This window comes from Pseudomonas sp. JS3066 (assembly GCF_036328175.1).
Taxonomy (GTDB): domain Bacteria; phylum Pseudomonadota; class Gammaproteobacteria; order Pseudomonadales; family Pseudomonadaceae; genus Metapseudomonas.
Genome location: NZ_CP143312.1, coordinates 2,728,897 through 2,785,905, shown reverse-complemented (window position 1 = coordinate 2,785,905; position 57,009 = coordinate 2,728,897). Strand labels below are relative to the sequence as shown.

The 57,009-nt window shown below is 63.0% G+C and carries 47 protein-coding genes (2 of these 47 cut by a window edge); 19 read left to right on the top strand and 28 right to left on the bottom strand.

The window, feature by feature from the left end; translation table 11 throughout:
* Positions 1 to 433 carry the 5' portion of an isochorismatase family cysteine hydrolase gene (locus SA496_RS12900; RefSeq protein ID WP_330115530.1) on the bottom strand. 191 nt of this gene lie to the left of the window's left edge, so the window shows 433 of its 624 coding nt (coding positions 1-433); the start codon lies at positions 431 to 433; the stop codon falls past the left edge of the window.
* A gap of 102 nt (positions 434 to 535) precedes the next feature.
* On the opposite strand from SA496_RS12900, the gene SA496_RS12895 reads away from it, so the two are divergent.
* Positions 536 to 1,057, top strand: a complete 522-nt coding sequence (locus tag SA496_RS12895) for a winged helix-turn-helix transcriptional regulator (protein ID WP_153921869.1) — start codon at positions 536 to 538, stop codon at positions 1,055 to 1,057.
* Between the two features lie 3 nt (positions 1,058 to 1,060).
* Here SA496_RS12895 and SA496_RS12890 read toward each other — a convergent pair whose 3' ends face one another.
* Both SA496_RS12890 and SA496_RS12885 read right to left on the bottom strand, forming a co-directional pair.
* Complete coding sequence (locus SA496_RS12890) at positions 1,061 to 2,227, bottom strand: MFS transporter (protein WP_330115529.1); 1,167 nt, start codon at positions 2,225 to 2,227, stop codon at positions 1,061 to 1,063.
* 45 nt (positions 2,228 to 2,272) lie between these two features.
* A complete protein-coding gene (locus SA496_RS12885) occupies positions 2,273 to 2,488 on the bottom strand; it encodes a DUF1127 domain-containing protein (protein WP_120650875.1) in 216 nt (71 codons plus the stop codon).
* Positions 2,489 to 2,624: 136 nt separating this feature from the next.
* Between SA496_RS12885 and SA496_RS12880 the strand changes: the two genes are divergently transcribed.
* On the top strand, positions 2,625 to 4,130 hold the full coding sequence (locus SA496_RS12880) for a winged helix-turn-helix domain-containing tetratricopeptide repeat protein (RefSeq protein ID WP_330115528.1): 1,506 nt from the start codon (positions 2,625 to 2,627) through the stop codon (positions 4,128 to 4,130).
* A 7-nt stretch (positions 4,131 to 4,137) separates the two neighbouring features.
* On the opposite strand, the gene SA496_RS12875 is transcribed toward SA496_RS12880, so the two are convergent.
* From SA496_RS12875 to SA496_RS12865, 3 genes are all read right to left on the bottom strand, one after another.
* Entirely contained in the window at positions 4,138 to 4,881 is a 744-nt protein-coding gene (locus SA496_RS12875; protein ID WP_153921872.1) for a DUF3726 domain-containing protein, read from the bottom strand.
* Complete coding sequence (locus SA496_RS12870) at positions 4,875 to 6,581, bottom strand: hypothetical protein (RefSeq protein WP_330115640.1); 1,707 nt, start codon at positions 6,579 to 6,581, stop codon at positions 4,875 to 4,877. Before SA496_RS12870 ends, SA496_RS12875 begins: the two co-directional genes overlap by 7 nt.
* Positions 6,582 to 6,768: 187 nt before the next feature.
* A complete protein-coding gene (locus SA496_RS12865; RefSeq protein WP_120650879.1) occupies positions 6,769 to 7,674 on the bottom strand; it encodes a LysR family transcriptional regulator in 906 nt (301 codons plus the stop codon).
* Positions 7,675 to 7,767: 93 nt separating this feature from the next.
* On the opposite strand from SA496_RS12865, the gene SA496_RS12860 reads away from it, so the two are divergent.
* The 5 genes from SA496_RS12860 to SA496_RS12840 all read left to right on the top strand — a co-directional run bounded on the left by SA496_RS12860 (position 7,768) and on the right by SA496_RS12840 (position 13,369).
* On the top strand, positions 7,768 to 9,210 hold the full coding sequence (locus SA496_RS12860; RefSeq protein ID WP_120650880.1) for an aldehyde dehydrogenase family protein: 1,443 nt from the start codon (positions 7,768 to 7,770) through the stop codon (positions 9,208 to 9,210).
* Between the two features lie 13 nt (positions 9,211 to 9,223).
* Positions 9,224 to 10,210, top strand: a complete 987-nt coding sequence (locus SA496_RS12855) for a dipeptidase (RefSeq protein ID WP_330115527.1) — start codon at positions 9,224 to 9,226, stop codon at positions 10,208 to 10,210.
* Between the two features lie 280 nt (positions 10,211 to 10,490).
* Complete coding sequence (locus SA496_RS12850) at positions 10,491 to 12,002, top strand: BCCT family transporter (protein ID WP_305955724.1); 1,512 nt, start codon at positions 10,491 to 10,493, stop codon at positions 12,000 to 12,002.
* Positions 12,003 to 12,064: 62 nt separating this feature from the next.
* On the top strand, positions 12,065 to 12,436 hold the full coding sequence (locus SA496_RS12845; protein WP_280359483.1) for a RidA family protein: 372 nt from the start codon (positions 12,065 to 12,067) through the stop codon (positions 12,434 to 12,436).
* A gap of 171 nt (positions 12,437 to 12,607) precedes the next feature.
* Positions 12,608 to 13,369 carry a TerC family protein gene (locus tag SA496_RS12840; RefSeq protein WP_330115526.1) on the top strand — a complete coding sequence of 254 codons (762 nt, stop codon included), beginning with the start codon at positions 12,608 to 12,610 and terminating at the stop codon, positions 13,367 to 13,369.
* A 178-nt stretch (positions 13,370 to 13,547) separates the two neighbouring features.
* Here the strand turns inward: SA496_RS12840 and SA496_RS12835 are convergent, their stop codons facing one another.
* The 3 genes from SA496_RS12835 to SA496_RS12825 form a co-directional block, all read right to left on the bottom strand.
* Positions 13,548 to 13,796: a transmembrane sensor/regulator PpyR gene (locus tag SA496_RS12835; protein ID WP_120650885.1), complete on the bottom strand. Its 249-nt coding sequence runs from the start codon at positions 13,794 to 13,796 to the stop codon at positions 13,548 to 13,550.
* Positions 13,797 to 13,877: 81 nt separating this feature from the next.
* Positions 13,878 to 15,080 carry an NAD(P)/FAD-dependent oxidoreductase gene (locus SA496_RS12830; RefSeq protein WP_330115525.1) on the bottom strand — a complete coding sequence of 401 codons (1,203 nt, stop codon included), beginning with the start codon at positions 15,078 to 15,080 and terminating at the stop codon, positions 13,878 to 13,880.
* Positions 15,081 to 15,322: 242 nt separating this feature from the next.
* Positions 15,323 to 15,715, bottom strand: coding sequence for a response regulator transcription factor (locus SA496_RS12825; protein ID WP_153921886.1), 393 nt, complete (start codon positions 15,713 to 15,715; stop codon positions 15,323 to 15,325).
* 297 nt (positions 15,716 to 16,012) lie between these two features.
* Here SA496_RS12825 and SA496_RS12820 point away from each other — a divergent pair, with 297 nt between their 5' ends.
* Positions 16,013 to 16,942 (top strand): LysR family transcriptional regulator, encoded by a 930-nt coding sequence (locus tag SA496_RS12820; protein ID WP_153921888.1) that lies wholly within the window; start codon positions 16,013 to 16,015, stop codon positions 16,940 to 16,942.
* 30 nt (positions 16,943 to 16,972) lie between these two features.
* Here SA496_RS12820 and SA496_RS12815 read toward each other — a convergent pair whose 3' ends face one another.
* The gene (locus SA496_RS12815) at positions 16,973 to 18,022 is read right to left on the bottom strand and encodes a GlxA family transcriptional regulator (protein ID WP_153921890.1); all 1,050 of its coding nucleotides are present in this window, start codon (positions 18,020 to 18,022) and stop codon (positions 16,973 to 16,975) included.
* 359 nt (positions 18,023 to 18,381) lie between these two features.
* Here SA496_RS12815 and SA496_RS12810 point away from each other — a divergent pair, with 359 nt between their 5' ends.
* Together SA496_RS12810 and SA496_RS12805 are read left to right on the top strand one after the other, a co-directional pair.
* Complete coding sequence (locus tag SA496_RS12810; protein ID WP_153921893.1) at positions 18,382 to 19,056, top strand: response regulator transcription factor; 675 nt, start codon at positions 18,382 to 18,384, stop codon at positions 19,054 to 19,056.
* 134 nt (positions 19,057 to 19,190) lie between these two features.
* On the top strand, positions 19,191 to 24,692 hold the full coding sequence (locus tag SA496_RS12805) for a trifunctional serine/threonine-protein kinase/ATP-binding protein/sensor histidine kinase (protein WP_330115639.1): 5,502 nt from the start codon (positions 19,191 to 19,193) through the stop codon (positions 24,690 to 24,692).
* A 77-nt stretch (positions 24,693 to 24,769) separates the two neighbouring features.
* Here the strand turns inward: SA496_RS12805 and ahr are convergent, their stop codons facing one another.
* The 4 genes from ahr to SA496_RS12785 all read right to left on the bottom strand — a co-directional run bounded on the left by ahr (position 24,770) and on the right by SA496_RS12785 (position 29,427).
* Positions 24,770 to 25,801 carry an NADPH-dependent aldehyde reductase Ahr gene (gene ahr, locus SA496_RS12800; RefSeq protein WP_153921899.1) on the bottom strand — a complete coding sequence of 344 codons (1,032 nt, stop codon included), beginning with the start codon at positions 25,799 to 25,801 and terminating at the stop codon, positions 24,770 to 24,772.
* A gap of 86 nt (positions 25,802 to 25,887) precedes the next feature.
* Positions 25,888 to 27,477 (bottom strand): MFS transporter, encoded by a 1,590-nt coding sequence (locus SA496_RS12795; RefSeq protein WP_330115524.1) that lies wholly within the window; start codon positions 27,475 to 27,477, stop codon positions 25,888 to 25,890.
* Positions 27,474 to 28,571: an HlyD family secretion protein gene (locus SA496_RS12790; RefSeq protein ID WP_330115523.1), complete on the bottom strand. Its 1,098-nt coding sequence runs from the start codon at positions 28,569 to 28,571 to the stop codon at positions 27,474 to 27,476. Before SA496_RS12790 ends, SA496_RS12795 begins: the two co-directional genes overlap by 4 nt.
* A gap of 94 nt (positions 28,572 to 28,665) precedes the next feature.
* Entirely contained in the window at positions 28,666 to 29,427 is a 762-nt protein-coding gene (locus SA496_RS12785) for an SDR family oxidoreductase (RefSeq protein ID WP_330115522.1), read from the bottom strand.
* Between the two features lie 240 nt (positions 29,428 to 29,667).
* On the opposite strand from SA496_RS12785, the gene SA496_RS12780 reads away from it, so the two are divergent.
* The 3 genes from SA496_RS12780 (at position 29,668) to SA496_RS12770 (ending at position 33,887) form a co-directional block, all read left to right on the top strand.
* Positions 29,668 to 31,266 carry a winged helix-turn-helix domain-containing protein gene (locus tag SA496_RS12780; RefSeq protein ID WP_330115521.1) on the top strand — a complete coding sequence of 533 codons (1,599 nt, stop codon included), beginning with the start codon at positions 29,668 to 29,670 and terminating at the stop codon, positions 31,264 to 31,266.
* A gap of 596 nt (positions 31,267 to 31,862) precedes the next feature.
* On the top strand, positions 31,863 to 33,296 hold the full coding sequence (locus tag SA496_RS12775) for a catalase (protein ID WP_153921914.1): 1,434 nt from the start codon (positions 31,863 to 31,865) through the stop codon (positions 33,294 to 33,296).
* 60 nt (positions 33,297 to 33,356) lie between these two features.
* A complete protein-coding gene (locus tag SA496_RS12770; protein ID WP_153921916.1) occupies positions 33,357 to 33,887 on the top strand; it encodes a hypothetical protein in 531 nt (176 codons plus the stop codon).
* A 146-nt stretch (positions 33,888 to 34,033) separates the two neighbouring features.
* Here the strand turns inward: SA496_RS12770 and SA496_RS12765 are convergent, their stop codons facing one another.
* The 6 genes from SA496_RS12765 to SA496_RS12740 form a co-directional block, all read right to left on the bottom strand.
* Complete coding sequence (locus SA496_RS12765) at positions 34,034 to 34,414, bottom strand: RidA family protein (RefSeq protein ID WP_120650886.1); 381 nt, start codon at positions 34,412 to 34,414, stop codon at positions 34,034 to 34,036.
* A gap of 134 nt (positions 34,415 to 34,548) precedes the next feature.
* Positions 34,549 to 35,838, bottom strand: a complete 1,290-nt coding sequence (locus SA496_RS12760) for an FAD-dependent oxidoreductase (protein WP_330115520.1) — start codon at positions 35,836 to 35,838, stop codon at positions 34,549 to 34,551.
* Positions 35,839 to 35,842: 4 nt separating this feature from the next.
* Positions 35,843 to 37,420, bottom strand: coding sequence for an aldehyde dehydrogenase (NADP(+)) (locus SA496_RS12755; RefSeq protein ID WP_330115519.1), 1,578 nt, complete (start codon positions 37,418 to 37,420; stop codon positions 35,843 to 35,845).
* Between the two features lie 76 nt (positions 37,421 to 37,496).
* Positions 37,497 to 38,444 (bottom strand): dihydrodipicolinate synthase family protein, encoded by a 948-nt coding sequence (locus SA496_RS12750; protein ID WP_120650889.1) that lies wholly within the window; start codon positions 38,442 to 38,444, stop codon positions 37,497 to 37,499.
* A 74-nt stretch (positions 38,445 to 38,518) separates the two neighbouring features.
* The gene (locus SA496_RS12745; protein WP_330115518.1) at positions 38,519 to 39,445 is read right to left on the bottom strand and encodes a 4-hydroxyproline epimerase; all 927 of its coding nucleotides are present in this window, start codon (positions 39,443 to 39,445) and stop codon (positions 38,519 to 38,521) included.
* 33 nt (positions 39,446 to 39,478) lie between these two features.
* Positions 39,479 to 41,107, bottom strand: a complete 1,629-nt coding sequence (locus SA496_RS12740) for an APC family permease (protein WP_120650891.1) — start codon at positions 41,105 to 41,107, stop codon at positions 39,479 to 39,481.
* A 311-nt stretch (positions 41,108 to 41,418) separates the two neighbouring features.
* Between SA496_RS12740 and SA496_RS12735 the strand changes: the two genes are divergently transcribed.
* Positions 41,419 to 42,198: an AraC family transcriptional regulator gene (locus tag SA496_RS12735; protein ID WP_280359473.1), complete on the top strand. Its 780-nt coding sequence runs from the start codon at positions 41,419 to 41,421 to the stop codon at positions 42,196 to 42,198.
* Positions 42,199 to 42,409: 211 nt separating this feature from the next.
* Positions 42,410 to 42,841 (top strand): glycine zipper domain-containing protein, encoded by a 432-nt coding sequence (locus SA496_RS12730; RefSeq protein ID WP_330115517.1) that lies wholly within the window; start codon positions 42,410 to 42,412, stop codon positions 42,839 to 42,841.
* 109 nt (positions 42,842 to 42,950) lie between these two features.
* Here the strand turns inward: SA496_RS12730 and SA496_RS12725 are convergent, their stop codons facing one another.
* Both SA496_RS12725 and SA496_RS12720 read right to left on the bottom strand, forming a co-directional pair.
* Positions 42,951 to 44,015: an alpha/beta fold hydrolase gene (locus SA496_RS12725; RefSeq protein WP_120650894.1), complete on the bottom strand. Its 1,065-nt coding sequence runs from the start codon at positions 44,013 to 44,015 to the stop codon at positions 42,951 to 42,953.
* A gap of 218 nt (positions 44,016 to 44,233) precedes the next feature.
* The gene (locus tag SA496_RS12720; protein WP_153921933.1) at positions 44,234 to 45,136 is read right to left on the bottom strand and encodes a LysR family transcriptional regulator; all 903 of its coding nucleotides are present in this window, start codon (positions 45,134 to 45,136) and stop codon (positions 44,234 to 44,236) included.
* A gap of 139 nt (positions 45,137 to 45,275) precedes the next feature.
* Between SA496_RS12720 and salA the strand changes: the two genes are divergently transcribed.
* Both salA and SA496_RS12710 read left to right on the top strand, forming a co-directional pair.
* A complete protein-coding gene (gene salA, locus SA496_RS12715) occupies positions 45,276 to 46,565 on the top strand; it encodes a salicylate 1-monooxygenase (RefSeq protein WP_330115516.1) in 1,290 nt (429 codons plus the stop codon).
* 72 nt (positions 46,566 to 46,637) lie between these two features.
* The gene (locus SA496_RS12710) at positions 46,638 to 47,993 is read left to right on the top strand and encodes an MFS transporter (RefSeq protein WP_280359472.1); all 1,356 of its coding nucleotides are present in this window, start codon (positions 46,638 to 46,640) and stop codon (positions 47,991 to 47,993) included.
* 143 nt (positions 47,994 to 48,136) lie between these two features.
* Here SA496_RS12710 and SA496_RS12705 read toward each other — a convergent pair whose 3' ends face one another.
* Positions 48,137 to 49,846: an amidase gene (locus tag SA496_RS12705; protein WP_330115638.1), complete on the bottom strand. Its 1,710-nt coding sequence runs from the start codon at positions 49,844 to 49,846 to the stop codon at positions 48,137 to 48,139.
* 517 nt (positions 49,847 to 50,363) lie between these two features.
* Here SA496_RS12705 and SA496_RS12700 point away from each other — a divergent pair.
* Positions 50,364 to 50,615: a hypothetical protein gene (locus SA496_RS12700; protein WP_153921942.1), complete on the top strand. Its 252-nt coding sequence runs from the start codon at positions 50,364 to 50,366 to the stop codon at positions 50,613 to 50,615.
* A 123-nt stretch (positions 50,616 to 50,738) separates the two neighbouring features.
* On the opposite strand, the gene SA496_RS12695 is transcribed toward SA496_RS12700, so the two are convergent.
* Positions 50,739 to 53,219 (bottom strand): putative bifunctional diguanylate cyclase/phosphodiesterase, encoded by a 2,481-nt coding sequence (locus tag SA496_RS12695; protein WP_120650899.1) that lies wholly within the window; start codon positions 53,217 to 53,219, stop codon positions 50,739 to 50,741.
* 665 nt (positions 53,220 to 53,884) lie between these two features.
* Here SA496_RS12695 and SA496_RS12690 point away from each other — a divergent pair.
* Positions 53,885 to 54,388, top strand: a complete 504-nt coding sequence (locus SA496_RS12690; RefSeq protein ID WP_330115515.1) for a hypothetical protein — start codon at positions 53,885 to 53,887, stop codon at positions 54,386 to 54,388.
* Between the two features lie 199 nt (positions 54,389 to 54,587).
* On the opposite strand, the gene SA496_RS12685 is transcribed toward SA496_RS12690, so the two are convergent.
* From SA496_RS12685 to SA496_RS12670, 4 genes are all read right to left on the bottom strand, one after another.
* Positions 54,588 to 55,214: a helix-turn-helix domain-containing protein gene (locus tag SA496_RS12685; protein WP_120650901.1), complete on the bottom strand. Its 627-nt coding sequence runs from the start codon at positions 55,212 to 55,214 to the stop codon at positions 54,588 to 54,590.
* A 3-nt stretch (positions 55,215 to 55,217) separates the two neighbouring features.
* Positions 55,218 to 55,379, bottom strand: a complete 162-nt coding sequence (locus SA496_RS12680) for a hypothetical protein (RefSeq protein ID WP_162945807.1) — start codon at positions 55,377 to 55,379, stop codon at positions 55,218 to 55,220.
* Positions 55,380 to 55,609: 230 nt separating this feature from the next.
* Positions 55,610 to 56,596, bottom strand: coding sequence for a fimbrial protein (locus SA496_RS12675; RefSeq protein WP_162945808.1), 987 nt, complete (start codon positions 56,594 to 56,596; stop codon positions 55,610 to 55,612).
* 315 nt (positions 56,597 to 56,911) lie between these two features.
* Positions 56,912 to 57,009 carry the 3' portion of a potassium transporter Kup gene (locus SA496_RS12670; protein WP_280359470.1) on the bottom strand. 1,801 nt of this gene lie beyond the right edge of the window, so 98 of the gene's 1,899 nt are visible here — the last part of the coding sequence; its start codon lies off the right edge, out of view; it ends in the stop codon at positions 56,912 to 56,914.

Sequence of the window (57,009 nt, the reverse complement as noted above, 5' to 3'; positions counted from 1 at the left end):
GGCCGACGATGATCACGTGGCTGATGCCGCGCTGCTTGAGGCGGAAGTCCAGGTCGGTGTTGGCGAACCCGCTGGAGCCCCAGTGCTCGGCGATGATGATGTCGCCTTCGCGGGGTGCGAAGTCAGGGTGCCACTCGCCACCCCATTCGCCGCGGGCGAAGTGGTGGCCGTGCATGATCTTGCACTGGGTGGGCGTCGGGTGGTCCCAGCTCTCGTAGTCGCCCGGTTCCCAGCGCCGGTGCGGCACGATGAAGACGGGGATACCGCGCTCGCGAATCGCACGATCAAGCGTACGCAGGTTGTCCAGCAACCCGACTTCCGAGGCGATGGGTTCGATCAGGGGGTAGATGCGCCCGCCTTCAGAGAGAAAGTCGTTGTACGGGTCGACCAGCAGGTAGGCCGTTCTGGCGATGGGGTAGGGGGTGTTCGACATCAGTGAGTCCTCGCGGTTAGGGGATGTCCATTGCTTCCCGAATTGACTTTGTTCGTTGTTACTATGAAAATCATATATACAAAATCAGCCTCGGGAGACGCCATGTCAAGCCCCAAAAAAACTGCTGAGACCCTGTGCCCGGTTTCCCGCGCCGAAGACCTGGTGGGCGACCGTTGGACGGTGTTGGTCCTGCGTGAACTGTTCATGGGAAACCGCCGATTCGACGAAATCCAGGCGCAGACGGGCGGTACGCCACAGATGGTTGCCACGCGCCTGAAACAGATGGAAGCGGATGATCTGGTACTGCGCACGCGCTACAACGAGCGTCCGGTGCGCTACGAGTACCAGCTCACCGCCAAGGGAGAGGCCTTCTATCCGGTGATCCTCGCCCTGCGCGCCTGGGGCGAGCAGTGGTGCAAGGCGCCGGAGGAGGGCATTGCCGTGCACTTCACGCACCGGACCTGCGGGCAGGCCGCCGGACTTGGGCCGTTGTGTGATGGCTGTGGGGAGGTCCTGCGGCGCGAAGACCTGATAGGCGAGCAGAACCCCGTCTATGCCGAGGAGCGCAATGGCCGACGCGAGTCCTTCCGGGCTGCGCGGGGCGCGGCGTCGAAGGACGACTGACGATCAGACCCGCTGCCGCTTCGCCAGAAGGAGCACCGCCAGTACGCCACACAGCAAGCCAAGGGACACTGGCATCCCCGGATGTCCCATCACTTGCATCACCAGTCCGGTAGCGGGCGAACCCAGCATGCCCCCCACACCCCACACCAAGGCGAAGGCCGCGTTACCCGCCATCAGGGTTCGACCGCTGAAGCGCTCGCCGAGCTGGATCAACGACATGGTGTAGATCCCGAACGCGAATCCGCCCCAGACGAACACGAACGGCCAGATGAGCCACGTGTTCAGGGCCCATGGCAGCAGTACGCAACCGATGAGCGAAGCCAGGGCGCAGACCAGCATGGTTCGTTTCGAACCGGCCTTTTCAGCCACGCGGCCGAGCACGACCTGCAGACCGGCATTGCCCGCGATGTAGCAGGTGATGAGCGACGCGATTCGCTCCTCGGAGCTACCGAGCGCGGCGCCGTAGACTGCGAACAGGGAAAGCAGGATCTGCTCGAAGGCGGCCGCAGCGAACACCGCGAACAACAGGAGCGGCGCCAATGCGATGAATCCGCCAACCGATTTTGCCTCGCCTTCTTGGGGCATCTTTGGCAGGCGCGGCACGACCGCCAGCACGATCATCCCGCAGATGAGAAAGGCCGTGATGCCGATCAGGAAGGGCGGCCAACCCTGGGTGCCGACAATCCCAAGGGACAGCGGGCCGAGGGCGAAACCGGCCGAAACGATCGATGAATAAAGACCCAGGATGCGGCCACGGCGGGATGCGGGCGTGATCGCCATCAGCCAGGTTTCGCTGATCACGTAGAGCGGATTGGCGAAGAAACCGAGCAGAAAACGCAGCGGCATCCAGGCCCAGATGTGCTGTGTCCAGGCGATTGCGATCAAGGCGAACGCGGCGAGTATTGAACACAGGATCGCCAGCCGCCCTCCGCCCATGCGCTGTACCAGGGCCGGAATGAAGGGCGAGGACACGATGAAACCCAATGGGGTCATCGCCGCCGACAAGCCGATCAGGACGGGCGCCGTGCCCTGTCGTTCGAGAATGAAGCTGAGCAGCGGATAGGTCAGCCCTTGCGCCATTGCGAACACTGAGACGGTTGCGATGATGCCGGCCAACGCGGCCCATGGAATCCGGCCCTTTGGTGCTGATGCCGCACTTTCAGCCGTCATGCGGACCTCGTAATGGGACGATCCGGTGTCATTGCAGCTTTCACCTCATTCCTGCCAGAAGGGTTTGGCGATTTCTCTCTCGGCCTGACGCCGGGTCAGGCCGATATCCTCGATCAGATGGGGATTGGCCTTCGCCATTCGCTCAAGCTCAAGCCGAAAGCGTTTCCGCTCGCTCCAGGTCGCGATCATGCGGCGAGGGTGCGCCAGGTTGTAGCGCCGGTGCCACACTTCCGCCGGCCACGGGTGGGGAGTATCGTTCATGGCAGCCTCCTTGGGGTGTGAGGACCCGGAGGCCCTCGACCTGTCAGAGGTTGAATTCTGCGAAATGCGCGCAGCAGCGTAATTAAGCTCTTCCTAATAGTTCTCAAATCTTCCAAATGGGGTGCAGGTGCGTCGTATGCAGGGATCGCGCTTTGCATTTGGTCCGTTCGTTCTGGATTCCGCCGCGGGAACGCTTCTGCGGAATGAGGTTCCCGTTGCCATTGGCTACCGCGCGCTGCAACTGCTGGCAGCGCTCGTCGCGCGCCCCGGTGAAATCCTCGGCAAGGCCGAGTTGATGGATGCGGCGTGGCCCGGCGCGGTCGTCGAGGAAGGCAATCTCACCGTCCAGATCGCGCTGCTGCGTAAGTTGCTCGGTCCGGCCGCCGACGGTAGTCAGTGGATCGCCACCGTGCCGCGTGTCGGCTACCGCTTCGTCGGGGCTGTCCAGCAGCTTGGCAGCGCACGAAGACCCTTGCCCCTGCCCGACAAGCCATCGATCGCCGTGCTGCCATTCATCAATCTCAGCAACGATCCCGAGCAGGAAACCTTTGCGGATGGGCTGACCGAGGACCTGATCACTGATCTGTCCAGAAATTCCGGCCTGTTCGTCATCGCGCGCAACTCGGCCTTTGTCTACAAGGGCAAGGCCATGGATGTGCGCGGGATTGCCCAGGACCTTGGCGTGCGCTACCTGCTGGAGGGGAGCGCAAGGCGCGCCGCAGGGCGTGTGCGCATCAATGCACAGCTGGTGGATGCGGCCAATGGCGATCATCTCTGGGCGGAGCGCTTCGACCGCAGCCTGGAAGACATCTTCGCCGTACAGGACGAGGTCACCGGCAAGATCGTGCAAGCATTGCTCGGTCGGCTACGCGAACCCGCTTCGCGCCGGCGGCCGGCGAATATCGAGGCTTATGACCTCTGCGTGCGGGCGCGCAAGCTGATGGATGACTCACCGCAGACGGCGCAGGAAGCGCACCTGATGCTCACGCGCGCCGTCGCACTCGATCCGGGGTATGCCGAGGCCTATCGCTGGCTCGCCATGAACCACTGGATGGGCTGGGTGCATAGCGGCGGACCTACGGAACCAGACCGAGATGCCGCCTTGGAGCTGGCGCGCAAGGCGGTCTCACTCGACCCCGACGATGCCGGTTGTCGCTGGGTCCTGGCCTACCTGCTGGCCTATGGACGCAGCTTCACCGAGGCGGATGCCGAATTCGCCAGGGCGATCGCGCTGGACCCCAACGAGGCCGACACCTGGGCGGCGCTGTCCGATATCGCGGTCCTGGCCGGGCGGATCGAGGAGGGCCTTGAGTACATCCGCAAGGCATTCCGCCTCAACCCCTTCCCGGCGAGCTGGTACTACCTGGCGCTCGGCCAGGCGCAATACGCCGCCGGCGATTACGAAGCCGCCATCGAGACTCTGCGCCGGGATGAGACCTATCGCACCAGCTCACGCCGCTTCCTGGCCGCAAGCCTTGCCCAACTCGGCCGGCTCGACGAGGCGCGCGCGGAGGTCGAGCTGTTCCTCGTCGGCAACCCGCTTTTCACCATTGGCCACTGGGCCTCGAGCGAGCCATTACGTGATGCTGCGACGCTCGAGCATTTCGTTGACGGCTACCGCAAGGCCGGCCTTCCGGAGTGACCGGTCCTCAGCGCCCGCCAGCGCCGCCGCGAGAGCGCTCGGAACTTTCCACCAGCACCGCTTCAGCGAGGCTGTTGAGGCGTTGCCAGAGCGCTGGAGAAATCTCCATGCCGTTTTCCAGGGCCTGTTCGCGGGCGAGGGCGAAGTTATCAGGGCTGACGAACCGCTCGCTCCGTTTGGCCACGACCTCACCGACCGGCTGCGGCTGGGCAGCCGTGCCGAGCATCAGGCTCAGCGATTGCCGTGTCGCCTGAGGTGAGTGTTCCGAAAGCGTGCAAGTCAGGTAGCTAGGGTGAGAGGCGCCAGCTTCGATCCAGGCGAGGTGGCGCTGCACCGGTGAGTGGCCGTTGTCCCAACTGGCCTGGGCCCAGAGGCCCCTTTGGGCGCAATCCGCCAGCAGTTTGAGCACGAACTTACGGTTATGGCAGTTCTGCACCTCAACGCGAAAAGCGGGCTGCTCCACAGCCTGGACGCAGGCCAGTTCCAACAGTGCCGGCAAGCAGTTCAAGGCGCTGCGTCCGTGGCAGTCAGCGTTCAGGCTACCCGGTTCGTCGGTAACGAGTTCGGTCGCGGCGCGATCACGGTCGGCGACCAGTTCCAGTGCTCGCTCCAGTTCACCCAGACCATCCTCGCCGTGCAATTGCAGCCAACCAACCAGGGCGGCCGCGTCTTCATAGTGGCCCGGCGTATAACCCATGCCCTCGAACACCCGCTTGAGCAGGGAAGTCAGTTCATTGGCGGAAATCAGCATGGATGTTTCTCCTGGGTAGGGGCCAGTGGCAGGAACCAGTCATCGTCGAACGGCTGGCCGATGTCTTCCAGCACGGGAGCACCCTGGAACATGGTGTTGCGGACCCACAGGCGCGAACGTGGGTCGAACTTGCTCACTCCGAAGAACGACAGCTTGCAGCGCAGCAGGTGCATGGGCAGGACGTCTCGGTCTAACAGGTTGGCGCGGATTTCGCCGTAGTGGGTGGTGGCCATGCCCTGGATGCGGCGGACGATGCTGCGTTGTTCCGGGTGGCAGAGCAGGAAGCGCGCGACCTTGTGCTGCGGGTATTGCGCGAGGTAATTCGTCAGTTGCCGATGGCATTGCTGGACCAGGTAACCGATACCCAGCGGCATCTGCTTTTCCCGGCCCTCGTCGAGGCTGCAATTGCCCAGGCGCGGTTCCTGCTTTTCCTCGGAGCGGTACCAGAAGGTTTCCTGTGCACCGTCTGCGTCGAAGTCGATGGCCAGGGCCCAGTCGTATTTCGTCTCGATCAGCGCTTGCAACTGCTGTGCGGACATCTCCGGTTGCAACTGGAATTGCTCGGGCAAGGCGAGGCGATCTTCCAGCTCATCCACGAGCTCAGGGTACAGTTCCAGCAAAATGCAGTTGATCAGCTCCTGCCCCTGCAGGCTGGCGTGGCCAAGGGCCCAGTCCTGCAACACTTGCCAGTTCTCCAGCGGATGCGCGCCGAGCCAATCGTGGAGGGCGCGCAGATCCGCCAGTACGCGCTGGTTGTTGCCGGTCTGCCACTCGTCCTCCGTAAAGGTTTCCTCGATATGGCGGATGGCCCGGTCAACCAGTTTCGGGACGCGCGCCAGCTCTGCCGGTGCCGCCGGGCTGGCGAGAATACGGGCCAGCGCCAGTTCGCGCATTTCGATCCAGCGGCTGATCAGTTGCGGGTGGTTGATCAGGTAGGGTGCCATGCCGAGGCCCGTGGAGTTGCCGATGCCGAAGTAGCGCTTGATCGTCGGCTCGAAGGGTACGGCGGTGGTTGGCGAGCGGCGCCGGGCAATGTGCTCGGCCTGTTGCAGGCTGAAGTTGCGCAGCATGAAGCAGGTGAACATCTCGGCTGAAAAAGGACGGGCAAAATCCGGGTGTTTGCGGCGGACCTTCTCCCAATCGGCCATGCCCAGTTTGCCGCTGCCGTAGACGGCGGTTGTGCGATACAGGTAGCCGACCTGGGCAATCCTGGCGATTTCCGGCTGCTCGCCACGGGCCAGGGCATCCACCACGCTGTCGAAGTTGCGCATGCTGCGGTTGGCGCGGGACAGCACCATCACCTTGGCGTCGAGCCGGCCTGCCTCTTGTAGTGGCACGTTCTGGCGCAAGTAGTCGACGTAGGCGTTATCCACGTCGCCCTCGCAGAGGGCCATGGTCAGGTCCCATTCGCTGGCGATGACGCGGTCATTGCGTTTCTCCGGGGCCAGGTACTGCGAGAACAGAACAAAGCTGAACAGGTCGCCGCGGGTGCGGATGCGGTAGATCACCGTGCCGTAGCCGTCGGCATCCAGTTCGAAGCGTTGCGCCTCGATCTGCCAGCGCTCACGCATGATCCGGCGGACCAGGCTGCGCATGAAGCTCAAGCGGCTCTGATGCAGGCTGCCAAGCCGTTCCAGGTCCATGACCAGGCTGGCAGGGCGCATCTGCAGGATCGCGGCTTCGGGCAAGCCCGATTCCATCATTGAAGGGGTGCTCATTCTGGGGCCCTCAACTGGCGTGTCCGCATTCCCGGGCCAGTTGGCAACCGGAAGCGGCTTGTTATTGATCTGCCGTCGATGGTGGGACAGGAGGCTCCCCGGAGCAATTCAGATCGCCCTATCGTCCGATAAGGAATCCTTATTCAAATGGCATGCTCGATCAGCATGGCTATCGCCACTCGTCCGGGTCGAGTTCGTTGTCCCGCAGGATGAATTCGTACAGGGCCTGGGCCGCTACCGGCAACGACCGGTTGGCCAGGCGGACGATTCCGATGTCGCGGGTTACCAGCGGGTCCGCCAGGGGGATGAAGCACAGTTGGCCGGGTTCGGCGGGGAAGGCGAAACGGGGCAGGGTGGTGATGCCCATGCCTGCTTCGATCATGGCCAGCAGGGAGATCATGTTGGAGATGTAGAACTGCGAATCGGCCACCAGCTCCTCGGCGCGGGTTCCGCTGAGCAGGCGCGAGGTGCCGTTGGCGATCAGGCGTTCGCCGCGCAATTGTTGCCAGCCGACCTCTGTTTCGGCAGCCAGCGCATGGTCCTGATGGCAGACCACGCCGATGCTGTCTTCCCAGATGGGGATGAAGCGAATGTCGCTCTCGGTTTCCCAAAGGCTGGAGATGCCGAAGTCCACCTGCTGGTTCTCCACCATGGTCAGGACCGCCTCGGAGTTGTCGTCGAACAGGCTGACATGCAGGTCGGTGGCGTCGCCTATGAAGCGCGCGAGGATGTCCGGCAGAAGTCGACTGGCAATCGACGGTACGGACGCGATGCGCAAGTGGCCGGACTTGTACTGCGCGATCAGGTTCATGTCGCGCACCACGCGGTCGTGGTGTTCGATCAGTTCCTTGGCGTAGGCGAGGAACTGGATGCCAAAGGGCGTCAGCTCCGGCTTTGTGACCCGCGCATTGCGTTTCTCGAACACGGGTTGGCCCAGCTTGCCTTCGAGGTCGCGGATGGACAGCGAAATGGCTGGCTGGGTTCGGTGTGCCCGCTCGGCCGCCGCATGGAACCCCTGGAGCTCGGCAACCCAGACGAAGTGACGCAGTTGCACGATCTTCAGGTCCGGCAGCATGGTAAGTTTTCCTTATCAACCAATATTCACAACTAATTTTAGTTTATCTGAGACGGCACCTACCATGCGCTCAAAGCGAGAACGGAGGTGCACATGTCCAGCAAGATTTTCAGCAACTACATCGGCGGCGTCTGGGTTGAAGGCGGCTCGAGTATTGCGAACCGAAGCCCTGCCAATGTCGAGGACGTCGTGGGTCACTACGCCCAGGCCAATGCCTCGCAGGTGGATCAGGCGATTCGCGCCGCCACCGCCGCTCAGCAGGTCTGGGCACGCAGCGGACTGGAGGAGCGTTACCAGGTGCTCATGGCGATCGGCAACGAGCTGATCGCACGCAAGGCCGAACTCGGCGAACAGCTGTCGAGGGAGGAGGGCAAGACCCTCGCCGAGGGCGTCGGCGAGGTCTATCGCTCCGGGCAGTTCTTCCACTATTACGCCGCCGAGGTATTGCGGCAGCTGGGCGAGACAGCGGATTCCGTTCGTCCCGGCGTAGAGATCGAAGTCCGTCGTGAGCCGGTTGGCGTGGTCGCCATCATCACCCCGTGGAATTTCCCGATGGCCACGGCCGCCTGGAAGATCGCCCCGGCCCTGGCCTTCGGTAACGCAGTAGTGTTCAAACCGGCCAATGCCGTGCCGGCGAGCGCCTGGGCGCTGACCGAAATCATCGCCCGCCAGGCCCTGCCGGCCGGGACCTTCAACCTGGTCATGGGCAGCGGAGCCGAGGTCGGCGAGCGTCTGATCCAGTCCACCGGGATCAATGCCCTGAGTTTCACCGGCTCGGTGGAAACCGGGCGCCGGGTCGCCGCCGCCACAGCCGCCAATTTCGTGCGCTGCCAGCTGGAAATGGGCAGCAAGAACGCCTTGGTAGTGCTCGATGACGCCGACCTGGCGCTGGCCGTGGAGTGCGCGGTGAACGGTGCGTTCTTCGGCACCGGACAGAAGTGCACGGCATCGTCCCGACTCATCGTCACCGAAGGCGTGCACGACCGCTTCGTCGAAGCGCTGATCGAACGCATGGGACAGCTCAAGGTCGGCCATCCGATGCGTGAAGGCGTGCAGATCGGCCCGGTGATCGACGAGCGCCAGCTCGCGCAGAACCTCCGTTACATCGAGGACGCCAAGGCCGAAGGCGCGCGCCTGGTCTGCGGTGGCGAGCGCATTACCGAGGAGCATGAGGGCTACTACCTGCGCCCGGCGCTGTTCGTCGACACCCGAAACGATATGCGCATCAACCGCGATGAGGTCTTCGGCCCCATCGCCTGTGTCATCAAGGCGCGGGATTACGAGGAGGCGCTGGCCATCCTCAACGACACGCGCTTCGGGCTCACGGCCGGGATCATGACCCAGTCGCTCAAGCACGCCAGCGACTTCAAGCGCCGCGCCAACACCGGCTGCGTGATGGTCAACCTGCCCACCGCCGGCACCGACTATCACGTGCCCTTCGGCGGTCGCAAGGATTCCAGCTTCGGCCCCCGCGAGCAGGGGCAGTACGCCCGCGACTTCTACACCGTGGTCAAGACCGTCTACGTGCGTCCCTGAGGGAGAGAGCGCCATGCAAGAGCTTTTGATGATCGACGGCCTGCAGTATTCCAACTGGAGCCCCGAGCTGTTCCGGCAGATGCAGGAGGGCGGGCTGAGTGCCGTCCACGCCACCATCGCCTACCACGAGACCGCCCGTGAAACCCTGTCGCGCATTGGCGAATGGAATCGCCGCTTCGAGGCCTTCCCGGAACTGATCCGTCCGGTGCGGCAGGCTTCGGATATCCGCCTGGCCCACCAGGAAGGACGGGTCGGGATCTTCTTCGGCTTCCAGAATTGCTCGCCCATCGAGGATGACATCGACCTGGTGGAAATCTTCCGCCAGCTCGGCGTCTTCATCATGCAGCTGACCTACAACAACCAGAGCCTGCTGGCCTCGGGATGCTACGAGAGAGAAGACAACGGCATCAGTCGCTTCGGCCGCCAGGTGATCGAGGAAATGAACCGTGTCGGCATGATCATCGACATGTCCCACAGTGCCGAGCGCAGCACCCTGGAGGCCATAGAACTGTCGACGCGGCCGGTGATCATCTCCCATGCCAACCCCACCAGCTTCCATGCAGCCAAGCGCAACAAATCCGACGCGGTGCTGCGCGGAATCGCCGAGTCGGGCGGCCTGCTCGGCTTCAGCACCTATCCCTTCCACCTGCGCGGCGGCTCGGCGTGCCGGCTTGAAGACTTCTGCGACATGGTCGCGCGCACGGCAGACCTGATGGGTGTGGAGCACATCGGCATTGGTACCGACCTCTGCCAGCAGCAGCCGCTGCAGGTGCTGGAGTGGATGCGTAACGGCCGCTGGAGCAAAGCCAAGGACTACGGCGAAGGTTCCGCAGATAACGCCGACTGGCCAGCGCCACTGCAATGGTTCCGCGACAGCCGTGACTTTTCCGTCATCGCCCGCGGGCTGCGCGAGCGCGGCTTCGTCGAGGACGAGGTGCGCAAGATCATGGGCATGAACTGGCTCGACCTGCTGGAGCGCGGTACCGCGCCGCAGCAGTGATTTCCTGACTCCCCCCAACGTGAGGACGCCATGAACAAGAACAAGAAAAGAGCCTCGACCTTCTCCCACCCTGGAGTTGGCCTGCGCCTGACGACACATCACCTTGATCCGTTGCCTCCGGAAGGCAGGAGCGAAACGCGTCCACCGTGCTGACGTTGAGTTCCGCTCCATTCCTGAACCCATGGTCATTCGCTCTGCCGAGTTCGATTCGGTAGAGCCAGCGCAACAACCTGGAGGCATCATGAAATTGTTCCCGACCCAGACCGTAGGCAGCGAACCGATGAAGTGCACGGCACTGCAAGGCGTCGATTTGCCCCTGTTCGTCATCACTGGCGGCTTCCTGCTCGCCTTCCTGATTGCGGCCCTGGTGGATATCGACGCGGTTTCCGCAATGGTCAACACGCTGTTCGCCTGGTCGACGAAAGCCTTCGGGCTCTATTGGCAGGTGCTGATGCTGGCAACGTTCCTGGTCAGCCTGGGCATTGGCTTCAGCAAATGTGGCCGCGTCCGCCTGGGTGGCATCAACCACAAGCCTGAGACCAGTACGTTCAATTGGATCGCCGTGATCATGTGCGCGCTGCTCGCCGGTGGTGGTGCCTTCTGGGCCGCCGCCGAGCCCCTGATGCATTTCGCCAGCCCGCCGCCCCTGTTCGCTGGCGTTCAGCCGAACACTGAGCAGGCGGCCCATGTGGCCCTGGCGCAGTCGTTCGTGCACTGGGGGTTCCTGGCCTGGGCTGTGCTCGGCAGCCTGCTGGCGATCGTCCTGATGCACCTGCACTACGACAAGGGCCTGCCGCTGGCGCCCCGTACGCTGCTGTACCCGTTGCTGGGTGAGCGTGCGCTTAAAGGACCGATCGGCAATCTGGCCGACGCCACCTCGATCATCGCGGTGGTTGCCGGCACCATCGGCCCGATCGGTTTCCTCGGCCTGCAGATCAGCAACGCGCTGAATGCTGTGTGGGGTCTGCCGAATGACCTGCTGACCCAGTCCATCACCATCATCCTGGTGACGGTCATGTACACCACGTCCTGCCTGGTGGGGCTAAATGGCATCCGCATGGTCAGCGAAATCAACGTCTGGCTGATGATCGGCCTGGCTTTGTTCATGATCGTGGCGGGGCCGACCCTGTTCATCCTGTCCGGTTTCCCGGTGGCTTTCGGCCTGCAACTGGAACACTTCCTGCCGATGACCCTGTACCGTGCCGATCCGAAATGGCTCGACTGGTGGACGGTCTTCTACTGGGGCTGGTTCATCGGTTATGCGCCGATGATGGGGCTGTACGTGGCCAAGATTTCCCGAGGCCGCAGTATCCGCCAGATCATCCTGACCCTTTCGATCATCGCTCCGCTGGTCACCATGTTCTGGTTCACCGTGGTCGGTGGCACCGGTATCGGCCTGGAGTTGCAGACCCCCGGTATCGTCACCAGCCACGGCACCCAGCCGGAGGCCATGCTGCTGGGCGTTACCCAGAGCCTGCCGCTGGCGGGACTGGTCTCGGCGCTGTTCCTGTTCCTCAGCTTCATCTCGGTGGCCACCAACGGCGATGCCATGGCCTACACCGTGGCCATGGCGATGACCGGCAACGATTCGCCGAAGAAGTGGCTGCGTGCCTTCTGGTGCATCGGTATGGGGCTGGCGGCGGTGGTGCTGATCACCATCGGCTCGGGCGGAGTCTCGGCGCTGCAATCCTTCATCGTCATCACCGCTGTTCCCGTCTCCCTGCTGATCCTCCCTGCGCTCTGGAACGCCCCGCAGATCGCCCGTCGACTGGCCCGGGAACAGCAGGTCTAGTCCCTTGGGAGGGCGCGATGCCCGTCGCCCCTCCATTTTTTCTTCCCATGCTGGAGAGCTAAATGAAACAGTCCGTGAGTACCCGTTTGTTCCCGTCCAAGGCCCCACTGGAGTGGGCCGTGATCGGCAACGGGACCTTGTACACGGCGCAGATCCCCATCGATGTCGAAGGGCGCGTGGTGGATGGGGGGATCGAAGCCCAGACACGACAGACCCTGGACAACCTCAAGCACACCCTGGCCTGCGCCGGGCTGGGTCTGGATGCCGTGACCCAGGTGCTGATCTACGTGACCGACCGCAGCTACCTGGCGACCGTGAATGCGGTCTATGCCGAGTATTTCTCTGCTCCCTATCCGAACCGTGCCGCCATGGTGGTGGCCGGGTTGGCCCGTGAGGAAATGCTCGTGGAGCTGGTGGTCTACGCGGTGGCCTGAGCGGCCGCAGTCTCCAGTCCGCTCTGGTGATCCCGGACGACTGGTTTTCCGCTCGCCGATTGTCCCGGCGGCGACTCCAACTACGCTTGAACCTTGTACGTGCGCTTTTCCGTCACAAGCGGACAGGCGCCCGTACCCTTTTCGCCGTATGGCCTGACCTGGGAGCTTGGGATGGAATGGTTGCTCGACCCGGAAATATGGGTGGCCTTCTTCACGTTGACCGCACTGGAAATCGTCCTCGGTATCGACAACATCATCATGATCGCCATCCTCGTGGGTCGAATGCCGCCCCACATGCAGGCGCGCACCCGCTTCTTCGGCCTGGCCCTGGCGATGGTCACGCGCATCCTGTTGCTGCTTTCCATTTCCTGGATCATGCGGCTCACCGCCGACCTGTTCCAGGTGGCCGGGCAGGGGATATCCGGGCGTGATCTGATTCTCTTCTTCGGCGGCCTGTTCCTCCTCTGGAAGAGCAGCTCCGAGATGTACCAGGGCCTGGAGGGCGACGAGGAAGACTTCGACGAACCCAGGAGCCTTGCCGGCGGGCTCATCGGCACCATCATCCAGATCGCCCTGATCGACATCGTCTTCTCGCTGGACTCGGTGATTACCGCTGTCGGCATGGTTTCCAACGTGCCGGTGATGGTTGCTGCCATCGTGGTCGCCGTGTTGGTGATGATGCTCGCTGCCGGAACCATCAGCGCCTTCATCGACAGGCACCCGAGCCTGAAGATGCTGGCGCTCTCGTTCCTGGTGGTGGTCGGCACGGTGCTGATTGCCGAGTCGTTCGATGTTCATGTGCCCAAGGGCTACGTCTACTTCGCCATGGCCTTCTCCCTGGCCGTGGAAGCACTCAACATCCGTGCCCGCACGGCCCGCGGCCGCAAGGCGGCGGAACCGGTGAAGCTGCACAGGGAGATGAAGGGGGAGTGAGTGTTGGCCGTCTTGAGTCGAGTGCGTCTCGTGCACTAGGGGCCTTACGGCTGCCGAGTCCTACTGTGGGGCGTGCAGCGAGGGCAAAGGCAAGTCGCGAATAAAAAAGCCCGCCAAAACAGGTGTTGGCGGGCGAATCAGGCGGGAACTAGAGCCAGCGTCCCCGCCCGGGGAGTATTCAGCTGAGCAACATCCCCGTACTTGCCTTGAGGCGGTATTGCGCCTGCAGGCGCAGTACGTAGCCGAGCTTGATCGAGGTCGGTCCGAGGATGGTCAGCAAGTGCGCCAGTACCAGCCAGCCCATGGACAGGTAGGCGTCGAAGCCATAGGCCAGCAGGGCCCCGATCACCAGCATGGCCATGCCACTGATCAGCAAGTGGCTGGAAAGCTTGTGGACGCGTTGGGGGGATTCGAAAAAGGCGAACATATCCATTGCTCCAGCAGAGGTTGCGGTCTGCTTGGCAGGCGTCCGTGACGGGGTCACGGACGCCTGGTCCATTCAGGGTGCTTAGGCCACCGGAATCATTGGGTCGGCTGCGGCCAGGGCGGTTGCTCGATCAGCTGCCGGGGGATAGATCCAGATGGTGTTGATCTGGGTCTTGAGCTGCTTGGCTTCATCCTTCACCAGCTTCAGCTGACGGTCCCAGCCCTCGGTGAACACCGCTCCCCAGGCACCGAGGTCCAGGCAGGTCACGTACTTGGGCTGGCTGTAGGGAATGGGCTGCACGCCCAGCAAGTCGGCGGCTACGTTGTTACCCGCATGGCGACCCAGGGCGATCGCGTGCTGGCAGGACATGGCGGCGAAGTTGCCGAGGTCGTCGGTAGCCGCATAGGCGACATCGCCGGCGGCGAAGATGTTGTCCTGGCCAGCCACCTTGAGGTTCTGGTCTACATGCAGGCGCCCCAGTCCATCGCGCACGCTGGTCAGTTGCTCGGTCAGCGGGCTGGCACGGAAGCCGACCGTCCAGATCACCGTGTTGCTCTCGATATGGCGACCGTCGGAGAGGGTCACACCATTGGCGTCCACGGCCGCCACGCTGGTACCGGGTACCCACTCGATGCCGAGGTGATCGGATGCTTCGACGATCGACGGGCGGATTCCGTCGCCCAGGGCAGCGCCGATCTGTGGAGCACGGTCGATGACGATCACGCGAATATCCTGGTCTTCGCCGAGCACCTCGCGCAGACGCGCCGGCATCTCGGTGGCAGTTTCGATGCCGGTGAAGCCGCCGCCGGCGACCACCACAGTGTTGCGGGCAAGGCTGTATGGGCGGTCCTTGAGCGACTTCAGGTGGTTCTCCAGACGCGCCGCGGATTCGATCTGGTCGACGTCGAAGGCATGGGCCTCCAGGCCGGGCACCGGCGGGCGGGCGAGTTGGCTGCCGGTCGCGAGTACCAGGCGGTCGTAACTCAGTTCGTGCTGGCGGCCAGATTCGTCGCGGTAACCGACGGTCCTGGCCTGCTCATCGATACGTTCTGCGCTGCCTTTGACGAAACGCACACCAACCGAGTCGAACAGGGCATCCAACGGGGCAAACATGGCATGGACGTTGGGCTCGTAGAAGCGCGGACGGATGCGCAGCTCGGCCTGAGGGGCGAGCAGGGTGATCACCACATCGTTGCGATCATGCTTGTCCAGCAGACGTGCAGCGCTCAATGCGCTCCAAAGTCCACCGAACCCTGCGCCAACAACCAGAATTTGCTGTTTCATGAAGTGCTCCTCGGAAGAAGTGGTCAATAAGATTGATGTTATTTCTTCAATTCCGGCGTGACGATTACAGGTCCATTGATACTGGGTTCCCATATTCGCTGAATCGGATCGTCCGCTGTGGTTACATGCTATCCATGGATATTTTTCAGCGCACTTCTACATAGGGTAAGTAGAGTTATGCGTCAGTCGAATTGATATATACGTAGGTATAATTTGAATTCGCCGCAGTGCTTTCCGGGTTCTCAGGGGTGTTCGCGCAGGGCTGTTTCGATACAGCTGAGCAGTTTGTCGGCTTCGAAGGGCTTGGGGAGGTAGGCGACCAGCCCCGGGGTGTCGGGACTGACGCGGGGGGAGACACCGTGGTAAGCGGTGATGAAGATGGTGGGAATGCGAAAGCCCATGGCGATGAGTCTTTCATGTAATTCGAGCCCACACATTCCCGGCATCTGGATGTCGGAGATCAGGCAGTGGGCTTCAGTCGGGCCGCTGGAGCCCAGGAACTCCAGAGCATCGGCGTAGGTCCTGGCCTGGTAGCCGCTGGACCTCAACAAGCCCTCCAGCGCCGTGCGGATGGATTCGTCATCATCGACAACTGCAATAACGGCCATGTCGCGCACCTGAGTAGCTTGCGTCATTTGGGGTTGCCCGTGACGGCACCCGTCGTTATTGGAAGATACGCTGTCTTATAACGTGGAGAAGTATACCTACGTATAGTCGCCGCCCCTCGAAACCAGAGGGGCCGGGTTCCCTTCTGTTGCATAATACCGAAGTACAAGTGCACACCCCGAAGGGATACTCAACCTGAACTGACGTACAAGTGACCGTTCGCCTGTTTCTCGAATAATCTGACACCCACTTCGCTGATTGCCTCCAGCAACTTTGGAGGTGCATATGAAAGTTGTAAGAGTTCAATCAACCAGGCGGCGAACATCATGAACAGAAATGACCTGCGGCGTGCCGACCTCAACTTGCTGGTTGTATTCGAAACCATGATGCGCGAGCGCAATGTCACTCGGGCCGGGGAGCGTTTGTTTATCGGGCAGACCACTGTCAGCAGCGCGCTGGCTCGCCTGCGCTCGATGTTCAACGACCCCCTGTTCATCCGTACCGGCGGGGTGATGGAGCCGACCGCGCGTGCCGAGGAAATCCATGCTCGGCTGGCGCCGGCCCTCGACGGCATCGCGGTGGCCCTGAGCTGCTCGCAGGAGTTCGACCCACTCACCAGTGATGCGGCCTTCCATGTCGGACTCTCGGACGATGTCGAATATGCGCTGCTTCCGAAGCTGATGAGACGCCTGCGCGACGAAGCGCCAAATATCACCCTGGTGGTGCGCAGGGTGGACCAGTGGCACTTGCCCCACCTGATTACCACGGGCGAGATTTCCGTGGGAATCAGCCTGACGCAGGCATTGCCGGCCAGTTCGCACTGCAAACGCCTGCGGCCGATGCAGCCGGTGTTGCTGCGCGGTGATTCGGCGGCCAGCCGCCTGACACTGGATGAATTCTGTGCGCGGCCCCATGTGGTGGTGTCCTCGATGGGCAAGGTCATCGACGACGTCGATCACGCCCTGAGCCTGGGAGGGCGTCAGCGCAAGGTGGTGCTGGCAGTGCCGCAATTCAGCGCATTGCCCGGACTGCTTGCCGGCAGCGACATGGTCGCCATCGTGCCGGACTACGTTGCCCAGGCCATGGAGCGGCTGCATGGTATGCACGCCGAGTACGCTCCGCTGGACCTGCCGACTCCCGACCTGTCCATGGCCTGGCGCGGCGCTTGCCACGATGACCCGCGCGAGCGCTGGCTGCGCTCGTGCTTCTTCCGTCACTTCGGCCAGGCGCTGGAGCAGACCTCGGTTGCAGCTTGAATGGGGAGGGCGGGGCCTGTGGGATACGGATCAGTTCTCCCGTGTGAAACGGCTGCGGTAATCACGGGGGGAAATGGACAGGTTGCGCTGGAAGGTGCAGCGCATCCGTTCTTCGTCGCCGAATCCGCAGAGTCGGGCGATCTGTTCGATGTTGCGTGGCGTGTTCTCCAGCAAGCGCTTTGCCGCTTCCAGGCGGAACAACTCGATGGCCCTGGACGGGGTCCGGCCGGTCTTGAGCTTGTAGACCCTGGAGAAGTTGCGCTGGCTCATCTGCGCCTGTTGGGCCAGACGCTCCACCGTAAGGTTTTCGTCGCCCAGATTCTCTGCCAGCCACAGGTGCAGGTCGTCGAATGCCGCGCTTTCCTCCGATTGCGACTGCAACAGCGTGCTGTACTGCGCCTGACCGCCCGGACGCTTGAGGTAGACCACCAGTTCCCTGGCCACCTGCATGGCCACTTCGCGACCGCAATCCGCTTCCACCAGGGCGAGTGCCAGGTCAATGCCCGCGCTCACGCCCGCCGACGTCCAAACCGTGCCTTCCTGGATGAAGATCGCATCGGCGTCGACGTCGATGGTCGGAAAACGCGCCTTGAGGGTGTCGCACATGGCCCAGTGCGTGGCGGCACGCCGACCATCGAGCAGACCGGCCTTGGCCAGCAGGAAGGCGCCGCTGCAGACCGCCGCGACGCGCCTGAATCGATGGGTCGTGCCGGCCAGCCAGTCCGCCAGGTCACCGTGACTGTCCAGGGTCTGGCAAATATCCGGGGCACCGGGAACGATGAGGGTGTCGGCAGGTGGTTCGCCCGGACGGTCGAGTCGTGAGGTGTCCACGACCAGGCCCTCGGCGGTTTGTATCAGGCCACCTTCGAGGCTCGCCGTACGCAGCTGGTAGCCGTGCAGCCTGCGTTCGGCCAGTGCCTTGGAGGCAACCCAGAACACGGTCTGGGCGCCAGTCAGGTCGAGCAGCCCCATTTTCTGGAAGGCCACGAATAGCACCTCTCGGGGCTGATCCCATGCTGGCGGATTCGTAGCATGGTGCTTGCCGGGATTTTTTGTCTTTGCCCCTGAAGAACCCACCATTGTCGTGGCCGCTCTTGCTGTATTGGCATGGGGAAATAATGGCTCGGGTCATGGCTTTTCAGGTGATCTGCCAGGGTCGGTCGTCGGAAAGTCAGATGCGCCTTTCTGCTGTCCGGGCCTGGCCGATAACAAGGGTTTTATGTCCTGGCAGGCCGCTGCACGGGCGAGTTAGCCTATTTCTCGTCGAGGGCGAGCTGTTCTCGGCCCCTTACCGCGCGTTATTAGCGCTCCGCTCCAAATCACCCCAAGCAATGTCAGCCCGGCCAGCACCGGGTCGCAGCGTTGCTGCGGGGGGAGTCATGGACTAATTTTTTTTTGACCAGCATGTAGATATGGCCGGTCCTCAGAAAGGAGGCAAGATGAGTTCGTGGTCGCAATCAACTTCGACCCAAAACGCAGGCGACCAGAAAGACCCAGTGGTCTATGTGGTCGATGACGACGAGTCGATGCGACTAGCGGTCGAGGGATTGCTGCGCTCAATCGGTTTGCGCGTAGAGACGTTTGAATCACCCCAGGATTTTCTTGCCTTCCCGAAGAGCAACGCTCCCAGTTGCCTGATCCTGGACGTCAGGCTGCGTGGCGAAAGCGGCCTCGCTTTCCAGGAGCAGGCCGAAAAGAGTGGTCTGCATATGCCGATCGTGTTCATGACCGGTCATGGTGACATCGCCATGACGGTGAAGGCTATGAAAGCCGGGGCAGTCGACTTCCTGGCCAAACCGTTTCGCGACCAGGACATGCTGGACGCAGTCGCCAATGCATTGGCGCTGGACGGCGAGCGTCTGGCAGCCGAGCGTTCCATTGCAGCGCTCCGTGCCGCGTACGACTCGCTTACCGTTCGGGAACGGGAGGTCATGGGGTTCGTCGTGGCCGGTCTGATGAACAAGCAGATCGCCTTCGAACTGAACCTCAGTGAAGTCACCGTGAAAGTCCATCGTGGACAGGTCATGAAGAAGCTGGCGGCGCGCTCCGTAGCGGACCTCGTCAGAAAATCGGAATCATTGGGCATCCAACCGCAGCCACGGAAGTCGTCCTGATGTCGGCACCGTCGGCAGTGCCATTGAGGCCTGTCGATGATCCACCGAGGCGGTAGCGTCCATCGCAATGAGGGGCGGCAGCCTGAGGGCAGGGTGCGGCATACCAGATAAAACTACAGATGGTTCCGAGACCAATGGGTAACAGACTCCAGATTTGCTGGGACGATGGCGAGCGCGTCTTCTGTCGCGGGCCACATCCACGAAACAGCGGCTACGAGGTGCTGGTCGCACGGCCCGCCGCAGAGCAACCGTCGCCAGCCAGCCTTGATCGCCTTGTTCACGAGTTCTCCCTGAAAGAGGAACTCGATGGCACATGGGCGGTTCGCCCGCAGGCCCTGGTGCGCGAGAGTGGCGGGATGCTGCTGGTGCTCGATGATCCGGGCGGCGAACCTCTCGAACGGTTGCTCGGCGCTCCCATGGAGATGGGCGCCTTCCTGGGCTATGCCGTGGGTATTGCCACGGCGCTGGGCAAGCTTCACCAGCGCGGACTCGTCCACAAAGACCTCAAGCCTACGCACATCCTGGTGAACTGCGCCGATGGGCAGACGCGCCTGACCGGGTTCGGACTGGCCTCGCGCTTGCCGCGAGAACGCCAGGCTCCCGAGCCCCCCGAGACCATCGCCGGCACGCTCGCCTACATGGCGCCCGAGCAGACCGGACGGATGAATCGGTCGATCGATTCGCGCAGCGACCTCTATGCGCTTGGCATTACCCTCTACCAGATGCTGACCGGTGCGCTGCCGTTCACAGCCTCCGATGCCATGGAGTGGGTGCACTGCCATATCGCCAGGAAGGCGATCGCACCGAGCGAACGGGTGGTCACGGTCCCCGTGGTTATCTCCCACATCGTCATGAAACTGCTGGCCAAGACAGCCGAGGAGCGCTACCAGACTGCAGCCGGCGTCGAACATGACCTGCGCCGCTGTCTGGAAGCGTGGCAGTCTGAGCAGCGCATCGACGACTTCCCTCTGAACGAGCAGGGCGCCCCCGACCGCTTGTTGATTCCGGAGAAGTTGTATGGGCGGGAGGTCGAGGTAGACACCCTGGTTGCCGCGTTCACTCGCATCGTCAACAGCAGTGCGCCGGAGCTGGTGCTGGTGTCGGGTTACTCCGGTATCGGCAAGTCTTCGGTGGTCAACGAACTGCACAAGGTATTGGTGCCGCCACGGGGGCTCTTCGCCTCCGGCAAGTTCGACCAGTACAAGCGGGATATTCCCTATTCGACCCTGGTACAAGCGTTCCAGAACCTGGTGCGGACACTGCTCGGCAAGAGCGATGCAGAACTGGAGGGCTGGCGGGATGCGATGCTGGAGGCGCTGGAACCCAATGCGCGGCTCATGACCGATCTCATTCCGGAGCTGAAACTCATCATCGGAGAGCAGCCACCGGTTCCGGAGCTGGAGCCGCAGCAAGCGCAACGCCGCTTCCTGCTGGTGTTTCGGCGTTTCATCAGCGTATTTGCGCGACCGGAACATCCGCTCGCACTGTTCCTCGACGATCTTCAGTGGCTCGACGCGGCCACCCTCGATTTGCTGGAAGACCTGCTGACCCATTCGGAACTGCGCCACCTGATGCTGGTAGGCGCCTACCGCGATAACGAAGTGGATGTCACGCATCCGCTGACCGCCAAGCTTCAGGCCATCAGGAATGCAAGCGTCAGGATCGACGAAATCAAGCTGGCGCCGCTCGCCACGGCTCATATCGAGCAACTGATCTCCGAGGCCCTGCATTGCCCGCGAGAACGCATCGAGTCGCTGGCGCGGCTGGTGCAGGACAAAACCGCAGGCAATCCATTTTTCGTGATCCAGTTTCTTCAGGCGCTGGTCGAAGAAGACCTGCTGGCCTTCGACCATGACGCGCGGCATTGGCGCTGGAACCCTGATCGTATCCATGCCAAGGGTTACACCGACAACGTCGTGGACCTCATGGTCGGCAAGCTCGCCCGCCTGCCGTCTGATACCCAGCAGGCGCTGCAGCAGCTGGCCTGCCTTGGCAACGTCGCCCAGATCGACGTCCTCGCCAGCGTTCTGGGCATTTCTCAGCCACAGACTCAAACGGTGCTGTGGGAAGCGATTCGCCAGGAGCTGGTCGAGCGGCTGGAGGGTACTTATGCCTTCGTCCATGACCGGATTCACGAAGCTGCCTACTCGCTGATCCCCAAGGCATCACGCGCCGAAGCCCATCTTCGTATTGGCTGGCTGCTCGCCGCACAAACAGTCCCGGAACGACGGGAGGAGGCCATCTTCGAGATTGCCGGCCAACTCAATCGCGGTGCCGCGCTGCTGAACGACGCAGGTGAGCGTGAGCAACTGGCCGAGTTCAACCTGCTCGCCGGCCAGCGGGCCAAGGCATCGACTGCCTATGCGTCGGCGCTTACCTATCTCACCATCGGTGCGGAACTGCTCGACGAGGAGTGCTGGGAACGCCGCCATGAGCTGATCTTCGCGTTGGAGCTTAACCGGGCCGAATGCGAGTTCCTGACCGGGCAGTTGGCGGCGGCGGACGCCCGCCTGGTGGCCCTGGTGGAACGCGCCGCTTCTACCGTGGAGAAGGCGCTGGTAGCGTGCCTCCAGCTCGATGTTTGCCTGGTCCTCGATCAAAGCGACCGCGCCGTCGCGGTCTGCCTCGCCTATCTCAAACATGTCGGCATCGACTGGTCAGCGCATCCCGACGATGACGAGGTTCACTGCCAATACCAGCAAATCTGGTCACGGCTTGGCGAACGCAGAATCGAGGATCTGATCGATCTGCCAGTGATGGAGGATGCTGCCTCGCTTGGCACCGTCGAGGCGCTGAGCAAGCTGTTCGCGCCGGCCCTGCAGACGGACGCAAACCTGGCATGCCTGACGATCTGCAAGGCGGTAATCATCAGCATGGAGCACGGCAACAGCGATGCGTCGTGCGTGCTCTATGCCAATGTCGGCCGGGTCGCGGGACGGCGCTTCGGGGATTACCAGGCCGGTTTGCGCTTTGGCCAGCTCGGCTGCGATCTCGTCGACCGGCGTGGGCTCAAGCGCTTCGAGGCCAAGACCTTCCTCTGCTTCTCGATATTCGTCATGCGCTGGCTGCGGCCCGTGCGGGAGTGCCGTGCGTTGTTGAGCCGTGCCTTCGTGGCGGCGAACAGGATCGGCGATCTTCCGTATGGTGCCTACGCAGGCAACAGCCAGGTCTCGGACATGCTCTTCGCCGGCGAATCGTTGCCGACGGTGCAGACTGAAGCCGAGCGCGGCCTGGCCTATGCGCAGAAAGTGCGTTTTGGCCTGGTGGTCGACTTCATTGCCACGCAACTTGCCGTGGTGCGCGCCTTACGCGGGTTGACGACGGCATTCGGCTGTTTCGACGACACGAATTTCACCGAGCAACAGACCGAGGAACATCTGTCCGGCAGCCCGGACCTGGCACTCGCCGAGTGCTGGTACTGGACGCGCAAACTGCAGCTTCGCTACCTGGCCGACGACTACGGCGCGGCGATGGAGGCAGCAACGAAGGCGGAGGCATTGCTCTGGACTTCATCTTCGTTCTTCGAGGAGGCCGAGTTTCACTTCTACGCCGCGCTGGTTCGCGCTGCAGCCTGTGATACGGGGCCTGCGGAGGAGCGGGAGACACATCTGGCTGCCATGGCCGTCCATCACCGGCAGTACCAGGTATGGGCGGACAACTGCCGCGAGAACTTTGCCGATCGTACCGCCCTGATAGCTGCCGAACGCGCTCGCGTGGAGGGTCGGGAGCTGGAAGCCGAGCGGCTCTACGAAGAGGCCATCCAGGCGGCACAGGCAAGCGGCTTCGTCCATGTCGAAGCGCTGGCCAATGAACTCGCGTCGCGCTTTTACGCGTCGCGGGGTCTCGGCAAGATTGCCCAGCTGCATATGCGTGATGCGCGTTATGGCTACCTGCGTTGGGGCGCCAGCGGCAAGGTGCGACAGCTGGAGGCGAAGTACTCGTACCTGCGCGTGGAAGAACCTGCGCTCGGCCCAACAACCACGATCGCAACGCCGGTCGACAACCTCGATCTTGCAACCGTACTGAAAGTGTCCCAAGCCGTATCGGGAGAGATTGTTCTGGAAAAGCTAATCGATATGATCATGCGCACGGCCATCGAACAGGCCGGCGCCGAACGTGGCCTGCTGATCCTGTCGGACGGCGGCGTGCACTTGGTTGCGGCAGAAGCGACGACGGTGGGGGAAGCGACACAGTTGCAACTGCGAGATGTGCCGGTGAACGCGACCCTGCTGCCGGAATCAATCCTGCTCAATGCCCTGCGTACCCGGGACAGTGTCGTTCTCGACGATGCCGTGGCCGAGCCTGCTTTCGCCACCGACCCGTACATCCGCGAGCAGCGCCCGCGGTCGATCCTTTGCCTGCCCTTGATGAACCAGGCCAAGATGACTGGCGCCCTATATCTCGAAAACAACCTGACTTCGCGGGTGTTCAGCCCGGCGCGGATAGCCGTCCTGAAGCTGGTGGCCTCCCAGGCGGCGATCTCACTGGAGAATGCCCATTTGTACCGTGATATCGCCGAACGCGAGGCAAAGATCCGTCGTCTAGTCGATTCCAACATCATCGGGCTCATCGTCTGGAATGCAGACGGTGACATCATCGAAGCCAATGATGCATTCCTGCGCATGGTGGGTTACGAGCGGGAAGAACTGGTGTCGGGACGAGTGGGTTGGCGAGAACTGACGAAACCGGATTTGCTCTCGGACAGTGAACTGGCCCTGGCTGAGGCCCTGCGTGCCGGAAGCGTGCAGCCTTTCGAGAAGGAATACATCAGGAAGGATGGCAGCTACGTGCCGGTCATCGTCGGCCTGGCTACTTTCGAAACGGGTCGCAAGGAAGGCGTCGCTTTCGTGCTCGATCAGACCGAGCGCAAGCAGGCCGAGCAGCAGGTCCGCGACAGCGAGCAACGTTATCGCGAGGTGCAGGCGGAGTTGGCACATGCCAACCGCGTCGCGACCATGGGGCAACTGGCCGCTTCGATCGCCCACGAAGTCAACCAGCCGATTGCCGCGACGGTGACCAATGCCCATGCCGCGCAGCGCTGGCTGAACGCCCAGCCGCCCGAGATTGGCGAGGTGGGTCAGGTCCTTGGCCGCATCATCAAGGATGCCAACCGGGCCGCGGAGGTCCTTGGTCGAATCCGCGAACTGATCAGGAAGGCACCGCCGCAGAAGGAAGCCGTGGACATCAATGTGGCGATACGCGAGATGGTGTGCTTCACCCAGGGAGAAACCAGCAAGTGCGGCGCATCGGTGCAGATGCAACTCGCGGAAGGTTTGCCCTTGATCGAAGGTGACCGTGTCGAGTTGCAACAGGTGCTGCTCAACCTGATCGTCAATGCGTTGGAGGCCATGAGCGGCGTCAGCGACGGCGCCCGGCAACTGCACATCAGCAGTGGGATAGACGACGCAGACACTGTGCGGGTGAAAGTGAGCGATTCTGGGCCGGGATTCGCTGATAGCGCCGAGAAAGTCATCGCCCCGTTTTACACCACCAAGGCAACCGGCCTGGGGATGGGGCTGTCGATCTGCCGCTCGATCATCGAGTCCCATGGCGGCCAACTGAGCGTGAGCAGCCGGCAGCCTTGCGGCGCCGTCGTCGAGTTCACCGTGCTCGCCCATCCCGCCGTTTCATCGTGATTGCCACCTACGGGTGACGCAAATCCCGGCCAGGTGCAATCGGGAAACGCGCGCGGCTCGCCGCCGCGCGCCCAACGTCAGCTGGATGCGTCCAGCACCACCCGGTAGCGAGCCTTGCCGCTACGCAGGTGGTCGATGGCGTCGTTGATCCGGCTCATGGGAAAGTGCTCGACCTGCGGCAGGATCTGATGGCGCGCGCAGAACTCCAGCATGGTCGCCATGGTCGCGGGTGAACCCACCGGGGAGGCCGACAGGCTCTTCTGCTGGCGCAGCAGGTTGAATACATGCACGGGAATCGCGCCGGGCACCACGCCGACGAAATTCAGGTGACCCTTGCGGCGCAGAGTGCCGAGCATGGCGGGCCAATCGAGGTCGGCGTTGGCAGTGACCAGGAGGAAGTCCAGGGTATTGGCGATCGCCGCCAGTGCCGCACTGTCGGTAGAGGGCACAACCTTGTGTGCGCCCAGGCGGCGGGCTTCGTCCTGTTTGCTCAAGGACGAGGTGAAGGCCGTGACTTCACAGCCCCAGGCATTGAGGAAACGCAGGGCAAGATGACCGAGCCCACCGATCCCCACGACGCCAACTCGGTCGGTGGGTTTCACATCGAACTCCACCAGCGGGTTGAACACGGTCGATCCTGCGCAGAACAACGGTCCGGCCAGGGCCGGGTCCAGCCCATCCGGCAGCGGGATCGCCCAGGCCCAGTGGGAACGCAGGCGGTCGGCGAAGCCGCCGTTGCTGCCGATGATCGTGGGTTTGATGGCGTTGCACATCTGGTGGGAACCCTCGATGCAGGAACCGCAGTGCATGCAGCTGCCCTTGTACCAGCCGATGCCCACCCGCTGGCCCAGCTTGAGTCCACGGACCTGGCTGCCCATCCGTACGATGCTGCCAACCACCTCGTGGCCGGGGATGAACGGGTAGCGGGTGAGGCCCCATTCGTTGTCGATCATCGATTGATCCGAGTGGCAGACGCCGCAGTACTCGACCGCGACTTCCACCTCTTCGTCCGCCAATGGGCCGGGGATATAGCTATGGCGTTCCAGTGGGGCTCCGGGCGCGACGGCGGCCCAGCCGGTGAATGTCGTGAGTTCCGCTGCATCGCTCATCGGTCAGCTCCTGCTGGAAGGGATCGGGGTGCCTGCGCTTCGCCGCGGCAGGGCCCGGGAAGTGTAGCCCGTCGCTCAGGCTTGTCTCATGCCCCGCCCTGGCGGGCTTTCGCGTATCGCGCGAGTCCGATCTTGATGCCCACCAGCATGGGGGCGGCGACCACGAATAGCAGGGAAACGGCAACGAAGGCCGAGTCGAAGGCAATTACCGTGGACTGACCGGTTACCACCCGTCCCAACAGGTTTATCGCTGCCTGGCTGGCGGACGCTGTGTCCATACCCTTCGCGGCCAGCAGGGTGGTCGTGGTCGTCAGCCGCTCGATGAGGGCGCCACCTCCAGGGGTGACGTGCGAGCCGAGCACCGCAAGATTGGCGGCGACGTTATGCTCGACCAGGGTCTGCAGTGCTGCAACCCCCGCCAGGCCTCCCAACTGACGACCCGTATTGAACAGGCCGATGCCGGCGGCCAGGTTCTGGCTGTTCAGGTTGCTGAAGGCGATCAGCGTGATCGACAGGAACAGGAAGCCAAGGCCAAGACCGCGCAACAGGATGGCGGACATCATGTCGTCGGCGCCGCTTTCGCTGGTGGAGCCGGACAGCATCCACATTGCGATCATGATTATCAGGATCCCAAAAGGCACTGTGGCAAACGGCGCAACGCGACGCACCTGCATGAGAAACGCCGAGATAAGCAGCGCGCCAACAAAGGATACGGCGCTCGGCACAAGGAGCTGGCCGGCATCGGTCGGGGTGAACGCCAGGACCGACAGGGCGAACACGGGTATCAGGAACGCACTGCCGAACAGGGCGGCGCCGGCGACAAAGCTGACGATGAAGGCGAAGAGAAAGTCAGTCGACTTGAACAAGCTGAAATCGAGCAGGCCTTGCCCCTTGGCCAGCACCTGTTGGCCGAGGAAGGCGAGCAGGGCGGCGATGCCAATGACGGTCAGCCACAGGATGCGGGGTTCCTCGAACCAATCCCAGCGGGTGCCCTGGATGAGTACGTAGGTCAGGCAGAACAGGCTGGCGGACATCAGCAAGAAGCCGAGCCAGTCAAACCGGCGCGGTCTGATCCTGACGGGTATCGGATCATCGGCGATCAGCAGCAGGCCGCTGGCCACCAGGGCGAGCGGCACAACGCTGAAGAAGATCCACGTCCAGGACTCGCTGTCTATCAACCACCCTTGCAAGGCCGGGGCGAGCGTTGCGGGTGCGACGACCGCCCCCACGGCGAAAAGGGCTTGAAGGATGGGCTGGTGGGCGCGTGGGTAAGCGAAGAAGACGATCGCCTGGCCAACGACCAGCAAAGAGCCGCCGGCGAAGCCCTGGATCATCCGCAGCGCCATCAGCACATCCAGCCGCGCCGTGATGGCTGCCATGCCGCAGGCCAGGCCCAGGACCAGGGTCAGGGTGATGAACAGGGTACGCGGGTGGAAACGGCTTACGAACCATGAGGCCGTCATGAACCCGATGAGCTTGAGTGCGATGTACCCGACATCCAGCCAGGCGAACTCATCAGGCGTTGCGGAAGTGTCGCCGATGATGTCACTGCGTCCGAGCGCCAGGACGGTGCCGGTTATCGCTTCAGTCAGCGAGGCCAGCACGATGCCGACCATCAGGAGGATTCCGGTCGCGCTCTGGTTGCGGCTCTGCGTGCCAGCGGCGACGGCGTTCATGAGCCACTTCCATGATCAACTTCGACGCGTGCCGACAGGCCCGGAACAATGCGGCCCGGCATGGGATTATTGGAAAAGCGAATCTTCACCGGGACGCGCTGCACGACGCGCACGAAGTTGCCGGTCGCATTGTCGGTGGGGAGCAGGCTGAACGCCGATCCGCTGCCAGGTGCAAAGCTGTCGACCACGCCTTCCAGCGCTTCGTCCGGATAGCCGTCGATGGTGATGCGGACGCTCTGGCCTGCGCGGATATGTTCGAGTTGGGTTTCCTTGAAGTTCGCCACGACCCACACATCATGGACCGGCACGATATCCAGCAGGGCGACGCCCGGTGTGACGAAGCGGCCGATGCGGACCTGGCGGTTACCGACCACGCCATCGACCGGAGCGCGTACCACGGTACTGTCGAGATCGATCTGGGCGAGGTCGCGGGCGGCTTGAGCCTGCGCCACGGCCGCCACGGCGGCTTCGCGCTGGGCGAGCAGGACGGCGATGCGTTGCTGTTGAGCCTCCATGGTTGCCGAAGCGGCTGATACCTTCGCTTCGGTTCCCAGGCGTGCCGCGTCGCTTTCGTCGACCAGGGCCTGGCTGACGGCGTGGCTGCGAATGAGCTTGCGGCTGCGATCATGGGTCTTGGCTGCCAGATTCCACTGTGCCACGGCCGAGCGCCTTTCGGCTTCGGCCTGTCGAATCAACGAGCGCTGCAGCTGGGTTTCCGCATCGACATTGGTCAGCCGAGCCTCGGCTGCCTTGACGTTGGCGACCGCCTGCGCAAGGCGCGCACGGTAGTCCTGATCATCGATCCGGAACAGCACGTCACCCGCCTGGACGCTCTGATTGTCCTCGACCTCGACCGCGGTGACGTAACCGGCAACCTTGGCCGCTAGCGATGTGGCGTCACCGCGGACGTAGGCATTGTCGGTCGTCGTCTCGCCAACGGAAACCGCCATGGTCCATCCGATCGCGGCTGCCACTACCGCGCCGAGGCACAGCAGTACGCCAATCACCTTTCGCTTGCTTCGCCGCGCCGGTACTGCACCGATCTCGGAGCTTGCGCCGGCGGCACTGGCGATCTTGTCCTCGAGCGATTTCATATCTTCATTTCCTGTTGAATATCAATGACGTGCAGCAGCTCCTGGACCGCAGTCGCCTGCTGCCGGGGCTGTCGATTGTTGATGCAGCTGTTGCTCAATTCGCCCCGTGCTCGGCCTGGCTGCCCAGCCAGGTGTCGTAGTGGATCGTGCCAAGGCGCGGGTGCTCGCCGGGAGTCAACGATTGATCGTCGAGGAGGACACCGAAATAGCGCGCATGGACGTCCGGCACGACTTTGCGCGTGTCCTGGGTGATCTGCAGGAAGCGCCGGATCAATTCGTCGAGCGGAATGGCTTCGGGACCGGCGACTTCGACGGTGCCGTTGGCCGGTGCTTCGAAGGTGATTTCCGTCAGCGCCGCCACCACATCGTCCGACGCGATTGGCTGGATCAGAGCTGGCGAGAGGTGAATCTCCTCGCCCTCGGTAGCCGACTGCGCAATCCCGCCGACAAACTCGAAGAACTGCGTCGCGCGCACGATGGTGTAGGGAATGCGGGACGCCTTGATGAGTTCCTCCTGCACGATCTTTGCCCGGAAGTAGCCGCTGTCCTGGAGTCGTTCACTACCTACGACCGAGAGCGCAATGTGATGACGAACTCCGGCGGCGGCTTCGGCAGCCAGCAGGTTGCGGCCGGACTCTTCGAAGAACTCGAGGACGGCTTTGTCGTCCCAGGCGGGCGCGTTGGCGACGTCGACGACAATCTCGGCGCCATCCATCGCCTCTGCCAGGCCTTGGCGGGTAACGGTATTCACGCCCGTGCTCGGGGCTGCGGCGATCACGTAGTGGCCGCGCTCGCGGAGGTTTTTTACCAGTTTGGAACCGATGAGGCCGGTGCCTCCGATGACGACGATCTTCATGGGGTCTCTCCGCTAAGGGGCTGCAACCATCGCAGTCCGTGTAGTGAGAGAGTGCCGCTGTGTGTCAGGGAAGTCCTTGTGGCGGCCTTGAGTTGTCCTTCGGGGAAGCTTGTTTTTTCGTCCAGGGGAACAGTTGTTGCAATGATTTCCGTTGGAGCGGCCGGTGCATCCAGCAAGGCGCCGCCGTGGTATCAATGTCAGCTATTGACCTGCAGTCGCGTTCGCGAGGAGACACCGATCTTGCAATTCATGTTTGGAGACTACGTGCTCGACCAGGGGCGCCGGGAACTGACCTTGCGCGGGCAAGTCGTGGCCGTAGGGCCACAGGTCTTCGACCTATTGCTGCTGCTCGTCAGCAACCGCGACCGCGTTGTCAGCAAGGACAACCTGCTCGAGGCAGTCTGGAACGGCCGAGTTGTCTCGGAGTCGACGATAACCAGCCACATCAATGCCGTTCGCAAGGCCATCGGTGATTCCGGCGAAGAGCAGCACCTGGTGCGGACGGTGGCCCGCAAGGGGTACCGCTTCGTCGGTGACATCAAGGTCGTTGAGGTCGGTGAAACGCAGCTGCCTGCCGGGCCGGGCATTGGCGAAGATGAACCGGTCGAGCGGAAGGCAACGCCTCCCGCCGCGCTCGTCCTGCCAGACAAACCCTCCATTAGCGTCCTGCCCTTCCAGAACCTCAGCGGTGACCCGGACCAGGACTATTTTGCCGACGGTATCGTCGAAGACATCATCGTTGCGCTGTCGCGTATCCGTTGGCTGTTCGTCATCGCGCGCAATTCCAGCTTCACCTACAAGGGGAGGGCGGTGGACCTGAAGGAAGTCGGTCAGGCGCTAGGCGTGCGCTATGTGCTGGAGGGCAGTGTGCGCAAGGCCGGGAACAAGGTGCGCATCACCGGGCAACTCATCGACGCGACCAGCGGGACGCATCTATGGGCGGAGCGTTTCGAAGGGACGCTCGATGACATCTTCGAGTTGCAGGAACGGATTGCGGAAAGCGTGGTAGGCGCCATTGCGCCGCAGCTCGAACTGGCTGAGATCGAGCGTGCCAAACGCAAGCCCACGGAAAGCCTGGACGCTTACGACTATTACCTGCGCGGAACAGCGAAGCTGCACAGCGGCACCCGGGACGCCGCCGAGGAAGCGTTGAACCTTTTCTACAAGGCCATCGAACTTGATCCTGAGTTCGCATCGGCCTATGGCATGGCAGCCTGGTGCTATTTCTGGCGCAAGTTGAATGGCTGGATGATCGATCGGGAAAAGGAAATTGCCGAGGGGGCGCGGCTTGCGCGGCTAGCGATGGAGCTCGGTCGGGACGATGCGGTGGCGCTGACGCGGGGCGGGCATGCGCTTGCTCATCTGGTGGGCGATCTCGATGTTGGCATCGCGCTTGTCGACAGGGCTCAAATGCTCAACTCCAACCTGGCTACCGCCTGGTTCCTTGGCGGGGTCTTGCGTGCGCTGCGCGGTGAAACTGACGCCGCCATCGAACACTTGAACCACGCCGCTCGCCTGAGTCCGCTGGACCCGGAGATGTTCAGGATGCAGGTCGGGATGGCGATCGCGAACTACTTCGCCGGGCGCTTCGATGTTTCGTCGGCCTGGGCGGAGAGGGCGCTGGAAAACCTGCCCAGCCTCCTGCCCGCCGTCGCGCTGGTGGCGGCCAGCAATGCCCTGCTCGGCCGGATGGACAAGGCGCAGCACGCGATGCAGCGCCTGCACGAGCTGAACCCATCCCTGCGCATCAGCAACCTGAAGGACTGGCTGCCGATAAAACGGCCGGAGGATTTCGCGCGGTTCGCGGAAGGATTGCGCCTGGCCGGCTTGCCCGAGTGACCGCAATGCCAGTGCGCGCGGCGCACCCTAGGTCCAACGTCACGGCAGCCTCCGCTGTAGGGCGCTCCATGCGCACCAGGACCGTCGGTTGGCGCCGAGTGCAACGCGGCCCGGCAAGGTGCCGGGAACATGCACCCGACGTTGGGCTTATCAGGCTCAGCATCCACCTACGCGCCGGTTCATAGCCCCAGGCACGGCTTCAGGCGGCACCGGGCAGAGCGGCGTCGCCGGAAAAGTGAACCAAGGTATCGAAGCCCCACGCGAGGGTATGAGATTACCGACTTCAGGTAGAAGTGCCCCGGCATATCCCAAGGCTTATCGTGGCTTGCGCTCGGCGATTCGACCGGGTCGCACGAGGTCATTTCGTTCCAGGCGGTAAAGGCCTCGCAACTGCATAGCCGGCGCCCCGATTCACGAGGCAGGACGGCCGGTCTCACAGCCACCAGGCAAGCGACTCCGCGCGGGTTGATCGATACGCTGCTGTTCGAATGGGCGGGGCCACCTGTACCTCCCGTCTGGTCATGCGAATCAACGGCCGATCAATGCCAACGCGCAAGGTTGTCCTGATGACCAACGCTCACCAGAAGGAAAGGAAGATGAACGAACTCACCACGGCATCCGGTGCTCCCGTCGCCGACAACGACAGCATCCAGACCGCTGGACCTCTTGGGCCGGCACTGCTGCAGGATGTCTGGTTGTTGGAAAAGCTTGCCCATTTCGACCGCGAGGTGATTCCGGAACGACGTATGCACGCCAAGGGCTCCGGCGCCTACGGCACCTTCACCGTTACCCATGACATCACCCGCTATACCAAGGCCAGGCTGTTCAGTACTTCCGGGAAAAGAACCGAGGTCTTCGTGCGCTTTTCCACGGTGGCGGGCGAACGCGGCGCGGCCGACGCCGAGCGTGATATCCGCGGGTTTGCCATAAAGTTCTACACCGAGCAGGGCAACTGGGACCTGGTAGGCAACAACACCCCGGTGTTTTTCATTCGTGATCCGTTGCGCTTTCCCGACCTGAATCATGCCGTGAAGCGTGATCCGCGCACCGGCCTGCGCAGTGCCCAGAACAATTGGGACTTCTGGACGCTGTTACCCGAGGCACTGCACCAGATCACTGTGTTGATGAGCGATCGCGGGATTCCCGCCAGCTACCGGCACATGCATGGCTATGGCAGTCATACCTTCAGCTTCATCAACGCTGCGAACGAGCGTCACTGGGTGAAATTCACCCTGAGGAGCCAACAGGGTATCCGCAACCTCACCGACGAGGAGGCCGCAGCCCGCATCGCCCATGACCGCGAGACTCACCATCGTGACCTCTTCGAGAGCATCGAGCGTGGCGAATACCCGCGCTGGACCCTGTATGTCCAAATCATGAGCGAGCAACAGGCTGCCGCCCACTACCACAATCCGTTCGACCTGACCAAGGTGTGGCCGCACGGCGACTTCCCCCTGCATGAGGTTGGCGTCCTGGAGCTCAACCGTAATCCGGACAACTACTTCGCCGAAGTGGAGCAGGCCGCTTTCAGCCCGGCCAACGTAGTCCCGGGGATCGGCTTCTCACCCGACAAGATGCTTCAGGGGCGACTCTTCTCGTACGGCGACGCCCAGCGCTATCGCCTCGGGGTGAACCATGCCTCGATCCCGGTGAACAGCCCGCGTTGCCCAGTGCACAGCTATCACCGCGACGGCCTGATGCGGGTTGATGGCAACCAGGGTGGTCGGTGCCCCTATTCCCCCAACAGCAGCGCCGAGTGGGTCGACCGCAAGGACTTTGCCGAGCCTCCGCTGGCGCTACAGGGTCCGGCTGACCACTGGCTGCAGCGCCCGGATGAGGACCATTTTTCCCAGGCAGGCGAGCTTTTCCGTCTGATGACCCCGGCGCAACGACAGGGGCTGTTCGACAACACCGCACGTGCCATGAAGGGCGTTTCCAGGGACGTCATCGAGCGTCATATCAGCCACTGCGCCCAAGCCGACCAGGCCTATGGCTCCGGTGTCCAGGCAGCGGTGGAGCGTCTCCACTGAGCAGCGTTCGGCCCCGTCCGTGCGGGGGCGCCGGTCGTCGAGTGCAAAAGGTTGAACGTCATGAACCACGCCAAGGTCTGCTTCTCCAGTCACACCGGCGGACGAGTCGATCGCGCTGCCGCGCCGGCTCTGTGGCTGCCGGCCGCCACTCGGATAGAGCTGGTGGATCTGCTACAGCAACAGTACGTACTCACTGTTGACGTGCACGCCGATCTGCAACAGGCCCAGTGGCTTTTGCGTCGCCTTAGCTTCAGGGCCTTGCGCAGGGTGCTGCGCAGCATGGCGCTGATGGCGGCCAGCCAGCTGGGTCCTCTTGCTCATTCCATCACTGGGCTTGGCGGCTACCTGCCTGGCGCCCACGTGTTCCAACCCCAGCTGATGTTCGACAACAGGGCGCCCCTCTGCTTCTCGGAATGCATTGCACGGGTCCAGCGGGACATCGAAGAACTGGAACGCCTGCCTGAGCGTCTTGGCCGACTGCTGGAAGGGGACTCGATTCGAAGCGAATCGCTCGCCGCCCTCCGGCTGGAGGACACCCGACTGGCCAGCAGGCTGCTGGTGGCCAGGGTGCGTCATGTGCTGGCGCCGTAGGTGTCGCACGTCATGCCGTAGTGCGCCCAATTCAGGCACGTCGTCTCGTTTGGGCGCACCAGGGCCGAAGGTTGGCGCAGCGTGCAACGAGGTCCGACAGGGTGTCGGGATCAAACCGCACGCTCAGCGCCATCCTGCGAAAACGCTCAGCCCTTGGCTGCGATTGCAGTGACTTCCACACGCATGCCTTCCACCGCCAGCGCAGCCACGCCAACGGCGGCGCGAACCGGCCAGGGCTTGGCGAAGAAGCGCTGGTAGACCTCGTTGAAGGCGGGGCGGTCGGCCATATCGGTGAGATAGATGGTCAGGTGCATGACGCGGTCCATGGAGCTGCCGGCGCGCTCCAGCGCGACCTTCAGTGCCTGTAGGGTGCATTCGCTTTGCGCGACGATGTCGCCCAGCTCCAGGCTGCCGTCGGCGCGGGTAGGGATCTGGGTGGACACCAGCAAGCCGCCGAAGCTGGCGACGTCCGAAGAAATGGATTCCGGGTCTGGATCTGGGAGGAAAGTGAGGTCGTGGTTTGCCATGGCAGCTCTGCTCGAGTGGTAGGAAGGCGGCTTGTACATCACCCCCGGTGGCTCGGCCAGCCGGGGCGTCCGCTGGGGCGACGCCGTTTTCGCGGCCAGTTTATAGCGCCATGGGTGGCTCCAGAAGCCGCAAGTCAGAATCGGTCGAGCCGATAGGCTTCCAATGCCGCTAACCCGTGCTGGCCATCGGTTGTTGCCGGCAAGGCCGCCAACTGGGCGATGTGTTCTGCAGTCACCGCAGCCTGGGTCAAGCCGAGATGCTGGTGGCCGAAGGCGAGCAGTACCTTGCCGTCGCACACCCGGTCGATGATCGGCAGGGAGTCCGGCAGGGATGGACGAAAGCCCATCCATGGCGTGGCTGCTTCGACACTCAGGTCACGGCGGAACAGGCCTTTGCTCAGTCGATGCAGCTGCCAGGCGCGCTCCATGTTCGGCGGCTGCTCGAGGCCGGCGAACTCGACGGTACCCGCCAACCTCAAGCCGTCAGCCATTGGCGTCATGATGAACTTGCGCTCCAGCGAGGTGACTGCGAATGGCAAGCGCTCATGCTCATTGGGCAGCATCAGGTGATAGCCGCGTTCGGTATCCAGTGGCACCTTCCTGCCGGTTAGCGCCGCGGTGATCCTGGCCGAGTGGGCGCCGCAGGCGATCAGCACCTGGCGGGCATGCAGGCCGCCGTCATGGGTGGTCAGCACGATGCCGTCCTGGCGCAAATGGCCACCCTGAACGCTTTGCCTGCGGAACTGCACACCCAGGGATTTCGCAGCTGCAACCAGTTCACAGACCACCCGGTAGGGATCGAGGAAATGCCCGGTGCGCGGAAAGAACAGCCCACCCTGAACCCGTTCGCTCAACTGCGGAGCCGCTGCATGGACGACCTCGGCCCGCCAGAAATCGACCGCCACGTCCTGGCCGCGCATCCGTGCCTGCAGGGCTTCGAGCGCCCGGCGCGATTCGGCGCGTTCGAACACCAGCAATGAGCCGTCTTCCTTCAGCAGGCCCGGCCGGTCAATCGTCTTCAGCAGCCGCTGCCAGGCACCGAGGCTGCCTTCGTTGAGCGCGCGTATGCCGGCGACGGTTCGCCGGAACGGCGTTGGGTGCAGGTTCAGCAGTAGCCGCGTGAACCAGGGCAGGGCGCGTGGCATGTATTTCCAGTCCAGGCGCAACGGACCCATGGGATCCATGAGCATGGACGGCAGTCGTTTCAGGATCGACAGGTCCGCAATCGGGAACACCTGTTCGGTGGCCAGGTGCCCGGCATTGCCGAACGAGGCGCCCTGGCCAGGGTCATGCCGGTCGATGACCACTACACGCTTGCCCTGGCGCGCCAGCTGCAGGGCGCAGGCCACGCCGACGATACCGGCGCCGACCACGGCGATGTCCGCGTGAGTCTGTGACGCGTTTGATGGATTGGCGTTGACCATGTTCCTAGGCCTCTCTCTGGCCATCGAGCAGGCGGCGCAGCCGCAAAGGGTTGCTGTGCCGGAGTGCGGACGGCAGCAGGCCGTCGGGGAAGTCCTGGTAGCAGACCGGCCGCAGGAAACGCAGGATTGCGGCGGTGCCGACCGATGTCGTGCGTGCATCCGACGTGGCCGGGAACGGACCGCCGTGGACCATCGCATCGCAGACTTCGACGCCAGTTGGCCAGCCATTGACCAGCAAGCGGCCAGCCTTGCGCTCCAACGTGGGCAGCAATGCCCGGGCTTGCTCCAGATCGGCCTCGTCCAGATGCAGGGTCGCGGTCAACTGGCCTTCCAGGTGTTCGGCAACCTCGCGGACCTGCTCATCGTCGGCACACTGCACGATCAACGACGCAGCGCCAAATACCTCGCCCTGCAGGGCCGAATCGGCAAGGAACGCCTCTGCCCGGGTCACGAACAGGCGAGCCTGGCATTGGTTGGGGCCTTCGCCCGGCAGACCGGTCGCCGCTGTTTGCGCTTGGCTGTGCTCGGCCAGCTTGGCAACGCCGGCGGCGAAGGCCTGGAAGATCCCCGGGGTGAGCATGGTCTGCGTCGGGCTACGCCCGACGTGCTCGCTAGCCGCGACGATGAAGCGATCCAGTGCCGGGCCCTGACGGGCAATCACCAGGCCGGGGTTGGTGCAGAACTGACCTGCGCCCTGGGTCAGTGAGGCGACGAAGCCTTGTGCCAGCGCCTCGCTGCGTGCCTGCAGGGCTGCGGGGAAGAGGAACACCGGATTGATCGAACTCATTTCGGCGTACACCGGGATTGGCTCGGGGCGCGCTTGCGCGGCATTGCACAAGGCGACTCCGCCGCTGCGCGACCCGGTGAAACCTACCGCCTTGATACGCCTGTCGCTGACCAGGGCGATGCCCACTTCGCGACCGGAGCCATACAGCAGCGAAAATACGCCTCGCGGCAGGGCGCATTTTTCCACGGCGCGGGCGACGGCCCGACCTACCAGCTCGCTGGTGCCAGGGTGGGCACTGTGGGCCTTGACCACCACAGGGCAGCCGGCCGCCAACGCCGAAGCGGTGTCGCCACCGGCCACCGAGAAGGCCAGGGGGAAATTGCTGGCGCCGAACACGGCCACCGGGCCGAGCGGCACCTGGCGCTGGCGCAGGTCCGGGCGCGCAATGGGATTGCGCTCCGGCAGAGCCGTATCGATCCGCGCATCGAGCCATCCACCGGCACGCACGGTGCGGGCGAAGAGTCGCAGTTGCTGGCAGGTGCGACCCCGTTCGCCCTGAATGCGCGCGCGCGGCAGGCCGGTCTCGGCCATGGCCCGTTCGACCAGCGCATCGCCAAGGCTTTCGATCTCGTCGGCAATGGATTCGAGGAATTCGGCGCGTGCCGCCAGTGGCGTCTCGCGATAAGTGTCGAAAGCTGCCCAGGCCAGGGCACACGCCTGGTCCACATGCTCGCCTGTGCCGCCCGGATAGGGCGGGTCGAGCGGTATGTCAGTGGCCGGGTCGATAGCCCGGATCGCTTCCCGGCTGCCAGTCACGCTGTGCCGGCCTATGAGCATGTTGCCTGTCAGGGTCATGGTGCTTCCTGGAGAATTGAGTGGGTCCGTCTGCGGAACAGCGATGTTCCGCAGGGGCGCGATTAGCAGCGGGTCGTCAGGCGACATTCTGCTCGGCTGACCAGTTGGCGTACCACTGGCGGAACAGCGCGTACTGGTTCTCGGCATAGCGACGCTGGGCATCGCTGAGCGCATCGCTCTCGTTGAAGTGCAGGGTGTATTCCGTGTCGCCGTTGAGCACCATCAGGTGTTTGTAGTAGAGCACCAGGTCGCAGCCTTCGTCGAAGGAGGAGAGCACCGCCAGCGCGGACTCCAGCTCCCGTGCCAGTCGGCGCGCCCTGGCATCGCCCTTGGCTGCCTGCTTGCTCAGCGCCACCAGGTGCAGCACTTCGCGGGGCAGGGCATTGCCGATACCGGTGATGGCGCCCGTGGCGTTGCAATTGACGAAACCGTGGACCACCTGGGTATCGACACCGACCATGAGGGTGACCTCATCGTCCTTGGAGGTGATGTTCTCGGCCGCGTAGCGCAGGTCGGCGGCGCCACCGAACTCCTTGAAGCCGATCAGGTTCGGGTAGTCGCGGCGCAGTTCGAAGAACAGGTCGGCGCGGGTGGCGAAGCCGTAGTAAGGGCTGTTGTAGATCACCGCCGGCAGGCCCGGAGCCGCCGTGAGGATGGCGGCGAAGTGTGCCTTCTGCGCAGCAGGGGAGGCACCGCGGGAGAGAACGCGAGGGATCACCATCAACCCGTGGGCGCCAACCTTGGCGGCGTGTGCAGCGTGGGAGACCGCCTCGCGGGTGTTGACCGCACCGGTGCCGACGATGGTCGGGATGCCAGCGGCCACCAGGCGCGCCACGCCTTCCTGGCGTTCGGCTTCGGTGAGCAACGGCCAGTCGCCCATGGACCCGCAATACACCACGGCACTCATGCCGATATCGATCAGCTCGCGGCCCTTGGCCACCAGGGCGTCGTAATCCGGCTTGCGTTCGGCGGTGCAGGGGGTCATCAGGGCGGGGATGCAGCCGGTGAAGATGTTGTCGCTCATTGTTTTAACTCCTTGAAGCAGTCATGCAGGTGTTTGGGGGAAGAGAGGGTCGAAGTGGTATCCGTCGCGATGGCTCAGATACCCCATGCGAAGGGGTCCTGTTCATCGATCAGCAGGGTGCTGTCGGCGGTCATGTAGGCGCGGCCGGTTATGAAGGGGCGGATGCGCTCGCCATCCCATTCGTAGCGGCCTTCGAACTGGCTTCCGGTGATGCTCGCCTGAATCCAGGATTGGCCTGCGGCGAGCTTTCCATCGGCCGCCAGGCACGCCAGCTTGGCGCTGGTGCCGGTCCCGCAGGGCGAGCGGTCGTAGGCCTTGCCCGGACACATGACGAAGTTGCGGCTGTCGGCCTCGTCGTCATCGGCGAACAGCTCGACATGGTCGATCAGGGCGCCGTCTGCGCCGTGGATGCACTGGGCCTGCAAGGCCTTGAGCATCGACCAGGTGAACTCGGTCAGGACCTCGACGTTGTCGAGGTGCAAGCTCTGGCCATGTTCTGAAACCAGGAAAAACCAGTTGCCGCCCCAGGCGATGTCGCCGAATACGAGGCCGTGGCCAGGGACCTCGACCGGAACCTGCTGGCGGTAGCGGTAGGCCGGCACGTTGCCGACGGTCACTGCGCCGTCTTCATGCAGGGTGGCGCTGACCTGGCCGACCGGGGTATCGATCTTGTGCACGCCGGGGCCGATCAGCCCCAGGTGGTGCAATGAGGCGACCAGGCCGATGGTGCCGTGGCCGCACATGTTGAGGTAGCCGGCGTTGTTGAAGAAAATCACGCCGCACGTGGCATCCGGGGACACCGGTTCGCAGTACAGCGCACCTACCAGCACGTCGTTTCCGCGTGGTTCCAGCAGGCAGGCGCGGCGCCATTGGTCATGCTGCTGGCGCAGCGCATCACGCTTCTCGGCCATGCTGGTGCCGGTCAGTTCGGGGAACCCCTTCATCACCAGGCGAGTGGGTTCGCCGCCGGTGTGGGAATCGACGATGTGTACGCGTTTCATATTCCTGTCCCTTGAGAAAGCACGGAGGCGACGTCAGGAGGACGCCTGGGGATGAGTGCCGATGGGGTAACGGGCAGAAGTGGCGTCGACGCCTGCTTCGCTTTCATCGTCGCCGGTCAGACGCACCAGATGAGCGGGCAGGCCGGTTACGGCGCCCCAGTAGTAGATGCCCATGGCGCATGCCGCCACGACCAGGGTGTCGAACGGATGGCCGAGCACACCCAGGCCACCGAAACTGCCGAGCCCGGAGAGCACGATGGTGAGGGCGTAGAAGCCGATCAGCCACGCCGATGACCGCACTTGCTGGCGCAGGTCGATGTGTTGGGTCGGCACGAAGCGGCCGCACAGCAGGTACACGACGAACATCAGGATCTGCAGGCCGAGCAGCCAGGACACGGTGCTCCAGCCCGACCAGTAGACGATCAGGGCGGCGATGATGAACGACAGCGGGCCAAGCAGGCTCATGGCCTTGACGCGGAACGGGCGTGGCATGCCGGGTGCATTGTGGCGCAAGGCGGCCACGGTGACCGGTGCGACGGCGTAGCTCAGTACCAGCGCGGCGGAGACCACGTTGATCAGGGCTTCCCAGGACGGGAAAGGCAGGGTCCAGAACACCGACAGGGCGAAGGTCAGCCACAGTGCCGGGCGCGGGATGCCGGACTTCTCGTCGATGCGGGTGAAGACCTTGAAGAAGGTGCCGGTTTGCGCCCAGCCATAGACGACCCGAGGCGTAGCATTCATGTAGATGTTGCCGCAGCCGCTGGGGGAGATCACCGCATCGGCGACCACCAGATAGGCCAGCCAACCCACGCCCAGCGCCAGGGCGATATCACGATAGGGCAGGGCGAGTTCCTTGGAGACGCCGCCCCAACCGTTGACCAGCATTTCGGTGGGCACGCCGCCGAGGAAAGCCACTTGCAGCAACACATAGATGGCGGTGGAGAGCAGCACCGACAGGATCAGCGCAATCGGAATGGTCCGTTGCGGGTTCTTCACTTCGCTGGCCACCGAGATGATCGGCGTGAGCCCGAGGTACGCGAAGATGATGCCGCCAGCGGATACCGCCATCTCGATGCCGGAAAGGCCGAAGGGCGCGAAGCCCTGGGTCTCGAAGTTCTCCGGTTTGAAGAAGCTGAACAGCACGCCGATGACCAGCAGCGGCACGATGAACTTGAACACGCTCACCAGGTTATTGGCCTTGGCGAAGGTCTTCACGCTGCGGTAGTTGAGCATGAAGAAGAGGCAGAGCAGGCCGAACTGCACGAGCCAGCCGATGACCGTGGGATCGCTGGAGCCAGCCTTGGTCAGCTCGGGGAACCAGGCGGCCGCGTATTGGCGAGAGGCGACCACTTCGATCGCCACCAGGCTCGAGAAGGCGATCAGGGTGATGAAGCCCATCAGGTAGCCGAGCAAGGGACCGTGGGAGTACACCGGGTAGCGCACCACGCCGCCGGCACGCGGTAACGCGGCCCCCAGTTCGCAGTAGACGATACCCAGCAACAGCACGGCGAAGCCGCCCAGCAACCAGGAAAAGATGCCTGCAGGACCTGCGATGGATGAAACGTGACTGGCCGCGAACAGCCAGCCCGAGCCGAAGATGGCCCCCAGGCCGATGAAGGTAAGGTCTATCAATGAAAGTTGTTTCTTGAACTTGCCTGACATGGCGTCGCCTTCTTGTGAGTTGTTGGATAGGCAAAGGTGGTGTCACTGGAAGTTGCGATCGGCAGTGCGCCAGGAATGGGTCGTTGGTGACCGTTTCCTGTTGTTTTCTGGCTGCACGCGATGGCCATAGAGTGGACCGGCCGATGCCCCTGCGCTTGATGGTTTTCTTCAGATCGAATGACGAAATCAGCACAATTAAATAATTGCAGTGGCACTCGCAGTGCTGCATCCGAGCCTGCTCGACAGGCTGTGTGCCTTGCGTCAATCTGCCCGCCACGTCCTGGCCGGTCGGCCTTTGAGGGGGAAGAGTCATGACCCAGAACGCGCTTGCGATGCTGTGCCAGGGAGCAGATCAGCAGCGTCCCGAAACCATGGAGCAACTGTTGGCGGGTGTGGCCCTGCTGTTGCCCATGCTGGATGTGATTCCGAATGCCGCGATCTTCATCAAGGATGATCAGGCCCGCTACGTAATGGCCAATCGCACACTGGTGCAGCGGTGCGGCCTGAAGCAGTTGCAACCGCTACTGGGCAAGACCAGCGCCGAGGTTTTTCCCGCGCAGCTGGGGCCCGGTTACACCGAACAGGATCGACGGGTCCTGGAACATGGCCACGTGTTGGAAGACCAGTTGGAACTGCATCTGTACGGGAGCCGCGAACCGGGTTGGTGCCTGACGCACAAACGACCGCTGTACAGCCGCAGTGGTGAAATCATCGGTCTGGTGGGCATCTCGGTGGACCTGCAGTCGGCCAGTGATACGCACCCGGCCTACCAGCGCCTCGCTGCCGTGGACGAATACATCCGCACGCATTTCCATCAACCCATCACCTTGGGCGAGTTGACGCGCATTGCCGGCATTTCCGTGGCTCAGCTGGAGCGCTACTGCAAACGGGTGTTCCACCTGACACCGCGGCAGCTGATCCACAAGGTGCGGCTGGAGCACGCGCATCGGCTATTGCACACCGACCTGCCGATTACCGAGGTTGCCCTGCAATGCGGCTACACCGACCACAGTGCATTCAGCCGGCAGTTCAAGATGCTGACCGGGTTTACCCCGCGACAGTACCGACAGGCGACTGGCATCGAGTGGTGAGGTCGCCGATATCGGTCCTCCCCGATTGTTTGCTCGATACCTGCCCGGACCCCACATGAGTTCGCTGGCTGGCATTGCGGTTTGCTCGATAGGCGGTAGCGCTAGCCGGTAGTCCCTTGACTCAGGTCCATGAACGGCCCGACTTGCGTTGTCTGGTGATCTCGCATCCGCCAGAATCTGCTTTTTCCCGTCCTGTCAGAGGTTCGCAAGCATGCGCAAATCATTATCCGCATTGGCACTCAGCATCCTGGCGTCGCAGTACGTAGTCGCCGGCGAAACCACTAATACAGCAATCGGCGGTGGCGTCGGTGGGGCTTTGGGCGGCGTCGTTGGCCAGGCGGTCGGCGGCAGCACTGGCGCTGCGATTGGAGCCGGCCTGGGCGGTGCGGCGGGCGGCGCGGTGAGCGCGAAAGATGGCAAGAAGACAGAAGCGGCAATTGGCGGTGGCCTTGGCGCGGCTGGCGGCCAGGTGATCGGCAACAGCGTAGGTGGCTCCACCGGTGGTGCAATCGGCGCCGGCCTGGGCGGGGCGGCCGGTAGTGCTATCGGCAACAATCTGGCCGATGACGACGACCACCACGACCACTACGACAACCGCAAGGCCAGCCACAAACATAAACACAAGCACAAACACAACGACTGATCCCCGCTGTCGTTGCACGAAAGCCCGCCTCTCTGGCGGGCTTTCGCGTTTCATTACCCGGATGATTCACCTTCAGCCCTGAGGTGCCTGCAGTCAGGCCAGCCTGGCTTCAGAGCTTGTCAGCATCGATGACAGCCTTGGCGAACGCCTGCGGATCTTCCTGTGGCAGGTTGTGGCCGATGCCGCCGGTGATCAGCCGGTACTCATATTTGCCGGTGAAGCGCTTGGCGTAGTCCTCGGCTTTCGGATGCGGTGCGCCGTTGGCGTCACCTTCGAGCGTAATGGTCGGCACGCTGATGGATGGCGTAGTGGCCAGCTTCTGCTCCAGGGCCTGGTACTGACTCTCGCCCGGCTCCAGGCCCAGGCGCCAGCGATAGTTGTAGATGGTGATGTCGGCGTGGTCAGGGTTGTTGAGAGCGGCTGCGCTGCGATCGAATGTGGCGTCATCGAACGCCCATTTCGGAGAGGCCAGTTGCCAGATCAACTTGGCGAAGTCGTGGGTGTTCTGTTTGTAGCCCTCACGGCCGCGGTCGGTGGCGAAGTAGAACTGGTACCACCACTGCAATTCAGCCTTGGGTGGCAACGGCTTTTTGCCGGCAGCCTGGTTGCCAATCAGATAGCCGCTGACCGACACCAGCGCTTTGACGCGCTCTGGCCAGAGCGCGGAGACGATGCCAGCCGAGCGCGCGCCCCAATCGTAACCGCCGAGTACGGCCTGTTTGATCTTGAGCGCGTCCATGAAATCGATCACGTCACTGGCCAGTGCGGCGGGTTGCCCATTGCGAAGGGTTTTCCCGGAGAGGAAATGTGTGTCGCCGAAGCCTCGTGCGTAGGGCATCAGCACCCGATAGCCCTTGGCGGCCAGCAATGGTGCGACCTCGTCATAGCTGTGGATGTCGTATGGCCAGCCGTGCAGCAGGATGACCACCGCCCCGTCAGCCGGGCCGACTTCGGCATAGGCCACGTTCAGCAGCCCGGCCTTCACATGTTTCAGCGGGCCGAGTGGGGAGGGGGCTACCTGGTGAGTACGCGCCCCGGTCGCGGCGGGCGCCATGCTGGCGGTGGTTTGCGCGTGGGCTGCGCCGAGTTGCAAGAGCGCCAAAGCGAGGATCGAGGCGCTGACGAGGTGACGGCGATTCTTGTCGGACGCGTTGTTCCGCTGTGCCATCGACATGGTGATGTCTCCGTTGCTGGCGATTGGTTGAGGGCCGGGTAGTCCCCTTCGGGCCACGCAAACAGTTGAATGCCACGGCGTATCTGGCCTGTGTCGAATCTACGGCCGGACTGGTAGGCGTGTATCCCGACCTCCTTCAGAGACACTTTGATACACGGCAACTCGACAGGACGACGCCCGGCCTGCCGCGCAATGGCTGCATCTGGCCGGCATCTTCTTCAATCCGCGAACAGCTCGAACATCAGTTGCCTGATCCAGCGATTCGCGGGGTCACGGTGGTACTTCGCGTGCCAGAACAGGTTGATGTCGATCTCTGGCAACTCGACCGGGTGGGGCAGGGCGACCAGGCCGAAAGGTTCGACGCAGGAGTCGGCAAAGCGCTCAGGCACGGTGGCGAGCAGGTCGGTGCGCTGGAGGATATGACCGACGGCGACGAAGTGCGGCACTTCCAGGCGTATATCCCGCTCTATGCCCAGGCGCGCCATGTGGGCGTCCACCTCACCGTGACCGGTGGTGGCGGCGATCACCCGTACATGACCGTAGCGACTGAACCGCTCCAGGGTCAGCGGTTCGCGGGTGGCCGGGTGGTCCTTGCGGCACATGCACACGTAGCGATGCTGGAACAGGCGGCGTTTGTAGAAACCCGCCTGCAGGTGCGGCAGCAGCCCCACGGCTAGGTCGACGGTTCCGTTCTGCAGCGCCTCGATCAGCGTGACCGAGGTATTGCGCACGGTGCTGATTCGGCATTTGGGCGCCAGCCGGGCCAGCGCGTCCATCAGGCGCGGGGTGAAGTAGATTTCGCCGATGTCGGTCATGGCGAGGGTGAAGGTGCGCTCGCTGGCCAAGGGATCGAAGTTGTCCTGCCGGCTCAGGGCATCTCGCAGGGTGTGTATGGCCAGTGACACGGGCTCTGCCAGTTGGTCCGCGTAGGGCGTGGGCTCCATGCCCTGGTAGGTGCGCACGAACAGGTCGTCCTGCAGGGTGGTGCGCAGTCGCTTGAGCGCGTTGCTGACGGCCGGCTGGGTCAGCCCCAGGTTGTCGGCGGCCGTGGATACGCGCCGGTCGATGAGCAATTGGTTGAAGACCACCAGCAGGTTCAGGTCCAGATCGCGCAGGTCCATGGGGCGTCCCGTGAAGTGGAGGGTTCGATAGGAATATTCATAGCTGAAATAGTCTGTATGCGAGTTGGTGCATTTATCAATATTTCTCGGGTCGCCATGATGGTTCCACTCCAACAACAACACCATCATGGGTACGAACATGAGCAAGAAGCCTGCTTTGCGCGTCGGCATCATCGGCGGCGGTATCTCCGGCGTCGCCCTGGCACTGGACCTTTGCCGTCACTCCCATCTCGACGTCCAGCTCTTCGAGTCCGCCCCTGCCTTCGGTGAAGTGGGCGCCGGCGTCTCCTTTGGCGCCAACGCAGTCCGGGCCATCGCCGGTCTTGGGCTCGCGGAGCCATACGGGCAACTGGCCGACCGTACCCCTGAGCCCTGGCAGGACGTGTGGTTCGAATGGCGCCGCAGCAGCGATGCCGGCTACATCGGCGCCAGTGTGGCGCAGGGCGTGGGGCAGTCCTCGGTGCACCGGGCAGACTTCCTGGATGTGCTGGCCAGCCGCTTGCCCGAAGGCGTGGCGCGTTTCAGGAAGCGCGCCGTCGGCGTGGAGCAACAGGGCAATGAGGCACGGGTGCTGTTCACCGATGGCAGTGAGTACCGGGGCGATCTGCTGATTGCCGCAGACGGTATCAAGTCCGCCATGCGCAGCCATGTGCTGGAGGGGATCGGCGCCGCGCCGGTCGCTCCGCGCTTCACTGGCACCTGCGCCTATCGCGGCCTGATCGATAGTCAGCGCCTGCGCGAGGCCTATCGCGCTGCCGGGGTCGACGAGCATCTGGTGGATGTACCGCAGATGTATCTCGGCCTCGACGGCCACATCCTCACCTTCCCGGTGAAGCAGGGCCGCATCATCAATGTGGTGGCGTTCGTTTCCGACCGCAGCAAGCCCAACCCCGAATGGCCCGAGGATGCCTCCTGGGTGCGCGAGGCCAGCCAGCGCGAAATGCTCGAAGCATTCGAAGGTTGGGGCGATGCCGCGCGCATCCTGCTCGAATGCATTCCGGCGCCCAGCCATTGGGCGCTGCATGACCTGGCCGAACTGCCCGGCTACGTGCACGGCCGCGTGGCGCTGATCGGTGATGCCGCGCACGCCATGCTGCCGCACCAGGGGGCCGGGGCAGGGCAAGGACTTGAAGATGCCTACTTCCTGGCGCGCCTGCTGGGTGATCCGAACGTGAGCCAGGGCAACCTGGACGGATTGCTGGCGGCCTACGACGCCTTGCGCCGGCCGCGTGCGTGTCGCGTGCAGCGCACTTCCTGGGAGGCGGGCGAGTTGTATGAGCTGCGCGACCCGGTCGTCGGTGACGACGAGCAGGCCCTGGGAGCGACCCTGGCCAGTCGCTTCGACTGGCTGTGGAACCATGACCTGGACGCAGACGTCGCCCAGGCCCGCGCCCGACTGGGCTGGGAGGCCGTCAGCCGCTGCGCCTGATTCCGCCTCGTCCTACCGGGGCGGGCCTGCAGGCCGCTCCGGCTCTATAACAACGACAAGAAGAGACATGCCATGCGTACCATCGATGTTTCCGCCCTGCTCGACGGGGCTCGCTTCAATGCCTTTCACGCACGCGTGCTGTTCTGGTGCGCGCTGATCATCATTTTCGACGGCTATGACCTGGTCATCTACGGCGTGGTGCTACCCGCGCTCATGCAGACCTGGAACCTGACTGCGCTCCAGGCCGGCCTGCTCGGCAGCTGTGCGCTGGTCGGGATGATGTTCGGTGCGCTGTTCTTCGGCCCGCTGTCCGACCGCATCGGACGCCGCAAGACCATCATGACCTGTGTGGTCCTGTTCAGTGGCTTCACCGTGGTCAACGGCTTCGCCCGCACCCCTGAGGAGTTCGCCATCTGCCGCTTCATAGCGGGGCTCGGCATCGGCGGCGTCATGCCGAATGTCGTCGCGCTGATGAACGAATACGCGCCGAAGAAGATTCGCAGCACCCTGGTGGCGGTCATGTTCAGTGGCTATTCGGTAGGGGGCATGCTGTCCGCCGGCCTGGGCATGGTGCTGATACCGCACTGGGGTTGGCAGGCGGTGTTCTTCGTCGCCGTTGTGCCCTTGCTGGTATTGCCGTTGCTGGTGCGCCAGCTGCCCGAATCGATCAACTTCCTGGTTCGCCAGGGCAAGGTCGGAATGGCCAGTGAGCTACTGGAAAAGGCCGCCCCGGAATACCGGCCCGGCGCTGGTGATCAACTTGCACTGGCCAAGGGGCAGGCTGGCAAGGCCGCCATTGGCCAGCTCTTCCACGATGGGCGCTCGCTGAGCACCCTGATGCTCTGGGTGGCGTTCTTCTGCTGCCTGCTGATGGTCTACGCCCTGAGCTCCTGGCTGCCGAAACTGATGAATGCTGCCGGCTACGGGCTCAACTCCAGTCTTGCGTTCCTTCTGGTGCTGAACTTCGGGGCCATCTTCGGTGCCATTGGCGGCGGTTGGCTCGGGGACCGGATCGGTCTCGGTCGGGTGTTGTTCGCCTTCTTCACTCTCGGCGCGCTGTCCCTCAGCCTGTTGGCGCTGAAATCCCCGCTGCCGGTGCTGTACCTGCTGATCGGCATGGCTGGTGCCTGCACCATCGGCACGCAAATCCTCGCCAACGCCTGCGCGGTGCAGTTCTATCCGGCGCATATCCGTTCCACCGGACTTGGCTGGGCCATGGGTATCGGCCGCATCGGCGCGATCATCGGCCCGCTGCTGGGCGGTGCGCTGCATGCCGCGCAACTGCCGATTCAGGCGAGCTTCCTGGCCTTCGCCCTGCCGGGCCTGATCGGTGCCGCCGCTATCCTGGTGTTTCTCTGGCACCGTCCTGGCAATGGAGCGCTGGTCAGCGATGCGGTCGACAAGCCGCTGGAGTCCGTCTCCGGTTGAGCAAGTAAAGCCGAGACCGCCCCGGATACTGCCGGGGCGGGATTCGTCTGAAGTGAACTACTGGGTGCATGTCTGGACTCGCCCGTCCCTGACCGTAGTGAGCGGGATTGGGACTCGCCGCCCCAATCCCGCCCGTTACATCGTCAGCCGCGCGGCAATGGCGGGGTGCGCGGGGGGATCAGACGCTTCGAGCCGGTCGATTCGAATGCCGAGGCGAAGCGCAGCAGGGCCGAGTCATCGTATGCGCGACCCGCGAAGGTCAGCCCGATGGGCATGCCGATGTCCGGCATCACGCCCATCGGCACGGTGACCGTGGGAACGCCCAAATGGCGGATGGCGAGATTGCCGTTGGCAACCCAGATGCCATTGCTCCAGGCGATATCCGCGGACTGCGGATTCACATCGGCATCCGCCGGGCCAACGTCGGCCACCGTCGGAAAGAGCACCGCGTCCAGGCCCAACTGGTCCATCCAGTCTTCGAGGTCCATTCGACGCGTCTTTTCGAGACCGCGCAGACCATCCGGAAGGGTGGGGATCTGGTCCCACTGCTTGATGCCGCGTTCGGCCATGCGCACGTATTCGTCCATGCCGGCGGCCAGGTCGCCTTCACGGTTCGGCAGGGTGCCCGGGTCGTGGGGGAAGATCTGCGGTCCGTCGACGTCGACGAGGCGGTTCAGCTTGGGATCGCCGTTGGCGCGCAGGAAGTCATCGAAGCCCCAGGCCGACAGGTCCCAGAGCTCGTCATGCAGGAACTCCTTGGATACCACACCGCGGTTGAACACAGTCGGCGCGCCGGGGCGATCGCCCTCGCAGTTGGACACCAGTGGGAAATCGACCTCGACCACTTCGGCCCCGGCCGCTTCGAGTGCCTTGCGCGCCTCTTCCCAGAGACCGATGACGGAAGGGCGGGTATTGATTCGTTGCCCCGTCGGGCCGCCAATACCCGGTGCTTCGCTGGTGCCGGCTTCCAGATCCTTGTTGATGAACATGCGTGGAACGCCGAAGCGTTTGCCCGCCAGGGCCTCGGGCGTGGCAGCGAGATCAAGGTAGGACGCGGGGCGCACCGAAGCGACGCTGGGGATCGGCACCCACGGCTGCAGGCGCCACAGGTCGCCACGTTTGTCCGGGTCCTCGGCTACGACCACATCCAGTACTTCCAGCAGGTCGGCCATGGTCCTTGCGTACGGCACCACGACGTCCATGGTCGGCGTCAACGGCCAGTTGCCGCGTACCGAGATCACCCCGCGCGAAGGCGTGTAGGCGCACAGGCCGTTGTTGGACGCCGGCCCGCGCCCGCTCGACCAGGTTTCCTCGGCCAGGCCGAATGCCGAGTAACTGGCTGCGGTCGCGGTGCCCGCACCATTGGACGAGCCCGAGGCGAACGGCGCGGTGAGGTAGTTCGCGTTGTATGGACTCTCCGCACGACCGTAGACGCCGCGCTGCATGCCACCGTTGGCCATGGGCGGCATGTTGGTCTTGCCCAGACAGATGGCACCGGCGGCGCGAAGCCGTTCGATGGTGAACGCATCGCGATAGGCGATCAGGTCCTTGAAAGCCGGGCTGCCGGATGCCGCGGTCAGCCCTTTCACCAGGTAGCTGTCCTTGGCCGTATAGGGAATGCCATCCAGTGGTCCGAGCGTTTCGCCTCGCGCGCGGCGCGCATCGGATGCTTCGGCTTCCTTGAGCGCCTCGGGGTTGCGAACCACGACTGCGTTCAGAGCGGTTGGGGTGTCGGGACCATCGTAGGCATCGATCCTGGCGAGATAGGCCTGGACCAGCTCGACAGCTGTCGTGCGGCCGGACTCGAGCGCGGCGCGCAGTTGGGCAATGGAAACCTCGGTTACCTCGATCATGCTGTCACCGCCGGTGGTTGTTGGGTTATGCATTGAATCTCTCCATCACGCTGAACGCGGGGTCCAGGAACATCAACTTGCTAGAACCAGTACTCATTTCGGCCCTCGTTTCAGCGCAACACGGCTCAGGGCTCGGCTGAAACCAGGGCCAGGGTATTCAGCGCACTATTTTGCACCAAGCGCGATGTGGATGAGTCGCTGACATGCATCGACTGTCGATGGCAAGCATCCCGGCCGCCAGGGTTGCGCATGCGTGTGGAGGCGGCCCGTCTTCAGGTCGAAGACGGGCGGCACGCCCCGGGAGTTTCGCCGAAGCGCACGCAAGGCTGAACCATCGCGGTCAGCGATCAGTGCTGGCAGAAGCGGGCCCGGTTGCCGAAACGACCAGGCATTTGCAGGTTGAACGAGGCCCAATAGGGAACTTGCCAAGGAACACCGCTTGGCGGCTCCACCGCATGGGCCGGGATAATCGGTTGTAATGAAAGAGCCGGGAATCCTGGCCAGAGGAGGGCATGTCATGCCTATTAGTCGATTTTCTGTGTGGGTGGTTGCGATGTTCCTGACGGTTTCGGCAGGTGCGTCCTGGGCCACTGAGCAGGCCGAACAACGCCGGGCCGCACGCGAAGTGCGGCAGGAAACACGGCAGGACTCACGCCAGATCAAGCAGGACTGCCGCGCCGCTGACCAGCAGTACAACGCACAGTGTCGGCAGGACAAGCGCCAGACCAAGCAGCAGGGGCGAGAGAGGGCAAGGGACATCAAGTACTGAGCACGCTTTGCAGACCTGGCTTTGTGTAGGAGCGAGCGTGCTCGCGAAAGTCGAGCTCAGCAGGTTCGCGAGCAAGCTCGCTCCTACATGCCACGCTCCGAGCACAATGGGCGCTTGGAGGACTCAGTTCTCCGCCATCGACCGTTCGTGGACGTACTGCTTGAACTGTTCGGCCGGAAGAGGGCGGGAGAACAGGTTGCCCTGGTAGGTGTGACAACCGTGGCTGACGAGGAAGGCGCGTTGGGCCTCGGTTTCCACGCCTTCGGCAATCACCGAGAGCCCGAGGATCTGGCTCAAACTCACGATGGCGCAGGCGATGGCTGCGTCATTGGGGTCGACCAGCACGTCGCGGATGAACGACTTGTCGATCTTCAGCTGGTCCAGCGGCAGGCTCTTCAGGTAGGAGAGCGACGAGTAGCCGGTGCCGAAATCGTCCAGTGACAGGCCAATACCGATCTCCTTCAGTTCGATCATCTTGGCGACGGTATTTTCCATGTCTTCCACCAGCAGCCCCTCGGTCAGCTCGAGCTTGAGCCTCCTCGGGTCGGCACCCGTGTAGCGCAGCACGGTCAGTACCTCTTCCACGAAGTCGGGGTGGTGGAACTGGCGGGCGCTGACGTTCACCGCGACGACCAGTCGGGCGGTTTCCGGGTGTTTGGCCCAGGTCGTCAGCTGAGCGCACGCGGTTTGCAGTGCCCAGCGACCGAGCGGCAGGATGAGTCCGGTTTCCTCCGCCAGCGGGATGAAATCGGCCGGCAACACATTGCCGCGTTCGGGGTGCTGCCAGCGCATGAGTGCCTCTGCACCCACGATGCGGCCCTGGCTGTTCACCTGAGGCTGGAAGTGCAGCGATAGTTCCTTGCTTTGCAGGCCTTGTCTCAGGTCGGACTCCAGTCTGGCGCGGGCAGTGGCGACGGCCTGCATCTCCGGGTCGAAGAAACGCATGGTGTTGCGTCCGGCGGCCTTGGCGCGATACATCGCGAGGTCCGCGCGCTTCATGATGTCGTCGACGGTATTGAGCTGCCCTTGGAACAGGGCGATGCCCAGGCTGGGCGTGCTGTGGTGTTCGTAGCCGTCCAGCGGGTAGGACAGGTTCAGCGAGCTGAGGATCTTCTCGCAGATGGTCTTGGCCTGGATGGCGGCATCCGGGGGGTTCTCGCTGAGTCCTTCCAGCAGGACCACGAACTCGTCGCCGCCAAGGCGGGCGACGGTATCGCTTTCGCGAATGCAGGCGGACAGACGATGGGCGACCTGTTGCAGCAGCATGTCGCCCCGGTCGTGCCCCAGGGTGTCGTTGAGGGCCTTGAAGTTGTCCAGGTCGATCAGGATGACTGCGCTCGTGTGCTGGCTGCGGGCGCTGCTGGCCAGCGCGTGCTGCAGGCGATCCAGCATGAGTCGCCGGTTGGCCAGGCCAGTGAGTTGGTCGTAGAAGGCCAGGCGCTTGACCTCCTGCTCCGCGGCTTTGCGGTGGGAAATGTCGGTGTTGATCGACAGCACGGACTGCGGCAGGCCGTTGTCGTCGCGTACAAGGGTGCGGTGGCTCTCGAAGTTGATGGTGCTGCCATCCCTGCGTCGCAACGTTACCTCTCCCGACCAGTCGCCCAGTTCGATCAGGCTATGGGTGGCCGTGTCGATGGGGGCATGGCTAGGGTAAATGAGCCCCTGGGCCGACATGCCCAGCGCCTCGTCCCTGGTCAGTCCGTAAAGTCGCTCGGCGCTCCTGTTCCAGTAGAGGATGCGGTGATCCATGTCGTGTACGACGATGGCGTCCTGGGCCTTGTCCAGCAGCGATGCCTGCTGGCGGAACTGCCGTTCACTCTCGCGCAGTACGCTCAGGTAGCCTTCGCGCTCTGCAGCGTGGGACTCCATTTCACGTCGGATACGGCGCCCGTAGAAGACGGCTGCGGTAACCATCAGCAGCACGAAGACCATGATGGCGTATTCGATCCGGCGCAGTTCCTCGACCGATTCCAGTTCCTCCTCCAGGAGCTTGCTTTGGATCAGGCCGACGCGTTCGCGCACGGCGGCAAGGGAGGCGAGCAACTTGGCGTACTTGCGGTCCATGGTCGCCATGCGCTTGCCGGCTTCGTCCGACTTGCCTTCACGGAAGAACGAGAAGATGAGCGTGGCCTCTTTCACCATTTCGACCATGGCCGAGTCGACCTCTGCCACTTCACCCTTCAGGGCGAGCGTGAAAGCCTGGATGTCCGCGCTGTGTTCGGCCTGATTGGCGATTCGCACTTCCAATTGCTGCTTGGCGTTCGCCAGATGCTCGTCGAAGGCACGCAAGGCGGCAGTCATGTTCTGCGATTCGGCTTCGACATCATGGGTGTCGAACACGTTGTTGCCCGGCGCGTTCACTTCCGAGGCCAGGCTTCCAAGGGTCGAATAAGCGGAAAGCTGCTGGACCCAGGACTGGTTGGCCTTGATGGAGCGGTGGTAGGTATCGACGATCAGGTGGTTCAGGAGAACGCTCAGCACCACGACCAGCACGTCGAAGCCCGCAAGGAAGAAGTACATGCGGTGCCAGCGGGTCGTGGGTTGATTGTTCGAGTGGGCAGATATGACTTGGTTGGCAGCGCTTTCGCTTTCGAACGAATCCATTTCACGATCTCCAACCAACGTCCCTATGTATGGACCTGATAAGCGCCGTTCAAAAAGCAAGACATCCTGTTCGTTCAACCCCGGCACCGGATCCCCCGGAACTGGCGCCAGATACCGATTTCCATTCGGTGTGGTGACACTCAAAGCATAGCCATGGATTTGCCATTATTTCGCGGGCCGACTGCTGGTCCGCAGGTGGCGACGGGCTGTCGTGATGAGCGCGGCGATCCCAGCGGCCGTATCCATGGTTAGGCTCTTTCCCGCGCGATCACCGTGCAGCCCGGCAGGCTCAGACGCTGCGGTTCGCCATCAGCGGGAAATCGCGCTGAGTGGGTGGGCACTCCAGGACGGGTCCCTCCGACTTTGTGCAGGCACCGGGGCTGGGCAATAAGAAGTGCCCGGTCGTTAGATTGAATATTCACTAGGGTTATTTGCTAATTCCTGAAACGCATATCCATTGCGCCGATAAAGCCGCTATCGATTCATGCCTGTTCGTGATCGCGGGCAATTCGCTGTGATCACGAAAGCAACCACTGCAATCCATGGCGAAATCGCCGGCCGGGCATGTCCAGCCGACGCTGCCTCGTCACCTTGTCCGACAGATTCGCGCCCCTAGAATCGGCCCCATTCCGGTTACACATTCCATCCTTTGAGGGAGCGCCACCATGATGAATGCCATGCAGATGCAAATGCCGATGTCCGCCAACACCATGATGCCGATGATGGGCATGCCCATGATGATGGCCACCATGCAGTGCGACATGCAGGACGACGGCATGATGTGCAAGATGATGCCGGCCATGGGCATGGACATGACGATGTTCCGCAACAGCGCGGAAATGATGGCGATGATGATGAACTGCGGCATGCCGATGATGATGCACTGCGGCAACATGTCGATGATGTGCACGTCCCAGGCCGGCATGGCCATGATGCCGATGCTGAACATGATGCCGATGATGGGGATGGGCATGCCCATGCCGTCCATGAAGTGCATGATGGAGTGCTCGACGCAGGGCGACGCCATGATGTGCAAGATGATGCCGATGCAGGGCATGAACATGGAAATGTTCAAGAACTGCTGCGCCCTGATGATGAAAATGACAGAGTGCGGCATGCCCATGATGATGAGCTGCAACGGCATGCCGATGATGTGCTGCACCTGCTGATTGGCAGGATGTGAAAAAGCCCGGCCGGGAATCCCGCCGGGCTTTTTTTGTGCCTGCTCGTCAGGTCTTGGCGCGACGCAGGGCAGTCGTAGGGCGGACATCGCTCTTCATGTCCACCATCGCGGTTCGGCATGGCACTGATGGTGGATCGGTGAAGCGTGATCCACCTTTGTGGGGGTGTGTGGGGAAGAGGGGCGGCTCAGTCGAGCCGCTCGGCGTAGGTGGTAACCAGGTAGGCCACCGCTTCGCTGTTGGAGGGGTTGCGGTAGGCGTGGGGTTGGTCGGCGTAGAACAGGATCGAATCGCCGGTGGCGAGCAGGAAGCGTTCCTCGTTCACGCTGATCTCCAGCACGCCCTGGGCGACGACCAGGTTTTCCTGGGTGCCGGGGGCATGGCCGGGAGAGTCCTCGGTGGCCAGTCCCGCCAGGCGCAACTCATAGAATTCCACCTGGCGCGAACAATCGAAGGGAAACAACGCGCGGCTGACGAAGCTGCCGTCGCTGCTCACCAGGCGCTTGCTCTGGCGTGCCGGTAGTACGGCGACGCCGTCGAATGCGCGGTCATCCAGGAATGCGGCCACAGAGACCTTCAGACCCTGGGCAATCTTGCACAGCACCTTGATCGAGGGAACGCTGCGCCCGGATTCGATTTGCGCCAGCATGGCGCGGCTCACGCCGGAAACGCGGGCCAGACCGTCCAGCGAGAGGTTGCGCTTGGCGCGCAGGCGCAACAGGTTGCTGGCGACGCGCTGGCTGATTGGGTCGTCTACGGCAGTGGCCGAGAGCAACACCTGGTCAACGGCGTCGAGAGGTAGCGAATGACCCATGACTCACGCCTCGCGAATGCCATTTTCCCTCTGTTGCTGGATGAGCTGGAAAGCCCCGTAACCAGCCCGGCATGCGTACATCGTCCACATCAGCTCGGCCATGCGGCGCGCTTGACGGCGCGTGCGATAGCGGGCGAGGTCGATGACGTTGTCGGTGCGGTCCATGATGCAGCTCCTTGGGGAGTCCTGAGGGTTACGGGAGCAAGACTAGCTTTTGTCTTCTTAGATCAATAAATACTTAATTATTATTTGGTAATTCGTTTTGGATATTTAAAGGCGAACGCTCGTTTGGCGCGTGCGGCGCCCCAGGGGCTGTGACTGCTTGATCCGAAAAGAAGAAGCCAGGGCGTGGGCCCTGGCTTCCAGTCGTTTCAGTGAATCGTGGTTTCGACGAGTCAGAAGTGAGTCACCTCGACGATGACGCCTGCACTGAAGGGGCCGATCTGGGGTCGGTTTTCCCGCCAGAGCAGGTCGGCCCGGAAGGGAACCCTGACGACTTCCCGATAGGAGCCGCTGTGCAGGCTGAACCATTTGTTGAGGGGGGCGGTGGTTCTGTGATCGGGCCTTACCAGGGAGATGCCGACCGAGGGGTTGTCGTCGGGAACGAGCATGCCGGCGGCATCGGTGGCGGTGACCGGTGTGAATTTGGCTTCACTGGAAAATATGTCCTTGCTGCACGTCCTGGATATTTCAAGGTTGAAGTCGACGGCGCTGGCGACCTTGCCCCGTTGTGCGTCCCGGGCGTGGACCATGGGGAAGGTGATGTGATCGGGAACGAGGCTGAGTGTGGGAGTACAGGCAGAAGAGCGCACAAGCTGCAAGTTGTAGATAGTAGGAATGAACAACTGTCTGGCTGACAGGGAAGTATCACGGTCAACAGTGAATACAGTGTATGTCCCCACTTGGGTGGCCATGCCCGACGGCGGAAAGACGCCTCGCTTGAGCACGACAAGGCTGAAATCGAGGGTGAAATTGGCATGTCGCCCACACATCCCCGGTTTTCCATCGATTCCGCACACCATTTCTGTTTGAACGCCGGTAGGGATCTTCTCTCCCGTGCGCGTGTATATCTTTCCGCCAAAACGCATACCTACTTCAATGCCGCCATCGATTTTGTGGCTTTTCGGATTCACATAGATGGAAATGGGGATCTGGTCGCCGAGGCCCCCAGGGTCAAAGGCGTCCGCCCGACAGGACACTTTTCGGCTGAGTGGTTCGGATTCCCAGACGATGGTTCCATCCTCCAGGTCGGCGCCTACGGCCAGTCCGCGGGGCAGCGTAAAACTTCCACCGTTTCCCTGACAAAGCATTGCGAGGCTGGTTGAAGGGTGAAGGAGTATCAACAGTAGCGTTGGAAGAATGAGTTTGCTGATGTAGCGCATGGGCCGGTTGTCCTGAATCCATTTCTCGATCATCGATGGCCGCACGCGAACACATGAGGGCGAACGGCCGTGAGTAACGCCAGATTTCCGGGGCATCACTTTCTGTGTTACGGGAAATGAGGACAAGGCGAGGACGTGTGCGCTGTCTGTGCAAATTGTCCGAACACACTGTAGGCAGTCGGGCAGCCTTTAATTGGCCTTGAGCGTCGAAGCGCCTGGCGAGGGGAAGTGGAAAAGGCTCGACCTGTTGCGGGCCAAGCCTATGGGACTGGATGGAACCGGGGCGCCGGAGGGAGCGGTGGCGCCAGCCGGGGGTCAGATCTCGACCTGGGTGCCCAGTTCGATCACTCGGTTCACGGGCAGCTGGAAGTAGCGCAGGCTGCTGTTGGCGTTCTTGTGCAGGAAGGCGAACA

What these genes read in the sequence shown, in the direction of transcription:
- SA496_RS12895 (WP_153921869.1), top strand. Translation starts at nt 536, where the DNA reads ATGTCAAGCCCCAAAAAAACTGCTGAGACCCTGTGCCCGGTTTCCCGC.
- SA496_RS12890 (WP_330115529.1), bottom strand. Translation starts at nt 2,227, where the DNA reads ATGACGGCTGAAAGTGCGGCATCAGCACCAAAGGGCCGGATTCCATGG.
- SA496_RS12885 (WP_120650875.1), bottom strand. Translation starts at nt 2,488, where the DNA reads ATGAACGATACTCCCCACCCGTGGCCGGCGGAAGTGTGGCACCGGCGC.
- SA496_RS12880 (WP_330115528.1), top strand. Translation starts at nt 2,625, where the DNA reads ATGCAGGGATCGCGCTTTGCATTTGGTCCGTTCGTTCTGGATTCCGCC.
- SA496_RS12875 (WP_153921872.1), bottom strand. Translation starts at nt 4,881, where the DNA reads ATGCTGATTTCCGCCAATGAACTGACTTCCCTGCTCAAGCGGGTGTTC.
- SA496_RS12870 (WP_330115640.1), bottom strand. Translation starts at nt 6,581, where the DNA reads ATGGAATCGGGCTTGCCCGAAGCCGCGATCCTGCAGATGCGCCCTGCC.
- SA496_RS12865 (WP_120650879.1), bottom strand. Translation starts at nt 7,674, where the DNA reads ATGCTGCCGGACCTGAAGATCGTGCAACTGCGTCACTTCGTCTGGGTT.
- SA496_RS12860 (WP_120650880.1), top strand. Translation starts at nt 7,768, where the DNA reads ATGTCCAGCAAGATTTTCAGCAACTACATCGGCGGCGTCTGGGTTGAA.
- SA496_RS12855 (WP_330115527.1), top strand. Translation starts at nt 9,224, where the DNA reads ATGCAAGAGCTTTTGATGATCGACGGCCTGCAGTATTCCAACTGGAGC.
- SA496_RS12850 (WP_305955724.1), top strand. Translation starts at nt 10,491, where the DNA reads ATGAAGTGCACGGCACTGCAAGGCGTCGATTTGCCCCTGTTCGTCATC.
- SA496_RS12845 (WP_280359483.1), top strand. Translation starts at nt 12,065, where the DNA reads ATGAAACAGTCCGTGAGTACCCGTTTGTTCCCGTCCAAGGCCCCACTG.
- SA496_RS12840 (WP_330115526.1), top strand. Translation starts at nt 12,608, where the DNA reads ATGGAATGGTTGCTCGACCCGGAAATATGGGTGGCCTTCTTCACGTTG.
- SA496_RS12835 (WP_120650885.1), bottom strand. Translation starts at nt 13,796, where the DNA reads ATGTTCGCCTTTTTCGAATCCCCCCAACGCGTCCACAAGCTTTCCAGC.
- SA496_RS12830 (WP_330115525.1), bottom strand. Translation starts at nt 15,080, where the DNA reads ATGAAACAGCAAATTCTGGTTGTTGGCGCAGGGTTCGGTGGACTTTGG.
- SA496_RS12825 (WP_153921886.1), bottom strand. Translation starts at nt 15,715, where the DNA reads ATGACGCAAGCTACTCAGGTGCGCGACATGGCCGTTATTGCAGTTGTC.
- SA496_RS12820 (WP_153921888.1), top strand. Translation starts at nt 16,013, where the DNA reads ATGAACAGAAATGACCTGCGGCGTGCCGACCTCAACTTGCTGGTTGTA.
- SA496_RS12815 (WP_153921890.1), bottom strand. Translation starts at nt 18,022, where the DNA reads ATGGTGGGTTCTTCAGGGGCAAAGACAAAAAATCCCGGCAAGCACCAT.
- SA496_RS12810 (WP_153921893.1), top strand. Translation starts at nt 18,382, where the DNA reads ATGAGTTCGTGGTCGCAATCAACTTCGACCCAAAACGCAGGCGACCAG.
- SA496_RS12805 (WP_330115639.1), top strand. Translation starts at nt 19,191, where the DNA reads ATGGGTAACAGACTCCAGATTTGCTGGGACGATGGCGAGCGCGTCTTC.
- ahr (WP_153921899.1), bottom strand. Translation starts at nt 25,801, where the DNA reads ATGAGCGATGCAGCGGAACTCACGACATTCACCGGCTGGGCCGCCGTC.
- SA496_RS12795 (WP_330115524.1), bottom strand. Translation starts at nt 27,477, where the DNA reads ATGAACGCCGTCGCCGCTGGCACGCAGAGCCGCAACCAGAGCGCGACC.
- SA496_RS12790 (WP_330115523.1), bottom strand. Translation starts at nt 28,571, where the DNA reads ATGAAATCGCTCGAGGACAAGATCGCCAGTGCCGCCGGCGCAAGCTCC.
- SA496_RS12785 (WP_330115522.1), bottom strand. Translation starts at nt 29,427, where the DNA reads ATGAAGATCGTCGTCATCGGAGGCACCGGCCTCATCGGTTCCAAACTG.
- SA496_RS12775 (WP_153921914.1), top strand. Translation starts at nt 31,863, where the DNA reads ATGAACGAACTCACCACGGCATCCGGTGCTCCCGTCGCCGACAACGAC.
- SA496_RS12770 (WP_153921916.1), top strand. Translation starts at nt 33,357, where the DNA reads ATGAACCACGCCAAGGTCTGCTTCTCCAGTCACACCGGCGGACGAGTC.
- SA496_RS12765 (WP_120650886.1), bottom strand. Translation starts at nt 34,414, where the DNA reads ATGGCAAACCACGACCTCACTTTCCTCCCAGATCCAGACCCGGAATCC.
- SA496_RS12760 (WP_330115520.1), bottom strand. Translation starts at nt 35,838, where the DNA reads ATGGTCAACGCCAATCCATCAAACGCGTCACAGACTCACGCGGACATC.
- SA496_RS12755 (WP_330115519.1), bottom strand. Translation starts at nt 37,420, where the DNA reads ATGACCCTGACAGGCAACATGCTCATAGGCCGGCACAGCGTGACTGGC.
- SA496_RS12750 (WP_120650889.1), bottom strand. Translation starts at nt 38,444, where the DNA reads ATGAGCGACAACATCTTCACCGGCTGCATCCCCGCCCTGATGACCCCC.
- SA496_RS12745 (WP_330115518.1), bottom strand. Translation starts at nt 39,445, where the DNA reads ATGAAACGCGTACACATCGTCGATTCCCACACCGGCGGCGAACCCACT.
- SA496_RS12740 (WP_120650891.1), bottom strand. Translation starts at nt 41,107, where the DNA reads ATGTCAGGCAAGTTCAAGAAACAACTTTCATTGATAGACCTTACCTTC.
- SA496_RS12735 (WP_280359473.1), top strand. Translation starts at nt 41,419, where the DNA reads ATGACCCAGAACGCGCTTGCGATGCTGTGCCAGGGAGCAGATCAGCAG.
- SA496_RS12730 (WP_330115517.1), top strand. Translation starts at nt 42,410, where the DNA reads ATGCGCAAATCATTATCCGCATTGGCACTCAGCATCCTGGCGTCGCAG.
- SA496_RS12725 (WP_120650894.1), bottom strand. Translation starts at nt 44,015, where the DNA reads ATGTCGATGGCACAGCGGAACAACGCGTCCGACAAGAATCGCCGTCAC.
- SA496_RS12720 (WP_153921933.1), bottom strand. Translation starts at nt 45,136, where the DNA reads ATGGACCTGCGCGATCTGGACCTGAACCTGCTGGTGGTCTTCAACCAA.
- salA (WP_330115516.1), top strand. Translation starts at nt 45,276, where the DNA reads ATGAGCAAGAAGCCTGCTTTGCGCGTCGGCATCATCGGCGGCGGTATC.
- SA496_RS12710 (WP_280359472.1), top strand. Translation starts at nt 46,638, where the DNA reads ATGCGTACCATCGATGTTTCCGCCCTGCTCGACGGGGCTCGCTTCAAT.
- SA496_RS12705 (WP_330115638.1), bottom strand. Translation starts at nt 49,846, where the DNA reads ATGATCGAGGTAACCGAGGTTTCCATTGCCCAACTGCGCGCCGCGCTC.
- SA496_RS12700 (WP_153921942.1), top strand. Translation starts at nt 50,364, where the DNA reads ATGCCTATTAGTCGATTTTCTGTGTGGGTGGTTGCGATGTTCCTGACG.
- SA496_RS12695 (WP_120650899.1), bottom strand. Translation starts at nt 53,219, where the DNA reads ATGGATTCGTTCGAAAGCGAAAGCGCTGCCAACCAAGTCATATCTGCC.
- SA496_RS12690 (WP_330115515.1), top strand. Translation starts at nt 53,885, where the DNA reads ATGATGAATGCCATGCAGATGCAAATGCCGATGTCCGCCAACACCATG.
- SA496_RS12685 (WP_120650901.1), bottom strand. Translation starts at nt 55,214, where the DNA reads ATGGGTCATTCGCTACCTCTCGACGCCGTTGACCAGGTGTTGCTCTCG.
- SA496_RS12680 (WP_162945807.1), bottom strand. Translation starts at nt 55,379, where the DNA reads ATGGACCGCACCGACAACGTCATCGACCTCGCCCGCTATCGCACGCGC.
- SA496_RS12675 (WP_162945808.1), bottom strand. Translation starts at nt 56,596, where the DNA reads ATGCGCTACATCAGCAAACTCATTCTTCCAACGCTACTGTTGATACTC.